This is a genomic window from Thioalkalivibrio sp. ALE21, assembly GCF_003208255.1.
In the GTDB taxonomy this organism is placed as follows: domain Bacteria; phylum Pseudomonadota; class Gammaproteobacteria; order Ectothiorhodospirales; family Ectothiorhodospiraceae; genus Thioalkalivibrio; species Thioalkalivibrio halophilus.
In genome coordinates, this window is the sequence record NZ_QKMA01000001.1 from 226,133 (window position 1) to 280,303 (window position 54,171).

A 54,171-nucleotide genomic window follows, 5' to 3' on the forward strand; every position below is an offset into this window, starting at 1 on the left:
CAGGCGGAATGCGACCGCATCGCCTGGCCGCTGGACGTGGTGGGTGCGGAGAGCCACGGGATGATCGGCTATATCCTCGCGCAGGAGCTGCACAACGCACTGGGACATGATCGCGTGGCAAGCCTGCTGACGCAGACCGAGGTCGACCCGCGGGACCCGGCCTTCGACGAGCCGAGCAAGTTCATCGGACCGACCTACGCCGAGGAGGCCGCGCGGCGTCTGGCGCAGGAGCGTGGCTGGCGCATCGCCCGCGACGGCAAGGCCTGGCGGCGGGTGGTGGGCTCGCCCGAGCCGCGCGCGTTGCTGGGGGTGCCCGCGATCCGGACCCTGGCGGCCAGCGGGACGCTGGTGGTGTGTGCCGGCGGCGGCGGGGTGCCGGTGGCGCGCGATGCCGAAGGCCGGCTCTCGGGCGTGGAGGCGGTGGTGGACAAGGATCTTGCTGCGGCCCTGCTGACCGCCGAGGTGGAGGCCGATGCCCTGCTGATGCTCACCGATGTCGATGCGGTCTATGCCGACTGGGGCACGGACCGGGCCCGGCGGCTGGACCGCCTGAAGGCCAGCGACATTGATCCGGCCGAATGGCCGCCGGGGTCCATGGGGCCCAAGCTGGATGCGGCGCGGCGGGTGGCCGCGGGCGGCCGCATCGCGGGTATCGGGGCGCTGGAGTCGGCCGCGGCCCTCCTCGCCGGGACCGCCGGGACCCGGGTGACCCCGTAACGGACGTGCCCCCGGTTGCGACCCGAGTTCTTGGCGCCGCGCCCTTGCGCCGGCACGCTGATGGCGAAGCCTTCGGAGGAGATTAGAAAGACATGAACATCCGGAAGATAAGTCCGGCCCTGCTGCTGGCCGCCGGCCTGTGGCTGGCCGGTTGCGACGGCGAACCGCAGGCGGAGGACGGTCCGCCTCAGGCCCTCGGCGAGCGCCAGATGGAGCCGCAGCCAACGGATAACGAGGGCGTGCGGCGCCCGCAGCAGCGGGGCATGCCGGCCGCCGACGTCAAGCGCACCGACGACGACTGACGCCGCCGGGCGTCACCACATCAGGTCGTCGGGCACCACGTAATCCGCATACGGGTCGTCGGCGGCCGGTTCGCTGTCCGCGGCCTCCTCGGCGGGGATGACCAGCGGCCACTGCGGGTCGCGCTCGCGGATGCGATCCGCGGTCTCGCGGGGCACCAGGCGAAAACCGGCCTCCGGTCGGTGGTCCAGGCCGGCGATCGCGGCGCGTCCGTCGGCCAGCTGGCGACGCAGGGCCGGCGTGACCGGCAGGCTGCGGATCCGCCCGCCCTGCTGGAAGTGATAATCCTCGGCGTCGTTGCCGCTGGGCACCGGGTACAGGTTGGAGTTGACCAGCTCGCGCAGTTGAGCCGTCAGGGCCTTGCGCGCGGCGCGCGCCTGGCGTTCCTCGTTCTTGCGTCGTGAACGCTCGGCCTGCTCCGCCTGACGCTGTTCGGCGGCCGTGGGCTCGGCCGCGGGTGGCGCCGCCTTCTTCGGCTTTTTGGCCTTTTTCTTGCCCTTGTGCTGTTCGCTGCGGGCCTTCTTGACCTGCTTTTCGTCGACCAGGCCGGTCTTGAGGAGCTGGTCGCGCATTGCGTCGGACATGTTCGGTTGCCGTCTGGCTGAGTGGAACCTGTCAGGATAGCCGGAACCGGGGGCTGCGTGCAGGGGCGGTCCGGGTGTGGTCGGTGTTTTGCCGGCGCGGCGGCTCAGGGGAGGCCCGGGACCGAGGCCGAGGCGAGTTCGGCGGCCCCTGCGGAGCGCTCGGCCGGCGGGAGCCCGGGCTCGAGGCGGGCGAGGCGCTCCTCGATGGTGGCCGCGCACGGGCGCAGGTACGGGTCCGCAGTGGCGGCCGGAGGCGGGCATTCCCGCAGCAGGTGCAGCGCCCCCAGGTGCTCCGCGCGCAATTCCAGCTCCAGCAGGGCGCGGTACAGGGCATGCCGTTCGGGGGTGTGCAGGCGTCGGCGCAGGGCCCGGATCCGGAGGGTGGTGCGGGTACTCCAGTCGCGTGCCCGGGCGTGCAGCCGATCGAGATCGTCGGCGGCCAGTGGACCGGGGTGCCAGGCGGCGAACAGCACCCGAATCACGTCAGCCCCATGGTGATCCTGCCAGGCCATCAGCCGCTCGCGCAGCGCCGGATCGTTCCAGGCGGTCTCGGCGAACGACCAGAAATCCCCGGTCGCCCGGGTGTCAGGCACTGCTGGCGGCGGATGTGCTGACGCCGGCCGTGGTCCGCAGGGCATCCAGGTCGGGGATGTGCAGGTCGCGGGTGTGCAGCTCGATCAGACCCTGGCGCCGCATCTGCGTGAACAGCCGGCTGATGGTTTCCTGGGTCAGGCCCAGGTGGTTGGCGATGTCCGCGCGCGACATCGGCAGGATGAAGCGGTCGGCCGCAAGCCCGCGTGCCTGGTGGCGCTGGGACAGCGAGAGCAGAAAGGTGGCCAGGCGCTGTTCCGCGCTGCGCTGGCCGAGCAGGGCGTGCAGGTTTTCCTCGCTGGCCAGGCCGCGGCTCATTACCCCCATCAGGTGCTGCCGGAACGTGGGCAGGCGGCCGGACAGCTCATCCACCAGCGACCACGGGACCGCACAGACACTGGTGGACTCCAGCGCGATGGCGGTGACCGGGTGGGACCCCTGGTGAATGGCGTCCAGCCCCAGGAGCTCGCCGGCCAGTGCAAAGCCGGTGATCTGTTCGGTCCCGTCGTCTCCCATCAGTACCGTCTTCATCGTGCCGGTGCGCACGGCGTACAGATATTCAAACGGCGACCCCATGGAGAACAGCGTGCTGCCTTTCTCGATCGGCCGGCGCTGCTGCACGATCTCGTCGAGCTGCCATAGCTCGGTGTCGGGCAACCCCATGGGCAGGCACAACTGGCGCAGGGTGCACTGATCGCAGGCTTGAGTCGGGCGCAAGGTCATGGCCGGAGGGTAGCCCGTTTGCCGCAATGTGGGAAGACGCTGCGGGTTTTTACGCCGGCGTTCGCGGTGGCGGTGTTCCCCGGATGCACTACGCTTGATGCGTTGGTACAACGGATGATGTGCGGACCGGCTCCACTGGACGGGCTCGGAGGTGAGAGTTAGACTCAGTATAAAAATAGCCGGACACGGAATCGTGCCGGATTTCAGGGAATCGAGGGCACTCAGTAATGATTGAACGGATGCTGGAACAGCATGTTCGCCACGGGACGCTGACCCTGCGTCGCCCGGATGGCACCGAGCAGCGTTTTGGCAGCGGCGAGCCGGAAGTGGTCATGCGGCTGCATGATGCCAGCGCCCTGAAGCGCATCGCGCGGGATCCCGGCTTCGAGCTGGGCGAGACCTACATGGACGGGCTGTGGTCGCCTGGGCCGGAGGGGCTGCGGGCCTTTCTTGATATGACCATGCGCAATTTTGCGCCGATGTTCCAGAAACGGGTCGGCTTTCTCACACGCACGCTGCGCGGGCTGATGGAGCAGGGCAATCGTGTGGCGCGCAGCTACAAGAATATCTCTCACCATTACGACGTGGACGAATGGTTGTTCCGGCGCTTCCTCGACGAGGGGATGTTCTACAGCTGCGCCTATTTCGCCGAGCCGGGGATGACCCTGGAGGAGGCGCAGCAGGCGAAGTGCGAGGTCCTGCGCCGGAAACTGTGCCTGGAGCCCGGCATGCGCGTGCTGGACATTGGCTGCGGCTGGGGCGGGCTGGCGATGTATCTGGCCGAGCACGCGGATGTTCGGGTCGACGGCATCACCCTGTCGCGCGAGCAGCTGCGGGTAGCGCAGGACGAGGCGAAGCGCCGGGGTCTGGAGCATAAAGTGCGGTTTCTCTATCAGGATTACCGCGAGCACGAGGATCAGTACGACCGGATCGTCAGTGTCGGCATGTTCGAACACGTGGGGCAGCCGAACTACGGCACCTTTTTCCACCGGGTCAACGAGCTGCTCAAGCCAGAGGGGATCGCGGTGCTCCACACCATCGGTCGCCAGGAGCCGCCGGCCACGGCCAACCCCTGGCTGAAGAAATACATCTTCCCCGGCGGTTACACCCCCGCCCTGTCCGAGGTGATGGAAGCGCTGGAGCCCACGCCGCTGTACACCACCGACATCGAATTCTGGCGGCTGCACTATGCCGAAACCCTGGCCGAATGGTACCGGCGCTTTCAGGCAGTCCGTGAAGACGCGGCGGCCAGTTTCGACGAGCGCTTCTGCCGCATGTGGGAGTTCTATCTGGCGAGCTGCGAGGGCACCTTCCGCTGGTGGAAGCAGGTGGTGTTCCATATCCAGATGGCGCGCCGGCAGGATGCCGTTCCGCTCACCCGCGACTATCTCTGCGGGCGGGAAGACCCCGGGATGCGTTCGGTGCCGCCGGCGGACGAGCTGATTTCTTCCGCGCGGTGAACCCCGGGCTCCGGCACGGGTCCAGTGTGGATTCCCGTCGTCGCTGACGGCGACGCGCAGGGCTTGCGCGCTTTACACTGACCGGGGTTTCCGGTGTTCGGGGAGTAGGGGTGTTCCGCCTTTTTCGTCAACGCAAATCCGAGGCCCCGGGCGCCCCGGAACCGCAGGAGTCGACTCAGGACCAGGTCCTGATCGAGGCTGCGGGACGCAGCCGCATCACCGAGGTGGCGACCAGTGCCCGCAAGGTCCCGTGGTCGCTGAACCTGCTGCAGCTTTTGTGGGCGGCCGGCCCCGTGACCTTCCTCGCGATGCAGGGCGGCTACTTCCTCGGGTTCGGCCATGCGGCTCCCACCCAGAATTTCGTCTTCTTCGCGGTCTATACCCTGCTGTTCGGGGTGATCGGCCTGATCGCCCGCTTCGTCGCCGATGCCACGCGGGGAAGGCGGCAGGAGCGCTCGCAGGTCCAGCTGCGCAACACGATCGATTTGCTGCCGGATCTGCTGTTCGCGACCCGCGACCTGGCCATGGGCGAGATGACGCCGGACATGCGGCGGCGGCAGTCGGCGGCGGTGCTGCTGCACGAGGTCGAGGTATCGCCGGAAGCGGTGGCGGTCGCGGTGCGCGAGATGACTGGCGACCCGACGCTGGCCTCCACCGCCGAGCAGATCGAGATCTACCGGCGCCTGGGGCTGCATGCGCGGGTAGCGGACCTGGTGGAGGCCACCGCCGATGCCCGCATGGCCGCGCTGGAGCGCCTGCATGCGGAGGATTCGGAGCTGGCGGAATTGCTGCGCGACCGGCTGCAGGGGGTTGCGCCCACCCGCGAGGAGGGAGTGCGTCGCATCGACCAGTTCCTCGAGCGCCTGTTCTCGGCGGCGGATGCCGACGATCTGTCCCGCTGCAGCCTGGACGACGTGCAGGCGATCTTTGTGCTGGCCTTCGAGTTGATGAACGGGCGTCAGATCAAGCGCCTGACCTTCGAATGGTCCGGGTCGTGGCAGTTGGGGCGGGCCCTGGATCGACTGGAATACCAGGGCAATCGCTTCCGCGTGGCTCAGGCCGGGGTCATCAGTCGTCTGCGTTCGCTGGCCATGTTGCTGGCACACAGCGAGACCAGCGGCATCACCCAGCAGCATCTGCGCGAACCGCTGCCGGTGCTGGGCCAGCAGGTGCTGGCAGGCCTGCATGCCATGCTGGCGGCCGAACCGGACGTCCGCACCGCGGACGGCCGTATCCTGGGGGTCGCGATGGCGCAGGTGGACGAGCTGCGCGAGGCGCGCAACCGGTTGATGCAGGCGCAGAGCCGCTATGGCGACGCGGCGGAGCGCTGGGGAGCCCTGCGCCGTCGCGAACGCGACCGCAAGGGGGGGCGGCGCTGGGAAATGCGTTCGGCGCGGCGCATCCGCGTGTCCGAGGAGCTGATCGAGCTGGATGACAACCAGAAGATCAAGCTGGCCGACGGGCTGTGCGAATACCTCGAGGAGCTGCAGATCCGGCGCGAGGGTGATTTCATCTATTTCGGCAAGAAACCGCTCGACAACGAGACCGCCAAGCGCATCGGGATCCAGCTGGCGCTGTTGCTGGACCCGCTGGTGGATCTGACCAACCCGAGTATCCAGCGTGCGATCTATTCCAGTCCGGCGGCCTATCTTGGCGGCCTGTATGTGGGCATGAGTGCCGACGCCAAGGCCGGGCTGGGATCGGCCATGGTGCGCATGGTGCGCCAGGACCTCGGCCGGACGGCCGAGTGGCTGGCCCTGCGCCTGACCCGGGTCTATCACCTCCCGCTGACCGAGGGCCTGCGCGAATTCCTCCAGCGTCAGTACGGGGCCAACCCGGAGCGACTGGCGATGCTGGCGCAGAACACCGGAGATGAATCCCACCATCCCGTGGCCCTGCGGGCCGAGCGCTCGCCCGAGTTCGACGCCATGCTCCAGGACAAGGAATGGGGCCGCCTTCTGCGTCGTGGCGCCCGCTATCGCCAGGCCGAGGAGGCGCGGCAGAACTGAACGCCGCGCGGTCGGCCGGAGAGCACGGGTGGAAAATCAGGGGGGGCTCATGTACCCTGCGCCCCGTTCCTCGGTGCCCTGGCGGTTTCGCCGCCGGGTTAAACGGGAAGTCCGGTGAGCGCTCACGCGCGAGTCCGGCGCTGCCCCCGCAACGGTGATCGAGCGCGGATCCATTCCGGAGTCCTTCGGCAGTGGATCCTCGAGGCGGCGGCCGAATGCCACTGTGTCATGGACACGGGAAGGCGCCGCCCGCCGGGAATGTCCCGCTCGTCAGCCCGGAGACCGGCCGGGGAATGGTCGTGCGGCACGCGGAGGGCGTGCGAGACGGATGACCGTTCCCGCCACGGGTCCCCGTACCCGTTTCCCGCCGGGAATGCGTTCCTCGTCTTCATCCCTCGCGCCGGCGCGATCCCCGTGAACCAGCGGCGTGCGGGCGGCTCGCCGGGAGATCCGAAGACATGAAACGCAGCATCCTTTCCGCAGCCATCGTTGCAGCCGTGTCCCCGGCCGTGGCCGACGAGGCGCCGGGCACCGACTCCGACTCCGCGACCCTGCAACCCGTTCAGGTCACTGCGACCCGTCTCAGCCAGACCGTGGACGAGGCCCTGGCCTCGGTGACGGTCATCGACCGCGAAGAGATCGAACGCCTGCAGCCGCGCCAGTTCACCGATCTGGTAGAGGGGCGCGCCGGGGTCTCCGTCTCCAGCGCCGGCCCGTTCGGCAAGCAGTCGAGCGTGCGCCTGCGCGGCACCGAATCCGATCATCACCTGATGCTGATCGACGGCGTGCGCATGGGCTCGGCCACCACCGGTGGTGCCAGCTGGCGGTTCCTGCCGCCCGAGGAGATCGATCGCGTGGAGATCGTGCGCGGGCCGCGCACCTCCATCTATGGCTCCGATGCCATCGGCGGGGTGACCCAGGTCTTCAGCCGTGCGGGCCGCGAAGGGCCGCCGCGGGTCAATGCCTTCCTCGGCGCCGGCAGCTTCAGTACCTGGGAGGCCGGGCTCGGCGTGGCCGGCGGCACCGGGCGCACCGATTACAGCCTGTCCGTCAGTATGTTCGATACCGAGGGCATCGACGTGCAGGACGACGTGGGTGACGACGATCCGGATGGCTATGACAACACTTCGCTGGCCGGCAAGGTTGCCCACCGCCTCGACAACGGGATCGAACTTTTCGGCAATGTCCTCTATTCCGAAGGCCGCTCGGAATACGATGCAGACGAGCCCGGCACGGGGGTTCCATACGATCAAGCTTATACGGACTTTGTGCACGCCGCTCTCCGGGCCGGCATTCGTGTTCCGCTAACCGACCGCTGGGATACAGAATTCACGCTTGCCCAGTCACGGGATGAAGGTGACCGGGTGACGGAAGGCGGCGTGTCCGGGGGAAGTGTCGATCAATTCGACACTCGGCGGGATCAGCTGACCTGGCGCAACGATGTCCGCCTGGGGGAGCGAACCGACCTGATCGCCGGGGTGGATGCCTACGAGGACCGTGTCGACAGTACCGCCGATTACGACGAAGACTCACGTTATAACGTGGGTGTCTATTCGGTCGTGCGCACCGAACTCGGCAACCACGATCTGGAAGGCTCGCTGCGCTACGACGACAACGAGCAGTTCGGTGACAAAACCACCGGGCAGGTCGCCTGGGGTATGCAGGCTACAGATGCGCTGCGTCTCCGTGCTTCCTACGGTACCGCCTTCAAGGCGCCCACATTCAACGATCTTTACTGGCCTTCGTCCGGCCCGATGAGTTTTCGCGGGAATCCCGACCTCGAGCCGGAGGAATCGGAAACGTTTGAACTCGGGGCGAGGTACTCGGCGAGTCTCGCGTATGTCGACGTCGCGGTGTTCGAGACGCGAGTGGATGACCTCATTACCGGGTTCCCGGTGCGCGAAAATGTCGACGAGGCGCGGATTCGCGGGTTGGAAGTCGAGGGTGGCCATGACCTCGGGCCGTGGAATTCGCGGGTGTCGTTGACCCTGCTGGACGCCGAGGACCGGGATTCCGGAGATGAACTCGCGCGTCGGGCCCCGGTTTCCGCCCGCTTCGATCTGGACCGCCAGATCGGCGATTTCTCCGTGGGTGGTACGGTCCTCGCCCGGAGCCGAAGCTATGAATACGATTTTACGGGTGAACCAAGCCGGCTCTCGGGCTACGGCACCATGAACCTGCGCGCGGCGTATGCCCTCGACCCCGAATGGACGGTCGAGGGCTCCCTCACCAACGTCTTCGATCGGGATTACGAGACCCAGGGTGGCTACAACAACCCCGGCATGGGTGCGTTCGTGAAACTGCGTTATCAGCAGCAGAGGTAAGGTCATGGGCAATCGACTGTCGAAGATCGCGACCCGCACGGGTGACGAGGGGCGTACCGGCCTGGGCGACGGCTCGCGCGTGGACAAGGACTCGCATCGCGTCGAGGCCTTTGGTGATGTGGACGAGCTGAACAGCGTGATCGGGCGGGTGCTGGTGCACGAGCTGCCCGAGGACGTACGGCGTTCGCTGTCGCTGATCCAGCATGAGCTGTTCGACCTGGGCGCGGAGCTGGCGGTGCCGGGGCATCAGGCGCTGCCGGAGGCGTCGGTGGAGCGCCTCGATGTCGAGCTCGAGGGCTTCAATGACGAGCTGCCGCCGCTGGAGGAGTTCATCCTCCCGGGGGGCGGCCCGGCCACCGCGGATTGCCATATTGCCCGCACCGTCTGCCGCCGCGCCGAGCGGCGGCTGGTCGCGGTCAATCACCACGAGGCCCTGCGGCCCAGCTCGCTGGCCTACCTCAACCGCCTGTCGGATCTGCTGTTCGTGCTGTGCCGGGTGCTGGCGCGCCACGAGAACGGTTCCGAGGTCCTGTGGCAGCCCGCCGCTCGGCGCGAGGCCTCCGGCGGCTGAATCTGCCCGCGGCGCCGTGACGGCGGATCCGCGAAGGCCCCGATCGACAACAGTGCCGCGACGCTGACGCGACCCGCGGCCGATCTCCTTTTCTTCACGCTCCGTCGGGACGCCTCGAGTGTCCCGGCGGCAGTGTGTGCACGTATCCGGGTGTTGAATGATGAGTACATGGAAAAAACGCTACCCCCTGTTGCTGGCGCTGCTGCTGCCGGGGGTTCCGGCGGCGGACACGGAACCGGCCCCGCATATCCTCGGTATCGTCTCGGATCGCTCCGCCGCCGAGGTCACGGCCGGGGCGCATCGTTTCCTCGAGGCCTTCCCCGAATCCGACGTGCGCCTGCGCACCCCGGAGCAGCTGGCCGACAAGGATGACTCCGAGGTCACCGCGTTGTGGGAGGACGCGGACGCCGTGCTGGTGGCGGCGGTGCTGGGCGACGAGGTCGGCCGCCTGACGCGGCTGCTGCGCGAGCGCGGCCCGAATGCCGAAATCCCGCTGCTGGCGATCAACAGCGACCGGCAGCTGACGGCTCTGTCGCGCCTGGACGGCGAGCAGCCGCTGGCCGGTCTGGAAGACGACGAACGGACCGAGCTGGCGGAGAACCCGGATGCCGACGAGGATCCGCGCGAACACCTGCGGGAACAGCGACAGGCGTTTCCCGAACAGGCCGGCTGGCTCACCGGCCGGGCGTATTACCAGGGGCGTACGCCGGAGAGCATGGAGGGCCTGATGCGCTGGCTGGCCGCCGAGGCCGGCCACGACATCGACGTGCCGCAGCCCGATCCGCGCGAGACCATCCGCTTCTACCACGATGGCCACGCGGTGGACGCCGCCGCAGCAATGGATCTGGATGAACGCCCGGCGGTGGCCCTGCTGGACCTGGACACCGGCGACCGGCCGGGGGACCGTGCGCTGCTGGACGCCGCCTGCGACGCGCTGGAATCGCGCGATCTGCAGTGCTTCGGCGTGCTGGCGCGCTGGGGCGGTGCCAGCCGGCAGGCGGTGGAGGACCTGGCGCAGTCGGCGGCACCCGCCGATCTCGCCGGCATCGTCTCCCTGCAGGACTTCGTGATCGGGGGCGGCGGTAACCGCGAGGCGGTTGCCGGGGCGCTGGGCGAACTGGACGTGCCGGTGGTCAAGGGGCTGCGCCTGGCCTCGCGGAGCGAGGACGAATGGCGGGTCGCGCATGACGGCATCCCCTGGGACAGCATCCACTACCAGGTGGCCATGCCCGAACTGCAGGGCGTGAGCCAGCCCACGGTGCTGGCCGCCGCCGGCGAGCCCGAGATCGACGACCGCACCGGCGTGCGCCTGATGCTCTCCGAGCCGATCCGGGAACGGGTCGACGCGGTGGCCGAACGCATGGCCCGCTGGCAGCGCCTGCGCGAGCGCTCCAACGCCGACAAGCGCGTGGCCATCGTCTACTACAACCATCCGCCGGGGCGCCACAACATCGGCGCCGACAAGCTGGATGTCCCCGAGTCGCTGCTGGAGACCCTGGATCTGCTGCGCGACGCGGGCTACGACACCGGGGATCACCCGGAAGATGCAGAAGCCCTGCTGGACGACATCCAGGACCGCGGCGTCAACCTGCCCGAGCATGCCGACGCGGCCGCCGACATCGCCGGCCGCGTGGCCAGCCTGGATGCGGAGACCTATCGGTCTTATTTCGAGACCCTGCCGGAGACCGTACAGGCCGAACTGGTGCACGGTCCGGTGGGCTATCTGCACGAGCGGCTGCTCAAGGCCCGCGAACTGGGCGCGACCGACGCCGCCGAGCGCGCGCTGGAGAACGGCATCGGCGACCTGCGCCACATGGTGCAGAACCACTCGCACGATGCACAGGAGCGTGCGCAGTCACTGATCGACCAGCTGGAGCGCGAGTGGGAGGCGCTGCTGGACGGCGGTGGCGATCTGGCCCGGGCGGAATCCCTGCGCGACGCCCTCACGCGCACCGGCATCCCGGGCCTGAGCGGCTGGGGCGAACCCCCGGGCGAGGCCATGACCCACGACGGGGCGATGCATTTCCCCGGGATCGAATACGGCAACGTATTCATCGGCCCGCAGCCGCCGCGGGGCTGGGAGGTCAGCGAGCGGCTGCTGCACGCCAACACCACGTTCCCGCCCACCCATCAGTACGTGGGCTTCTACCACTGGCTGCGCGACCATTTCGAGGCGGATGCGCTGGTCTACATGGGGCGCCACTCCACCCGCGAATTCCTGCCGCGGCGCCGCGCCGGGCTGGCCCCGGACGACTATCCGGAACTCCTCGGCGGCCCGTTGCCGGTGCTGTATCCCTACATCGTCGATGGCGTGGGCGAGGGCATCCAGGCCAAGCGTCGCGCCCAGGGCGTGATCATCAGCCATCTGACGCCGGCGCTGGCGACCACCGAGCTCTACGACGACCTGCTGGAACTGCGCCAGCTGGTCGAAAGCTATGAGGCCAGCACCGATCCGAATTCTCCGACTCAGGCCCGTGCCGCGGAGACGCTGCTGGCCCGTATCGAGGAGCTTGGTCTGAGCGAGACCATCGAGGAGGCGATGGACGCCCATGACCACGACCATGACGAGGAACATGCTCACGAGGGTGATGACCACCACAACCATGACCACTCCGGTGAAAGGGGCAAGGAACACGATCGGGAGCACGAGCACGAGCACGAGCACGAGCACGATCGGCACGAGGATCATGCCGAGGGATATGACGGGAAACACGCGCACGAGCATGAGCACGCGCACGAACACGGGGCCGGGAATGGTCATGAAGAGGACCACGAGGCCGGTCTGGCCGATCTCGACGAGGAGCTGATGGTCCACGACATCGGTCACTGGGTGACCGACATGCAGGAGGAGCACATGCCCCTCGGGCTGCATGTGCTGGCCCGCGACTGGGATGGCGAGGCCGTGGACACCATGCTCGACTCCATGGCCGGCGACGCGGAGCCGGACGCGGCGATGCGCGAGGCCCTGGAGGGTTCGCCCGCCAATGAGGGAGCGAACCTGCTGGCGGGGCTCGAGGGCCGTTTCGTGCCGCCGAGCCGCGGCAACGATCCGGTACGCACCCCGGATGTCCTGCCCACCGGGCGCAATTTCCACGCCCTGTCCTCCGATCTGGTGCCCACCCGCATCGCCTGGAGCCTGGGCCAGGACCTGGCCGCGGATGCCCGCGAGCAGGGCGACCCCGAGGCCGAAGGCAGCGAGGCCGTGGTGCTGTGGGCCTCCGACACCGTGCGCGACGAAGGCGTGATGGTGGCCTTCGGACTCGACATGCTGGGGGTCGAGCCCGAGTGGAACAGCCGCGGGATCGTCGAGGGCCTGAAGCTGATGGATCTCGACGAGGCCGATCGTGAGCGTCGGCGGGATGCCCTGTTCACCACCTCGGGCCTGTTCCGCGACCTCTACGAGGATCAGCTGGTCTGGCTGGACCAGGCCGCGCGCCTGGCCCTGGACGGCTCGTCGAAGACCATCCGCGCCGAATATCCCCACCTGGACGAAGCGCTGGACGTGGCCCTGAAACCCCTGGGCGAGGACCTGAGGGATCCGGGCCGGGAGCCGCTGGAGCGCAACGACGTGGCGAGCCAGTGGGTAGCCGATACCCGGGCGCTGAAATCCGATGGCGTGGAGGCGGTCGAGGCCGGCCGCCAGGCGGCGCTGCGGGTGTTCGGCACCGCGCCGGGGGCCTATGGCGCCGGGGTGAACCGTCTGGCCGACCGCTCCGGGGCCTGGGAGGATCGCGCGGAGCTGGCCGACGCCTATGCCCGGCGCATGGGGCATGCGTATGGCGCCGGGACCCGCGGCGAGCCCGCTCACGAGGCCTTCGATGCGCGTCTGGAAGGCGTGGGCCGCACCTATCTGGGACGCGCCAGCCATCTCTACGGCCTGCTGGACAACGACGACGGCTTCGACTTCCAGGGCGGTCTGTCGGCCGCGGTGGAACACGCCCGCGGAACCCCGCCGGACAATCGCATCCTGCAGCATGCCGACCCCGACAACCCGCGCGTGGAGAGCCTGCAGCGTGCGCTGATGACCGAGCTGCACGGGCAGAATCTGAACCCGCAGTGGATCGAGCCGCTGATGGATCACGGCTATGCCGGGGCGCGGACCTTCACCGCCGATTTCGTCAACAACCTGTGGGGCTGGCAGGTGACCAGTCCCCACGTGATCGGTTCCGAAGCCTGGGACCACGTGCACGACGTCTACCTGCAGGACCGGCACGACCTGGGGCTCGACGAGTTCCTGGAAGACGGCCACAAGGTGCACGTGAAGACGCACATGCAGGCCACGCTGCTGGTGGCCGCGAGCCGCGAGTTCTGGGATGCCGACCCCGAGGTCCTGCAGGCGCTGTCCGAGGACTTCGCCGAACTGGTGGTCGAGCACGGCCTGCCCGGCAGCGGTCATACGCGGCCGGATCATCCCGTGCTCGACGAAGTCGCCGAACGCCTGGACGACGCGGAACTGGCCGAGGCCTTCGAGGCCGTGCGCGAGGCCGCGCAGATCGAACGCGAGCCCGCCGAGACCGACCCGGCGCGCATGGCCGAGATCCAGCCGCTGGAACAGCCGGATGCCCGCGAGATGCAGGAGGCCCCGGAGCCGGCCGAGGCCGAGGCGGCGGAGGCCGAGGACGGCCGCGAATCGGGCGAGGCGCGCGCCATGCCGTGGATCCCCTGGCTGGTCTCCGGGGCCCTGTTCGTGCTGCTGCTCGGGGGCATCGTCGCCGGCCGGCGCCGTTAAGAAAGCGCTGAACAAAAATTGATGAGGTAACGCGAATGTCGTTCTCGATCACGATGGAACTGATGGACACGGTGGTGAGCTGGCTGCTGGAGCCGGTGATCATCGGCCTGCTGGTGCTGGTCGCGGTGGCCGTCTGGGAGCTGGGACAGGCCGTGGGCGAGCGCACCGGCGGGGTGCGGCGCCTGGAGGTCAGCGGCAATGCCGAGCGGCTGGCGTTCCTGGCGCGGCGGCGCATCGACCGTGCCGACCTGCTGGCACGCATCGGCCCGATGCTGGGGCTGATGGGGACGCTGATCCCGCTGGGACCGGGGCTGGCGGCCATGGGCCGGGGCGAACTCGACGTACTGGCGCAGGCGGTGACCGTGGCCTTCAACACCACGGTCCTGGGGCTGCTGATCGGTATCCTCGGCTTCCTGCTCGGCCGCCTGCGCCGGCGCTGGTATGACGGCGCGATGGAACGCATGGAGGCGGCATGAGGGTCCCGCACTACCGTGCCAGCCGGTTCGATGCCCCGGACGAGGAACCCATGGGGCCGCTGGCCAACCTTGCGGACATCATGCTGGTGTTCGCGGTCGGCCTGATCGTGGCCCTGGTGGCCGCCGACGACGGGCTGGAACAGCAGGAAGCCGGTGGCGTGGAGGTCGAGGCCGGCGAGGAGGTTCCCGAACTGCCCGACGGCGCCGGCGAGACCGGCTCCGGCTTCGAATCCATGGGCCAGGTCTACCGCGACCCGGAGACCGGCCGCATGCTGCTGATCGAGGGTGGCGACTGAGCACACCCGAGCCGGCCGCCCGATGGCCGCAAACCGAATCGAGGAACAGGACCATGAGTGAACAGGACGAACGCGCGCGCCGCCACGCCGAGCGCATGGCGCGCAAGAAGGAAGTGGTGGACCGCAAGATCGCCGAGGCGCAGGAGGAACGCGGTGTGTTCCTGGTGCTGACCGGCAACGGCAAGGGCAAGAGCTCCTCCGGCTTCGGCATGGCGGCGCGCGCGCTGGGCCACGACATGCAGGTGGGCATCGTGCAGTTCATCAAGGGCCGTTTTGCCACCGGCGAGGAGGCCTTCTTCAAGCGCCAGGACAACGTGCAGTATCACGTGATGGGCGAGGGCTACACCTGGGAGACCCAGGACCGCGACAAGGATGGCGAGGCCGCGCGCGAGGCCTGGGCCCACGCCCGCGACATGCTGACCGATCCGGGCATCGACCTGGTGCTGCTGGACGAGCTGCACATCGCGCTGAAGTACGGCTATCTGGATGTCGACGAGGTGGTGCGGGACCTTACCGCGCGCCCCGAGATGCAGCACGTGATCACCACCGGCCGCGCAGCCCCGCAGGGCCTGATCGACGCCGCCGACACGGTGACCGAACTGCAGGTCGTCAAGCACGCCTTCCAGGCCGGCATCAAGGCGCAGAAGGGGATCGAGCTGTGACACGGCGGACGCTGCGGGCAGCCATGGCGCTGCGCTACTATCAGGGGGATGACGGCCCGAACCGGAGACTCCAGCATGGGCAACCCGCAACCCGCACAGATGGATGCCGACGCCTTTCTGGCGTGGGAGGCCGAACAGCCGGAGAAGCACGAGTTCGTGGCCGGCGAGGTCTTTGCGATGGGCGGGGCCTCGGATCGGCACGTGACGATCTCGCTCAATGTGGCTTCAGCCCTGCGCGAACACCTGCGCGGCGGACCCTGCCGGACCTTCATCGCGGACATGAAGCTGCGGGTGGAAGCGGCCGATGCCTTCTTCTATCCGGACGTGATGGTGACCTGCGATCCGCAGGACCGGGGGCGCGAGCAGTACAAGCAGGCCCCGCTGCTGGTGGTGGAGGTCCTGTCGCCGTCGACCGAGGCCTTCGACCGCGGGGCGAAGTTCGCCGCCTACCGTTCCCTGGCCTCGCTGCAGGAATACCTGATGATCGACCCGGCCAGCGGCGCGGTGGAGCTCTACCGGCGGGACCCGGAGGATCACTGGGTGCTGTACACGCACGAAGCGTGCGATGCCACGGGGCGCGATGCCACGGGGGATGCCGTGGAGCTGCGCAGCGTCGGCCTGACACTGGAAGGCGGGCGCATCTTCGAGGATGCGCCGCCGGATACGGCGCCTCCCGCGAGCGAGGCCTGACCGCGCGCGGTCTTCGACCGGGCCGGCGTCGGATCCGGCAGGTGGCCGGCCTGCAGGTGGAGGTGTCGGCATGAATGCCCCGGTGAGCTGTCCGGCCGCGTTCGTGGCGGCGCCGGCCTCGGGGCAGGGCAAGACCACGGTCACCGCCGCGATCGCGCGTTACCACCGCAACCAGGGGCGCCGGGTGCGGGTGTTCAAGACCGGCCCGGATTTCCTCGACCCGATGATCCTGGAGCAGGCCTCCGGGTATCCGGTGGATCCGCTGCATCTGTGGATGGTGGGCGAGGCGGCCTGCCGGGCGAAGCTGCATGCCGCCGCACAGGATGCGGACCTGATCCTGGTCGAGGGCTCCATGGGCCTGTTCGACGGCGACCCTTCGGGTGCCGATCTGGCGGTGGCCTTCGGCCTGCCGGTGCTGGCGCTGGTGGATGCCGGCGGCATGGCCCAGACCTTCGGCGCCATCGTGCACGGGCTGGCGACCTGGCGCCCGGAGATGCCGCTGGCCGGGGTGATCGCCAACCGCACCGGCAGCCCGGGACACGGACGCATGCTGCGCGATGCCACCCCGGATGGCGTGCATTTCTTCGGCGCGATCCAGCGCAACGAGGCCCTGAGCGTGCCCGACCGCCACCTCGGGCTGGTGCAGGCCGGCGAGGTCGCGGACCTGGACGCCCGTCTGGAGGCCGCCGCGCAGGCGATCGCCGAGGCCGGGGTGACCGAGCTGCCGGCGCCGGTGGCGTTCGCCCCCGGTCCGGACGCGGGGGCGGAGCCCGACTCGCACTCCGGGACCGAACGGGCCACGCGGCTGGACGGGCTGCGCATCGGCATCGCCCGCGACGCGGCGTTCGCCTTCACCTATCCGGGCAACCTCGAGTTCCTGCGCGCACAGGGCGCGCGGCTGGAGTTCTTCTCCCCGGTGGCCGGCGATCGCCTGCCCGAGGTGGATGCGGTGTGGCTGCCCGGCGGCTATCCCGAGCTGCACCTGGAGGCACTGGCGGCCCACACCGGCCTGAAGGCGGACCTGGCCGCGCATCACGCGGCCGGCCGGCCGATCCTGGCCGAGTGCGGCGGCTTCCTCTATCTGCTGGAAGAGCTGGCGGACCGCGACGGCCATGCCGCGCCCATGGCCGGTCTGCTGCCGGGGCATGCGCGTCTGGAGGACAAGCTGCAGGGCCTCGGGCTGCAGGCCGCGCCGCTGCCGGAGGGCGAGCTGCGCGGCCACACCTTCCACCACACCCGGGCCGAGGTCGGGGTGGAACCCGTCGCGCACTGCACCCGTGCCCGCGGCGCCGGTTCCACCGGCGAGGCGGTCTACCGCGACGGCCGGCTGACCGCCACCTATCTGCACGCCTGGTTCCCCTCCAATCCGGAGGCGGCCGCGGCCCTGTTTGCGTCATGAGCCGGGCATTCGCGGACAGCACGCCGGCCGCCGGCCGCGTAGATCTGGTCGGCGCCGGGCCGGGTGATCCCGGGCTGCTGACGCTGGACGCGGCCGCGGCGCTGCGCGATGCCGAGGTGCTGCTGCACGACCGCCTGATCCCCGAGGCGATCCTCGCGATGGCCAACCCCGGCGCCGAACGCTGCTATGTGGGCAAGGCGCGCTCCAACCACAGCCTGCGCCAGGAGGAGCTGAACGCGCTGATGATCGAGCGCGCCCGCGAGGGGCGTTACGTGGTGCGACTGAAGGGCGGGGACCCGTATGTCTTCGGCCGTGGTGGCGAGGAGGCGGCGGCGCTGGCGGCGGCCGGCATCCCGGTGCGGGTCATCCCCGGCATCAGCGCGGCTGGTGGCTGCGCGGCGTTCGCCGGCATCCCGCTGACCCACCGCGATCATGCCCATCGCTGCCAGTTCGTGACCGCGCACCGGCGCAATGGCAGTACCGAGCTGGACTGGGAGGCGCTGGCCGCCCCGCGGCAGACGGTGGTGATCTACATGGGGCTGAACCCGCTGGCGGAGATCTGTGCCGGGCTGGTCGCCGCCGGCGCCCCGGCCACGCGGCCCGCCGCCATCGTCGAGCACGGGACCCGGCCGGGACAGCGCGTGGTCGCCGGCACCCTGGGGGACCTGCCCGGGCGCACCGCGGCGCTCGCGCTGGAGTCGCCCAGCCTGCTGATCGTGGGCGACGTGGTGGGCGAACGTGCCCGGCTGACCGGCGATGGTTCCGGGGCGCCCGCGATGGACCTCGGCGCGGTTGACGGGATCCATGGTTGAACCCGTACCCGAGCCGGGCGCGCAACCCGGAGCGATGCGCGCGGAGAGCCGTGACGGCACCGCACCGCTGCGCACCGGCCTGACCACCGGCACCAGCGCGACCGCGGCGGCCCTGGGGGCGGCGCGGCTGGCGCTGGGTGGCGGCGCGACCACGAGCGAGGAGGTGGTGCTGCCGCGTGGCCGGGTGGTCAGCCTGGCGCTGGCGGCGCTGGAGCGGGTTCCGGGCGGTGCCGAGGCGGCGGTCATCAAGGACGCCGGCGACGATCCCGATGCCACCCACGGCGCCCGGATCCGGGCGCGGGTGGAGCCGCGGCCGGACGCGGGGGTGACCTTCGTCGCCGGACCCGGGGTGGGCACGGTGACCCGCAGCGGTCTGGTGCTGGCGCCGGGGGAACCGGCGATCAACCCGGTGCCGCGGCGGATGATCACCGACCACCTCGAACGCCTGGCCCGCGAGCTGGGCCATGCGGGCGGGTTCCGGGTCACGCTCGGCGTGGATGGCGGCGAACGCATCGCCCGGCGCACCATGAATCCGCGCCTCGGCATCCTCGGCGGCATCTCCATCCTCGGCACAACCGGCATCGTGCGGCCCTTCTCCTGTTCCGCCTACATCGCCTCCATCCACCAGGCCATCGACGTGGCGCGGGCCAACGGCCTGCCGCAGGTCGCCTGCTGCACCGGCGGCACCAGCGAACGCGTCGCGCGCGAGCGCTACGGGCTGGACGAGATGGGGCTGGTGGAGATGGGCGATTTCTTCGGCGCGGCGCTCAAATACCTGCGGCGCCAGCCGCTGCCGCGCGTCGCGCTGGTGGCGGGCTTCGCCAAGCTGGGCAAGTTCGCCGCCGGACACCCGGATACCCACAGCCGCAGCAGCTCGATCGACCTGGATTTCATCGCCGCCACCGCCGCGGCCGCCGGGGCGGATGCCGCGCTGGCACGGCGGATCCGCGGGTGCAACACCAGCATCGAGGCCCTCGCCGCCTGTCAGGAGGCCGGCGTGGCACTGGGGGACCGCATCGCGGCGCTGGCCCTGGAGCAGGCGCGCAGTTATCAGCTGCCCGATACCACGCTGGAGGTGGTCGCGGTGGATCGCCAGGGCCGGGTGGTGGGGACGGCCGGTGACGGCGCAGATGCCCCGGAGGTGACGCCATGACCGCCCCGGCCATCGCCATCGACGACCTCGCCAAGCGCTATCGCGGTGGCCGGGTCGGCCTGGACGGGGTCAGCCTGCACGTCGAGCCGGGGGCGTTCTTCGGCCTGCTGGGGCCGAATGGCGCTGGCAAGACCACCCTGATCGGGCTGCTGACCTCGCTGCTGCGTCTGGAGGGTGGCACGGTGCGGATCTTCGGCCATGACGTCGCGCGCGAGCCGGTGGCGGCGCGGCGTCTGGTCGGTCTGGTGCCGCAGGAGGTCAATTTCAACAGCTTCGAGCCGGTGGGCGAGATCATCGAGACCCAGGGCGCCTACTACGGGCTGTCGCCGCGCCAGGCGCGCCGCCGCACCGACGAACTGTGCGAGCGCCTGGGGCTGGCCGACCGCCGCCGGCAGACCGCCTGGGGGCTGTCCGGGGGCTTCAAGCGGCGCCTGCTGCTGGCGCGCGCGCTGGTGCACCAGCCGCGCCTGCTGGTGCTGGACGAACCCACCGCCGGCGTCGACCTGGAGGCCCGCCACGACCTCTGGACCCTGCTGCAGGAACTGAACGCGGACGGCGTGACCATCCTGCTGACCACGCATTATCTGGAGGAGGCCGAGCGCCTGTGCCGCGAGCTGGCCATCATCGATGGCGGGCGCATCATTGCCCGCGGCGGCACCGGCGAGCTGCTGCGCGGGCTGCGCTTCCAGACCCTGGTGGTGGAACTGGCCGAGCCGCTGGCGCGGCCCGGGGAGCTCGCGCTGTCCGCCGGCACCCTGCGTCCGGTGGATGCGCACACCCTGGAGGTGGACGTGCCGCGCGGCACCGAGCTGAACCCGGTGTTCGCCGAACTGACCGCCGCCGGGGTGCGTATCGCCGGGCTGCGCGAGAAGGGCAACCGGCTGGAGACCCGCTTTCTCGAACTGCTGCGCGAGCGCGGCGGGGAGGGCGCGGCATGAGCCCGATGCACAACGCCGCCTTGTACTGGTACGCCTGGCGCGGGCTGGTGGTGAAGCAGGTGCGCCGCTTCCTGCGCGGCTGGGTGCAGAACCTGCTGCCGTCGCTGGTGACCGCGGTGCTGTTTCTCGCGGTGCTGGGGCATCTGGTGGGGCGCGAGATCGGCACCCTGGGCGGCGTGCCCTATGCCGACTTCATCCTGCCGGGCCTGGTGATGCTGGCGGTGGTCACCAACGCCTACGGCAACAGCAGCCTCGCGCTGTTCGGCGCGCGCCTGCAGCGCCACATCGAGGAGATCCTGGTGGCGCCGATGCCGGCGTGGCTGGTGGTGGCCGGGTTTGCCACCGCCGGGGTGCTGCGCGGGCTGCTGGCCGGGACGCTGGTGCTGGCGGTGGCACTGCCGTTCAGCGATCTGCAGCTGCACCACGCCGGGGCGGTGCTGGGGATCGCGCTGCTGACCGCGGTGCTGTTCTCGCTGGCGGGCCTGATCAACGGCCTGTACGCGCGCAGCTTCGACCACACCTCGGTGATCAGCACCTTCGTGCTGACCCCGCTGATCTATCTCGGCGGGCTGTTCTATCCGGTGGAGCGCCTGGCCGATCCCTGGCAGGGGATCGCGCAGCTGAACCCGCTCTACTACGTGATCGAGGGATTCCGCCACGGCCTGCTGGGGGTCAGCGCGGTCGCCTGGACCACGACCTTCGCGGTGCTGGCCGCCGCCTGTGTACTGGTCGCCGGCGGGGCCTGGTATCTGCTGGCCCACAGCCGGAGGCTGCGCTCATGAACCGTCCGGCGGCGCCGCAGCCGCCGCGGGTGCGCGGGGCCTGCCCCGGGGTGGCGGCGCCGATGGCCACCGGGGACGGCTATCTGCTGCGCCTGCGCCACCCGATCGGGGGGCTGGGGGCGGCCGCGGCGCGGGTGCTGGCGGACACCGCGCGGCGGCTGGGCAACGGCGAACTGGAACTGACCCTGCGCGGCAACCTGCAGCTGCGCGGCGTGGCGGCCGGCGACCTGGACGCGGCGCGCGCGGCCCTGGCCCCCACCGGACTGGTGGATGCCCAGGCGGAGCGCGAGGCCCGGCGCAACGTGCTGGCGGCGCCGGTGCCGGACCTCGATCCGGAGGCGGTGGACGTGCTGGCCCTGGCGCGCGCGGTGAGCGCCGCGATCGTCGACGCGCCCGCGCTGCGGGGTCTGCCGGCCAAGGTGGGCGTGGTGGTCGACGGAGGCGGGCGTGCCTCGCTGCGCGGGGTGCCGGCGGATCTGCGTCTGGATCCGCTCGCCGGCGCGGGGTCTCGTTTCCGCCTGGCGGCCGGAGGCACCGCGGCCACGGCGACCCCGCTCGGCGAGGTCTCGGCTCAGCATGCCCCGGCGGCGGTGGTGCGCACCCTGCGTGCGTTCCTCGCGCAGCGCGCCGCGCTGGATCCGCCGCCGGGGCGGCTGCGCGACGCGCTGGACATGCCCGGGAGCGAGGCGCTGCGCCTGCCGGGCGCGGAGGGGGAGACGCCGGGGGCGGTTGCCAACGCCGACACGCCGGTGCGCGCCGGGGACTGGCTCGGGGTGGCGGCCGGCGGGGCCTGGGTGGGGGCGGTCTTCCCGTTCGGCGTGATCGACGCCGACCGGCTGGAGAGTCTGGCCGCGTGGCTGGAGCCGCGCGGCGGCGGCCTGCGCCTGACGCCGTGGCGGGCGCTGCTGGTGACCGGCGTGGCCGCGGATGCCGCCCCGGAGCTGCAGCAACTGCTTTGGGAACTGGGTGCGGTGACCGAGCCGGCCGACCGGCGCCTGGCGGCGGATGCCTGTGTGGGGCAGCCGGGCTGCGCCTCGGCGCACATCGCCGCGCGCAGCGAGGCCGCCGCGCTGGTACAGCGCATGCCGACCCTGGCCGCGAGCGGGGTGCGGCTGCAGGTCTCCGCCTGCGACAAGCGCTGCGCGGCGCCGCCGCGGACGGATGGCGGGGTGCTGGAGTGGATCGCGCGGCCGGACGGACATGCCGTGGTGCTGCGCTCGCGGCCCGGTGCGGCCCTTGAATGGAGCGGGCTGGCCCCGGCCGAGGCGCGCGCCCGGATCGCGGCGCTGGAGCGGGCGTTCGCCCGTCAGCGCAATGCTGGAGAGGATTTGCAGACCATGCTGGAACGGATCGGGCCCGAGGCCTGGAATGCCGCGGTGGACGCGGCGCTGTGCGAGGAGGATGAACGTGACGGAGACTGAGGCCTGGCGCTACGAGCGCGACGGGAAGGCGATCTATGCGGAGTCGTTCGCGATCATCCGCGCCGAGGCGGACCTGGAGCGCTTCCCGGCGGATCTTGTGGCGGCGGTGGAACGCATGATCCACAGCTGCGGCATGCCCGACCTGGCGCAGGACATCCGCTTCTCGCCGGGTGCCGGCAGCGCGATCCGGCAGGCGCTGGAGGCCGGGGCCCCGGTGCTGTGCGACAGCGAGATGGTGGCCCACGGCATCACCCGCGCGCGCCTGCCGGCGGACAACCCGGTGCGCTGCACCCTGCGCGATGCGCGCGTGCCGGAGCTGGCGCGCGAACTGGACAACACCCGCAGCGCGGCGGCGATGGAGCTGTGGCGTCCCGAACTGGCCGGCGCCGTGGTGGCCATCGGCAATGCGCCCACCGCGCTGTTCCGCCTGCTGGAGATGCTGCGCGACGGCGCGCCGCGCCCGGCGGCGGTGATCGGCATCCCGGTGGGCTTCGTCGGCGCGGTGGAGAGCAAACAGGCGCTGGCGGACAACCCGTTCGGGCTGCAATACCTGACCGTGGCCGGGCGCCGCGGCGGCAGCGCGATCACTGCCGGGGCGGTCAACGGTCTGGGGAGGGAGCCGGCATGAGTGCGGCGGACACGAGCGGGCCCGGAACGGTCGAACCCGGAACGATCGAACCCGGGGTGCTCTGCGGGGTCGGCACCGGCCCCGGGGACCCCGAACTGATGACCTTCCGCGCCGCGCGGCGCATCGCCGAGGCGCCGGTGGTGGCGTATTTCTGCAAGCGCGGGACCACCGGGCAGGCGCGGCGCATCGCGGATGCGCACATCGGTCCCGGGCAGATCGAGGAGGCGCTGGAGTATCCGGTGACCAACGAGATCGCCCACCAGGAGGAGAGCTACCGCAGCCGCATCGAGGCGTTCTTCGACCAGTGCGCCGAACGCCTGGCGGCCCATCTGGAGGCCGGCCGTTCGGTCTGCGTGCTCAACGAGGGCGATCCGTATTTCTACGGTTCGTTCATGCACGTGCACCTGCGCCTGCGCGAGCGCTTTCGCAGCGAGGTGGTGCCCGGGGTGATCTCGCCGATCGCCGCGGCGGCGCAACTGCCGGCGCCGCTGGTGATGCGCGACGACACCCTGAGCGTCGTGCCGGGGACGCTGCCGGAGGCGGAACTGGAGGCGGCGCTCGCGCCCGCGCAGGCCGCGGTGATCATGAAGCTCGGCAAGCAGCTGCCGAAGATCCGCCGCGTGCTGGAGCGCCTGGGGCTGACCGCGCGCGCCTGGTACATCGAACGCGCGAGCTTCGACGAGGAACGCGTGCGGCCGCTGGCCGAGGCGCTCGAGGAGACGCCCGGGGAGGCGCCGTATTTCTCCCTGATCGTGATCCACGGCGAGGGGGTGCGGCGATGAGCGGGCGTCTGAGCGTGGTCGGGGTCGGCCCGGCCGGCCCCGAATGGATCACGCCGGAGGTGACCGCGCTGCTCGCGGATGCCACCGATCTGGTCGGCTACGGGCCGTACCTGGAGCGCGTGGCCGGGGCCCATCACCGCGTGCATGCCTCCGACAACCGCGAGGAACTGGCGCGCGCGGCGCATGCGCTGGACATGGCCGCCGAGGGGCGCGACGTGGCGGTGGTCTCCGGGGGGGATCCCGGGGTGTTCGCGATGGCCGCGGCGGTGTTCGAGGCCCTGGAGGGCGCGGAGCCGGGCCGCTGGGATGCGGTGGCGGTGGAGGTGCTGCCCGGGGTGTCGGCGATGCAGGCGGCCGCGGCGCGGCTGGGGGCGCCGCTGGGCAACGACTTCTGCGCGATCTCGCTGTCGGACAATCTCAAGCCGTGGTCGCTGATCCGGCGCCGGGTGCGGCTGGCGGCCGAGGCCGACTTCGCCATGGCCTTCTACAACCCGATCTCGCGCGCGCGACCGTGGCAGCTGGGCGCGGCACTGGACATCGTGCGCGAGGTCCAGGGCCCGGACACCCTGGTGGTGCTGGCCACCGCGGTGGGCCGCGGCGAGCGGGAGGAGCTGCGGGTTTCCACCCTCGGCGAGGTGGATCCGGCGGCGGCCAACATGAGCACGCTGGTGATCGTCGGCGCCGCCTCCACCCGGGTGCTGGAGCGCCGCTCCGGCCGGCGCCATGTGTACACCCCGCGCTATGTCGAGTCGGCGGAGTCGCGGTGAACGCGCGGGAGGCCTTCCAGCCACTCCAGGGCCGCCTGCGGGGCGTGGAAGCGGGGCACCCCGGGGGCGTCCGGCGGCCGGTCCACCATCACCACCGGGATGCCGCGTTCGCGCGCGGCCTGCAGCTTGGGGGCGGTGGCCGCGCCGCCGCTGTCCTTGGTGACCAGCACGTCGATGGCGTGGGTCTCCAGCAGCCGGTGCTCGTCGGCCAGGCTGAACGGGCCGCGGGCCCGCAGCCAGGTGACCCGGGGCAGCGCCGGCGGCGGTTCCGGCGGGTCGATGGTGCGGATCACGTAGTCCAGCTCGGGCGCGGCCGCGAAGGCCTCGAGGTGCTGGCGCCCGGTGGTGATGAGCACGCGCCGGCCGAGGCCGGGGAGCGCGCGGGCGGCGGCCTCCAGGTCGGACACGCGCAGCCAGTGATCCCCGGGGCCGGCCTGCCACGGCGGCCGGGTCAGCCGGGCCAGGGGTACGCCGGCGTGGCGCGTGGCGGCGACGGCATTGGCCGACATCTGCCGCGCGAACGGGTGGGTGGCGTCGACCACGGCGTCGATGGCGTGGTCGCGCAGCCAGGCGGCGAGGCCCTCGGCGCCGCCGAACCCGCCCGTGCGCCGCGGCAGTCGCGAGGGCGCCGGTTTGCGCGTGCGTCCGGCCAGCGACACGGTGGCGTGCAGCCGCGGGTGGCCGTCCAGCAGCGGTTCCAGCGCCGCGGCCTCGGTGGTGCCGCCCAGCAGCAGGATCTGCCGCGGGCGCGCTGCCCGGGGGGCGGTATCGGTGGATGAACGGGAGCTCATGAGGATGACCAGTCTAGCCACGAACGAGGAGCGAGCGCCATGGCTGAACATCGTCGGTGTGGGCGCGGAAGGGCTCGCCGGGCTGGCCCCGGATGCCCGCATGGCGCTGGACACGGCGGCGACGGTGATCGGCGGCGCCAGGCATCTGGAGATGCTGCCGGAGCGGCCGGGGCAGGAGCGCCTGGTGTGGCCGTCGCCGCTGGAGACCGCACTGGACTGGATCGAGGCGCGCGCCGGGCAGCCGCTGTGCGTGCTCGCCAGTGGCGACCCCTTCTGGTTCGGGGTGGGCGCGACCCTGTTGCGGCGTTTTCCGGTCGTGCAGACCTGCGTCTGGCCGGCGCCCTCGGCGTTCAGCCTGGCCGCCGCGCGCATGGGCTGGCCGCTGCAGCAGACCCGCTGCCTGTCGGTGCACGGCCGGCCGATGGAGGCGCTGCGGCCCTGGCTGCATGACGGCGCGCGACTGCTGGTCCTGAGCCGCGACGGGGATACCCCGGCGGAACTGGCGCACTGGCTGACCGGGCTCGGCTTCGGCGATTCCACCCTGACCGTATTGCAGTCGCTGGGCGCGGACCGCGAGGCGGTCGTCCGCGCGCGCGCCGGGGCCTGGCCGGAGGTCGCGATCGAGGCGCTGAACACGGTGGCGCTGGAATGCCGGGCCGGGCCGGCGGCGCAGGTGCTGGCCGCCAGCGCCGGCCGGCCGGAGGCGCAGTTCGAGCAGGACGGTCAGATCACCAAGCGCGAGGTGCGGGCGGTGGCGCTGGCCCTGCTGGCGCCCGGGCGCGGCGAGCAGCTGTGGGACGTGGGCGCGGGCTCCGGTGCCATCGGTATCGAGTGGATGCTGGCGGATCCGGCCAACACCGCCGTGGCCATCGAGCCGCGCGCGGAGCGTCTGGAACGCATCGCGCGCAACGCCAGCACGCTGGGGGTGCCGGCGCTGCGGCGCATCCACGGGCGGGCGCCGGAGGTGCTGGAAGACCTGCCGCCACCCGACGCGATCTTCATCGGCGGCGGGCTGACCACGCCGGGGCTGGTGGAGCACTGCATCGGCCAGCTGCGCCCGGGCGGGCGGCTGGTCGCCAGCAGCGTGACCGTGGAAGGGGACGCGGTGCTGGCGGCGGCGCACGAGCGCCACGGCGGCGAGCTCACGCGGATCAACGTCAGCCGCGCGGAGCCGCTGGGCGGCATGGCCGGCTGGCAGCCGCTGCGGCCGGTGACCCTGTGGTCACTGCGCCGGGGCTGAGGGAAACGCCGAGCGGGGCGCGTGTCCGGGTGACCCCCGGCGTCGGCTTCGCCTCGGCCTGCACGGCCGGCGAGCTGGAGGCACTGGTTCGCGAGGTGCTGGCCGAGGCGCACGCCGTGTTGCGGGCGGGGGGCGGCGAGGCGATCGCGATCCGGCAGCTGGCGGCCCCGGCGCACAAGGGCGACAGCCCGGTGCTGTGGACGGCCGCGCGCGACCTGGAGCTGGAACCGGTGTTTGCGTCGGCGGCCGCGCTGGCCGCGCGCGACGCTGCCCTGTCCACGGACTCGGCGCGCTCGCGTGCCGCCGCCGGGGTCGGTTCGGTGGCGGAGGCGGCGGCGCTGGCGGTGGCCGGCGACGGGGCGCGCCTGCTGCTGCGGCGGCGGCTCTCCGCGCGGGCGAGCTGCGCGGTCGCGGTGCGCACGGTGAACGAGACGGACGGGAATTTCGAGGAGGGGTGATGACGGTTCATTTTGTCGGAGCGGGGCCCGGTGCGGCCGATCTGCTGACCTTGCGCGGGAGGGATCGCATCGCGGCCTGCCCGGTGTGCCTGTATGCCGGTTCGCTGGTGCCGGAGGCGGTGCTGGAGCATGCCCCGGAGGGGGCGCGCGTGGTCAACACCGCGCCACTGACGCTGGACGCGATCATGGAGGAGATCGAACGCGCCCACGCGGCGGGCCACGACGTGGCGCGCCTGCACTCCGGCGACCTGTCGGTCTACAGCGCGCTGGGCGAGCAGATCCGCCGGCTGGAGGCGGCCGGGATCGAGTACAGCATCACGCCCGGCGTGCCGGCATTCTCCGCCGCCGCGGCGACCCTGGGGCGGGAACTGACGGTGCCGGAGGTGGCGCAGTCGGTGGTGCTGACGCGCACGCCGGGACGGGCGTCCTCCATGCCGGAGCGCGAACGGCTGGCAAGTTTTGCCGCCACCGGGGCGACCCTCGCGATCCACCTGTCGCTGCACAATATCGAGAGCGTGGTCGAGGACCTGCGGCCGCACTATGGCTGCGACTGCCCGGTGGCAATCGTGTTTCGCGCCAGCTGGCCGGACGAGACCGTGGTGCGCGGTTCGCTGGGGAATATCGCGGAACGGGCGCAGGCCCTGACCACACGGCGCTCGGCGCTGATCCTGGTGGGCCCGGCGCTGGACCCGGGCGATTTCCGCGACAGTGCGCTGTACGACCCGGCGCATGTGCGCCGTTACCGCGGCATGGACGGGGACTGAGCGGCTCGTCCCCGGTCTTCCGCAGGCAGGAATGACTCCGGTGGGTGTTGTGGGGCACGGGGCTTTTCGCCTGCAAGCAGGTCCTACAAGTTCGCGACGATGTAGGAGCCTGCTTGCAGGCGAAGGTGGGGCTCCTGGTCAGGATAACGGAAAGGGGACCGCCGGGCGGCGGCCCCGGTTTCGGCGTTTTCCGCGTGGTTCAGCGGCGGCGGTAGTGGTCGTGGCAGGCGAGGCACTGGTGGCGTACGCCGTTCAGCGCCTCGGTGGCGCGTAGCTGAAAGGCCTTGTCCTCCAGGTCGTCGGCCGCCTCCACCTTGCTCTGCAGCCGCTCGGCGGCCTCGCGGTAGGACGCCTTGTAGTCCGCGAACTCCGGGTCCTCCCAGGCCGCGGGCAGGGCGCCGGGTTCGCCGGCCTGCGCCGGGGTCTCGCGCGCGAACCAGGTGTCGACGTCCGCGGCCCGCTGCGCCATCTCTTCGGCCAGCTCGGGCAGGCGCTCGGCGAACGGCGCGTCGTAGCGCAGGATCTGCTCGATGCTGCGGTAGGTGGCCGAGGTCCCCTGCATGCTCTGCTGACGGAAGCGCTGGAAGGCCTCGGTGGCGTCCACACCGGCCGGGTCGTCCAGGGTCTCCGCGTAGTCTTCGCCCCAGGGGCCCGGCATCGGCACGCTGATCTCGTCTTCCGCGCCGGCGGTACCGGTCGCTGCGAGCAGCAGGACCAGCGACAGGCCGGCCGTCAGCGGCCGGCGCGTGGATGGCATCCGTTTCATGGCGATTTTCCCTGTTTGTTCAGAAGCGGAACTGGTGCTGCAGGTGCAGCTGCCAGTTCGAGGTGTCGGTGTCGCGGTCCAGCCACATGAGCTGGGTCTTCTGCCGCTGCCCCCGGTGGTACCAGTTGAGGCCGGCGCCCCATTCGCACTGCCAGCGCTCGTCCCCGTCCAGATCGTCGCCGGCGTCGTGGCGCAGTACCGCGTGGCGGGCGGCGAGCTCGAGGCCCTCCAGCGGCAGCGACTGCGCCAGTTCCAGCTCGGCTCCCAGGTCGTGGTAGCTCGCGGTGCGGTCGGGGGAAACATCGCGGCGGTAGGCCGCCAGCGACAGCGAGGTATGGCCGAACTTGACCACCGCGTCGGCGGTGGCGGTGACCCAGTCGGCGCGCTGACGGTCGACCGTGTCTTCCTGCCCGCGGCTCCAGTCGCGCAGGTGGTTGCGGCTGGCGGCCTGCAGGCCGGCGCCCAGGGCCACGGTGCGCTCCACGGCCCGGCCCACCGTGGTGTTGTCGCGCGGGACCGACCCCACCGGGGCCCAGGCGCCGCGGGCGCTGAACAGGTGTCCGGAGGTGGAGGGCCGGTCGTCGCGCTGATCGAGACGGCCGCGGCCATCGAATATCCCGACCGCCCAGGCGCGGTCGTCGCCCGCGCCGCCCAGCAGGGCGAGGCCGGTGTCGCGTCCGGCCGGAATCTCGAACTGGTTGCCGGCGATGCTCAGTTCGGTAAACAGGCGGTTGGGACCGCCGATGTCCCGCGCCAGACCGAAGGGCACGGTGAACTGGCCCGCCCGCAGGCCCAGGTGTTCGCCCGGGCTGTATTCCAGCCAGATGTCACGCATGGACACCTCGCCGTTGCTGAAATCCGGCTGCAGGCGAAAGCTCAGTTCGGGGTGAAACAGGGTGCCCGAGGTGTCCAGCCAGGCGCGCCGGAAATCGAATTCGCTGCTGGAGTTGTCCGGATCATGTTCGTAGCTGTAGCGGCCCAGGATCAGCGGGTCCAGGGTGACCTGCAGGTCGTCCTCCGCGTCGCCGAATTCGAAACCGGCCTGCGCCGGCGCGATGCCCGTGGCCGTCACCAGGCACAGGGTAGCCAGGGCCGGCACGGCAGGCCGCCCCGGTCGGAGATGGATAGCTTTCATTGTTGTGATGCTCCCTTGGGGAGACACTGATTGCATCGCACGCCCGCGTTGGTACCTCCTGTTTTCCGAGACAAGGCGCGTCGTGCAGCGGGTAGTGGTTCTACCCGCAAGCGGCGCAACGCAGGACCGGGGAACATGAGGCACCAACCCCGAAGGGGCTCGGCCGCTTTTGCGCGCGCACGGCGTTGCGGCTCCCTTGTGCAGAATGACTGCACGGCGGTCACCGCGCCTTGTTCGCACGCAAAAGCGACTCGAGCGCGGGCGTGCGATGCAATCAGTGTCTCCCCGGGCGCGCGACCCCGCACGCCGTGGATGAAACGACGCCGGCAGTCGGGCAAGGGAGCAGGGGGAAGGGGGCGGACACGCCGGCCCCGTCCCGCTCGGCCGCCCGCCGCGGCGTCGGGTTTCCTCCAGGCCGGTCTCCGGACTCGCGAAGGGGGTGCAGGGCATCCCGGGCGGATCGCCTTCCCGCGGGCATCCCGTGGATGCGCCGCAGTGGCACTGGATCCGCCTGTCTCCGCCTACCGTTGCGGGGGCAGTGCCGGCATTGCGAACGTTCATTCACGCACCGGCTTCCCGATTATCCCCGGCGTTACAACGCCGGGGCACCTGAAGGCGAGCGGACTCTAACCGGGGGGAGGCGTCGCTGCAAATCGCCGACAGGTTGATCCGTGTCAACTTTAAGCGGGATTACGCTGCCAGGGGCCCTTCTACAGCAAACACTTCTTTTAGACTGAGTCCACGCATTCTCTTCCGCGCCCCGGCAGGGGATGTGTCCGCCAAAATAAAAAGGAGTGCACCATGCAGAACAACCGCATCTTCCGTGGCCTGCTGCTGTCGGCCTGTACTGCGGTGGCCCTGGGGCTGTCCGCCCCCGCGTTCGCCGGTGACTACGACGAATACCGTGACATGTTCGAGCCGCTGCCGGCCCTGCCGCCGATCCCGGCCGACAATTCCCTGACCGACGAGAAAGTGGAGCTGGGCAAGTTCCTGTTCTTCGAGCCGCGGATCTCCAGCTCGGGCGTGATCTCCTGCGCCACCTGCCACAACCCGGCGCTGGGCTGGGGCGACCGCATCCCGCGCGCGGTCGGCCACGACGGCCAGGTCGGCGAGCGCAACAGTCCGACGGTGCTGAACTCCGGCTTCTTCGAGGCCCAGTTCTGGGACGGCCGCGAAGATGACCTGGAAGGCCAGGCCCTGGGTCCGATCCAGGACGCCGTGGAAATGGCGATGCCGCTGGAAGAGGCGATCGCGCGCCTGGAGGAGTTCCCCGAGTACATCGAGATGTTCGACGCGGCGTACCCGGACTATGACGGCGACAACGTCGTGAACACCGATCACGTGGCCAAGGCCCTGGCTTCGTTCCAGCGCACCCTGAATACGCCGAACTCCGATCTGGACCGCTGGCTGGTGGGTGACGAGGATGCGATGACCGAGCAGCAGAAGCGCGGCATGGCCCTGTTCGCGGACAACGGCTGCGTGGCCTGTCATCGCGGCCCGGCGCTGACCGACTCGAATTTCCACCGGATCCAGGTGCCCGGCTCCGAGGACAAGGGGCGCTATCTGGTGACCGGGGAGGAACGCGACAAGTACGCCTTCAAGACCCCGACGTTGCGCAACGTGGCCCTGACCTACCCCTACATGAACAATGGCGAGACGGAAACGCTCAAGGAAGCCATTGAGATCATGGGTCAGGAGATGCTGGACACCGACTTCACGGAAGACGAGCTGGAAGACATCGAGGCGTTCATGCATGCCCTGACCGGCGAGATGCCTGATATCACCATCCCGGCCCTGCCGTGATGCACGGGGGGGTCGCGCAGCGCCTGAGCGTTGATGCGAATCCCTGCATCGAAGCCCCCTCCATGCGTGGAGGGGGCTTTTTTGTGCGTTATGGAGCCCGTGTGGCCGTAACGGTTATTCGACGGTGATGGTGATCTCTTCGGAGACCAGTGGGGGATCGAAGCTGATATGGCGGTAGTCCATGAACAGGAGCTGCAGGGTGTGAGTCCCGGGCTCCAGTTCGATTTCCCCTTCGGTCTGGCCACCTCCGAAGTGGTGCTTGTGATCGGTGAATGGCAGGGAGGCGTCGAGATCAACCTCGTCCAGTGGTTTGTTCACGAGCAGGTGATGATGACCGGTGTCGTCGGCCTCCACACCAGCCGGAGCGATGCCCATGCCACGCAGGCCCATCTGGACGTGTACCGGGCCTTCCACGGTGTCACCGTCCTGCGGGCTGATGAAATAGACCTCGGCATCCTCCGGGGCGGCGATACGTTCGAGGTCGGCAAGGGCCCCGGAGGCCAGGGCCAGTCCGCCGGCCAGGAGGGCCAGGCTGGATACTCGGGGAAACGGGAAGCTTCTCATGGCAGTTCCTTGGATCCGCATTCGGGTCTGCTGGGGGTTCCATTCGAGTGTAGTCCATGAAAGGCGTATGGGGTCGGGTCGTTCTGCTACCCTAGGCGGCCCTTTTGACTACCGGAAGCGAGTGTTCGCGCATGGCCTTTCGTACCCGTTTTGCCCCCAGCCCGACCGGTTATCTGCACATCGGCGGTGCCCGCACCGCGCTGTTCTCCTGGCTGTACGCCCGTCACCACGGTGGCGAATTCGTGCTGCGCATCGAGGACACCGATCTCGAACGCAGCAGCGCGGAATCGGTGAATGCGATCCTCGAGGGCATGAACTGGCTGGGGCTGACCTATGACCACGGCCCGTTCTACCAGACCGAGCATTTCGACCGGTACCGCGAGGTGATCGACCAGCTGCTGGCCTCCGGCCACGCCTATCGCTGCTATTGCACGAAGGAAGAGCTGGACGTGATGCGCGAGGAGCAGAAGGCGCGCAAGGAAAAGCCTCGCTACGATGGCCGCTGCCGTGCGCGTACCGAACCGCGCGAGGGCGTGGATCCGGTGATCCGTTTCCGCACCCCGGACGAGGGCGCGACCGTCGTTGATGACATGGTGCGCGGCAAGGTGGCGTTCCAGAACAGCGAACTGGATGACCTGATCATTGCCCGCTCCGATGGTTCGCCGACTTACAACCTCACGGTGCTGGTGGACGACATGGACATGGGCATCAGCCATGTGGTGCGTGGCGACGACCATCTCAACAACACCCCGCGCCAGATCAATATCCTCAAGGCCCTGGGTGTGGAGCCGCCGCGCTACGGCCACCTGCCGATGATCATGGGCCCGGACGGCGCCAAGCTGTCCAAGCGCCACGGGGCGGTGTCGGTGATGCAGTTCCGCGAGGAGGGCTACCTGCCCGAGGCGCTGCTGAACTATCTGGTGCGTCTGGGCTGGGCCCACGGGGACCAGGAGATCTTTTCGCTGGACGAGCTGGTGCGGCTGTTCGATATCGAGGACGTCAATCAGTCGGCCTCGGCCATCAACCCCGACAAGCTGCTGTGGCTGAATCAGCACTACATCAAGAGCCTTGACCCCGACCATGTGGCGCTGGAGCTGGGCTGGCACCTGGGCCAGCTGGGCGTGGACCCCGCCGAGGGGCCGGAACTGCGGCAGGTGGTGCTGGCGCAGCGGGAGCGGGCGCGTACGCTGCGCGAGATGGCCGAGAACAGCGTGTATTTCTATCGCGACTTTGAGGAATACGATCCGAAGGCCGAACGCAAGCAGTTGACGCCGGAGGCCCGCGAGGTACTGCAAACCCTGCACGACGGCTTCAGTGCCCTGGGTGCCTGGGAGAAAGAAACGCTGCACGAAGTGGTGCAGCATACGGCCGAACGCCTCGACCTCAAGCTCGGGAAGGTTGCTCAGCCATTGCGTGTGGCGCTGACGGGCGGTACTGTATCGCCACCGATCGACGACACGCTGGTGCTGATCGGGCGCGAGCGCTCGCTGGAACGGATCGAGCGGGCCATCGCGAAGATTTCCGCGCAAGCGGGTTGACAGAAAAAAGGGGTGTGGCTACATTACGCACCTCGCCGGTTACGGGGCCATAGCTCAGCTGGGAGAGCGCCTGCATGGCATGCAGGAGGTCGGCGGTTCGATCCCGCCTGGCTCCACCATTACGGCGAATGGCAGGATCAGCGATGCATCGTTTTGGAATGATCTCCATCTACGTTGGGCTGGTTTTGTCGATTGTGGGATTGTTCGGCGGTTTCGGGTTGATGTTTGCCGGTGAGCAGACATGGTCCAAGCCACTGGTCGCAATGGTCCCGCTGGGGTTCCTGCTGGTTTTCAACGGTGTGGTGACAACCATCCTGCATCGTCCGAAAGGCAGCCGCGGAAGTGAAAGGCCGCAAGGACCTCCTGACTAGTTTGCAACATGACGTTGCCTCTGCGTCCCCATCGTCTAGAGGCCTAGGACACTGCCCTTTCACGGCAGCGACCGGGGTTCGAATCCCCGTGGGGACGCCATATTCCGGAGGCCCGGATCCAGTACCGCTGGATCCGGGCCTTTTTCGTTCTGGTCCGGAATCGGAATCAGCCGCCGAAGATCTTTTTCTTCCAGCGCGACAGCCAGCTCCCTTCCAGGATCGGTCGGACATAGGGGACATAGTCGAGGTCATCGCGCTTGATGTGGTTCATCAGCCACAGGCCCAGATCCGAGCGGATCTTGCGTGCCACGCCGAACGTGTCGTGCCCCTGCTCCAGTTCCCCGCGCAGCTTCTCGATGCGTGCGGCAAAGGCCTCGTGCACCTTGCGGTGGGCATCCAGGGCCGGGTAACCGGCCTTCTCCATCAGGCCCTCTTCGAACACCAGGTGGGACGAGGTGTAGTCGAGCAGTCCGTCCACCACCTCGCGCACTTCCTGTTCGTTCTCGGTGGCGATCGCATGTTCGGTCTGCTGCAGGTATTCGAAGATCCGCTTGTGCTGTTCGTCGATCACATCCAGGCCGAGTTCCAGATTGGAGCTCCAGTTGAGGCTGGTCATGGGGAACACCCTTTCCGATAGTGGAGATATAACCCTCTACCATGTAACAGAATGAGCCGGGTTGCGCATCGCAGAGGGGATCCAGACCGCTTCTTTGTTGATCCGTGTCAATTGAAGGGGCGGCGGATGGGAAGGGCGAAAAAAAGAAGCCCGGCCGGAAGCCGGGCTCAAAGTACTGAAACAACCGTGTGACGGAGGGAGTCGGTTGTCTCGGTGTACCGGTCGGGGACCGGGTCAACACCATGCAGTGGCCACATCGTGACCGGGGTTACGGAAACACCCGTGGAGGGTTTTTCGTCACCACTCGTTAGCTGTGACGGGATAACCGGAGAGAGGTTCCGGTTGCGGGTGCGACATGCGATACAGTTCACGGTTTCTCTGGCGGTGAATCAATACGGAACGACGGACATGCGCGGACTGGAACAGATCCCCTGGCTTTACGATGGCTTCATGGTGCTGGCCGATGCGCTGGGCCTGCGTCGCTGGCGGATGCGCCTGGTATCCGGGGCCCGGGGACGGATCCTGGAGGTCGGTTGCGGAACCGGGCGCAATCTGCCGCTGTATCCGCAGGGGGCGGAAGTCATCGGCGTGGAGCCGGACTTCCTCGCGTTGCGGAGTGCGCGACGCCGCGCCCCCGGGGTGCCGCTGGTGGTGGCCCGCGCCGAGGCCCTGCCGTTCGTCGAGGGGCAGTTCGATGCGGTGGTATCCGGGCTGGTGTTCTGTTCGGTGCAGGATCCGCCGGCTGCTCTGGGCGAGGTGCGCCGGGTCCTGCGGGCAGACGGGGAACTGCGGATGCTGGAGCACGTGCGGCATACACGGCCGATGCTCGCCCGCATGCAGGACCGGGTGCAGCCGGCCTGGACCTGCGTGGCGGGGGGCTGTCATCCCAACCGGGATACCGAGGCGAGCGTGGAGGCGGCAGGGTTTGCCATCGATCCGCAGGATCGGGTCGCGCGGGGCGTGATGCGGCGGTTCACGGCGCGCCCGGTGGCAGAGGCAAAGATGGCCGGAGACGAGGCTCAAGGATGACCGGGACCTGCCGTTAGCGCCGGTGCGGGCGGTTTGTGTATTCGGAAGTGCCCGCCAATGCGAAGGAGGTGCCCATGGATGTCAATGCAGCGGTTTCTCAATCCGTGCAGCTGCAGCAGGCAAACCTGATGCAGCAGAAGGATATCGCGGTGATGAATCGTGCCATGGAGGCCGAAGAGGCTGCGGTGACGCAGTTGATCGAAGGCATGCCCGAAACTTTGGGGAATGCCGGTGTGCAGGCGACGGCCGGCGCGGCAGAGGCGTTGCCCGACAACGTCGGTACGCTGGTCAACACCACGGCCTGAAGGCAGTCTCGGAGACTCGGCTCGGGTCTCCGAATTTTCCCGGGCGGTTGCTGCGGGCAGCTACTGCCGCTGCGCTTCGAATTCGATGATCAGTTCCACCGTGTCCCCCACGATGTCCCGGATCAGACCGTAGTCCATGCCGAAGTCGCTGCGCTGGAATTCGCCCCGCATCGAGGCGCCCAGCACGTAGGGGCGGGAGAAGATGCCGCCCAGCGGAAACGGGTAGCGTCCGACCTTGTTGATGGTTACGTCCAGGGTGATCGGCCGGGTTTCGCCCAGCAGTTCCAGATCACCGGTCAGCTGCCCGCTGTCCTCCCCGGTGGGTTCGTAGTCCGTGGCGATGAAGCGCATCTCCGGATGGTTTTCCACGTCGAGGAAGTCATCGCTGCGCAGATGATCGTCGCGTTCCTCGTGGTTGGAGAACACGCTGTCGGTCTGTACCACGAAGTACCCTTCTCCCAGCTCGCCCGTGTCCGGATCGAACATGAAGGCCCCCTCGGCCTCGAGGAACATGCCGAGCACCCGGGCGTATCCGGCATGATCCACCAGAAACCCGACCGCGAAGTGCTCGGTGTCGATCTCCCATTCGTCCATCGCCAGGCTGGCGCCGGGCAACATCCACGCCAGGGTCAACAGGGCCGTGGCGGCCAGGGTGGGGAATCGATGGCTCATGGTGTCTCCTCCGGGGCCTGTGGGCGTGAACCGGACTTCTTCCGATACAGATAGACGATATCCACGGCAAATGAAACCGTCAGCGCGGCGAGGGCGAAGCCCGCGGCGGCGATGGCAACTGACGTCGAAACCGCCGGGGCGAGGGCGACCAGCAGGGCCGGGGTTTGCAGCACGCATACCGCCTGGCGCCGCCGGCTGGGCGGCAGCTCCGCGCGCAGCCAGGGCAGTGCGCGCCCGGCCAGCACGAACAGATAGCGCATGGCCCCGATCGCCAGCACCCAGGGGCCAGCGGGTCCGGGCTGCCACGCAAGCACGGACAGCGCGAGGATGAGTGCTGCGTCCAGTTCCATGTCGAAGCGCGCACCGAATGCCGACGCGGTGCCGCTGCGCCGAGCCACGGCCCCGTCGAGCCCATCCAGTAACAGCACCAGCAGGGCGAGGACGACGACCCAGGCCAGTCCGGCATCGGGCAGGGGGAGCGCGGGCATCGGTGCGAGGAGCGCCAGGCCCCCGACCGGGGCCGCGAGGGCCGCGCGCATCAGGGTTACGCGGTTGCCGGGGCCGGGGACCGCGGGCAGACCGCCGGCGTGCCTGGCACCGGTCACCAGCAGCCCCCACAGCAGCGCCCAGAGCAGGGCGGTTGCGGGCAGCAGAGCGGGGGCGACCGGGGTCAGGGCCGTAATGAGCGTCGCAACGCCCAGCGCCAGCAGTCCGCCGAGAACCAGATCGGTGGCGCGGAGCGGCCTGTGCAGGGCGGTGGGGGCGGGCATGGACGGGCTTTCCTCGGCTACACTGCAGGCTTCATTCACCGGGAGGATGGCGCAGTGTCCCTCTGGTCGCGAAAGCCCGCATGAACCGCGCACGAGCCTTCTGGATCACCGCGCCCGGCGAGGGCGAGATCCGCGATGCGCAATTGCCGCCGCCGGCCTCCGGGGAGTGCCGGGTGCGGGCCCGCTATGGCGCGATCTCGCGCGGCACCGAGTCGCTGGTGTTCCGCGGGCGGGTACCGCCGGATCAGTACACCGCGATGCGGGCACCGCTGCAGGAAGGGGACTTCCCGGCGCCGGTGAAATACGGCTACATCAGCGCGGGCGTGGTCGAGTCCGGCGAGCGTGCCGGCGAACGGGTGTTCTGTCTGCATCCGCACCAGGACCGTTACAACGCACCGGATTCCATGCTGGTGCCGATCCCGGACGCCGTCCCGGACGCGCGCGCGGTACTGGCGGCGAACATGGAAACGGCCGTGAACATCGTGTGGGACGCCGGGGTGGGTCCCGGCGACCGGGTGGCGGTGATCGGTGCGGGCGTGGTCGGGTTCCTGTGCGCCTGGCTGATCCGTGCGATCCCGGGCGCCCGGGTGGATCTGATTGACCCCGAGCCCGCGCGGGCGGAACCGGCGCGGGCGCTGGGGCTGACCCTGCACACACCGGCGGCGGCCCGCGAGACCCTGCCGGCCGCGTCGCGCGATGCGGTGATCCATTGCAGCGGTCAGGGCGACGGGCTGGTGCAGGCGCTGGAGCTGGCGGGCACCGAGGCCCGGGTGGTGGAGGCCAGCTGGTATGGCGATGCGCCGGTCAGCCTGCCGCTGGGCGCCGGGTTCCATTCGCGGCGTCTGGAGCTGCGCAGCAGCCAGGTGGGCCGTATCCCGCCGGCACGCGCCGCGCGCTGGGATTACCACCGGCGTCTGGCGCTGGCGCTGGAGCTGCTCGCCGATCCGGCGCTGGAGGTCCTGATCAGCGGCGAGGATCGTTTCGAGGATCTGCCGCGGGTGATGCCGCGGGTAGCCGGGCCCGAGGCCGCCACGACACTGTGCCATCGCATCCGTTATCCCGATCCCGACCCCGTGTGGGTCTAAGGAGCGACTTCTGTATGTACAGCCTGAACGTCCGCGACCACTTCATGATTGCCCACAGCTTCGCCGGCGAGGTGTTCGGTCCCGCGCAGAACCTGCACGGCGCCACCTACGTGGTGGACGTGACCTTCCGCCGGGCCGAGCTGGATGACGATGGTCTGGTGGTCGACATCGGCCGGGCCGGCGAGGTGCTGCGCAGCATCCTGGCCGAACTGAACTACCAGAACCTGGACGACCGACCCGAGTTCGAGGGGCAGAACACCACGACCGAATTTCTCGCCCGGGCGATTCACGGACGCATCGCCACCGCCATCCACGACGAGCGTCTCGGCGCTTCCGCACGGGGCCTGGACGCGGTCTGCGTGACCCTGCACGAATCCCACGTGGCCTGGGCCGCCTACGAGGCGGCTCCTTGAGCGAGGCCGCCGATCTGCGCCTGGTGGTTCCCGGGGCGCTGGATCAGCCCACCGGTGGCTACCGGTTCGATGCGCGCATGCTGGCGGGCCTGCGCGAGCGCGGCTGGAAGACGGCAGTCGACGAGCTTCAGGGCGACTTCCCCGGACCTTCCGCGGACGCTGCGGCGGCGCTGGATGCGGCCCTGGCGGCGGCCCCCGACGGCCAGCGGGTGCTGGTCGACGGCCTCGCGGGCGGCGCCTTCCCCGAGGTGCTCGAGCGCCATGCCCAGCGGCTGCGTCTGCTCGCGCTGGTGCATCACCCGCTCGGGCTGGAGACCGGCCTGGAACCCGCGCGCAGCCGCGAGCTCCTCGCGCTGGAGCGGGCCGGGTTGCGAAGCAGCCGCGGGATCGTCACCACCAGCGCGTATACCGCCGACGTGCTGGCTGACTGGGGTATCGAGCGTCCGCTTCTACGGGTGGTCCCGCCCGGTGTGGAACGTCAGGCGGCGGCATCGGGGCCCGGTCCCGGCGAGCCGCCCCGCCTGCTGGCGGTGGGGGCCCTGATCCCGCGCAAGGGGCAGCACCACCTGATCGCCGCGCTGGCCGGACTGACGGATCGCGCCTGGCATCTGGTACTGGCCGGGCCGGCGGATCGCGACCCGGGATTCGTGCGTCGCCTGCGCCAGCAGATCGAGGATCACGGTCTGCGGGACCGGGTCACCGTCACCGGAACCTGCGACGAGGCCGGCCTGGACGCCTGGTTCGACGGCGCGTCGCTGTTCGTCCTGCCCAGCGCATACGAGGGTTTCGGCATGGTGTACACCGAGGCCATGGCACGTGGCCTGCCGGTGATCGCCACCACCGGCGGTGCGATCCCGTACACCGTGCCCGCGGCCGCCGGCGCGCGCCTGCCGCCGGGCGACGTCCCGGCGTTGCGCGCCACGCTGGCGGATTATCTCGATCGCCCGGAAGCCTGGCGCGCCACCGGGGCCGCCGGCCGGCGGGCCGCGCGGCAGATGCCCGACTGGCCACAGGCGGTCATCGCGATGGATCGGGCGTTGCGCGAGTTGACGCCATGAGCGAGCACTTCGATCGCGAGTGGCTGGGCCTGCGCGAGCCCGTGGATCATGCGGCGCGCCCGGCGTCCCTGGCCGACGCGCTCGCGGAGTGGGTGGTGCGAGTTCGGGGAGCGCACGAGGCACCGTTGCGGGTGCTGGATCCGGGTGCCGGCACCGGTTCGAATCTGCGCTGGCTGGCTCCCCGGCTTCCGGACCCGCAGCTCTGGACCCTGGTGGATCATGATGCCTCCCTGCTGGACACGGCGCGCCGCGACGCCGGCGGTGAACGCGTGGAACACCTGCGGGTGGAGGACTTCGCTGCCGCGCCTCCGGCCTTGCCGGGCGCGGCGCCCGACCCGTTGCTGGTGACCGGCGCGGCGCTGCTGGATCTGGTCTCGGCCCGGTGGCTGGATGCACTGGTCGCTGCCTGTGCTGCGCGCGGGGCCGCGGTACTGTTCGCGCTGAGCTACGACGGCCGGATCGAATGGTCGCAGCCGGACCCGGAGGATGCGGCCCTGCTGGCGGCGGTCAATCGCCACCAGGGCACCGACAAGGGTTTCGGGCCGGCGCTGGGGCCGGGGGCGGCCATGCACCTGGAGCGAGCGCTGGAGCGTCATGGTTATCGCGTGGAGGCGGCCGCCTCACCGTGGGAGCTGGATGCGGCCAGGCCGGCGCTGGTGCGGGCCCTGATCGACGGCTGGGCCGAAGCGGCGGCTGCCATGGAGCCCGCGCGGGGCGGGGACTTTCGGGCCTGGGCCGGGCGGCGCCGGGATGCAGTGATCGGCGATGGCTGCCGCCTGCGCGTCGGGCATCGGGACGTTCTGGGGCTGCCCCCGGCCCCGGGACGGGGCTCGGGCGCGGCTGCCGGGTGACGCCGCTCAGAAATTCTCGGTGGAGGTGAACAGGCCGACGCGCAGGTCACTGGCCTCGTAGATCGTGCGGCCGTCCACCTGCACCGTGCCGTCGCCGATTCCCAGCACCAGCTTGCGCGAGATCACCCGCTTCATTTCCACATGGTAGGTGACCCGCTCCGCGGTGGGGAGCACCTGGCCGGTGAACTTCACCTCGCCCACGCCCAGCGCGCGTCCGCGCCCCGGATTGCCCAGCCATGCCAGATAGAAGCCCACCAGCTGCCACATCGCGTCCAGCCCGAGGCAGCCGGGCATCACCGGATCGCCCGGGAAGTGGCAGGCGAAGAACCACTGATCGGGGTGGATATCCAGCTCGGCCACCATCTCGCCCTTGCCGAACTGCCCGCCGTCGCTGTTGATCTCCGTGACCCGGTCCATCATCAGCATGTTGGGCACCGGCAGCTGAGCATTGCCCGGGCCGAACATGTTGCCGTAGCCGCAGGCCAGGAGTTCGTCGCGATCGTACTGATTCTTCTGCATTGAAAGATGCTCGGGGGAAAAGCCCGGTATTGGACCGAAACCGGCGGGCAAAAGCAATTCCCGCCGCGTTGCACGGCGGCGGGAAAAGGCCGGTTCAGGCGTCGGCCGGGTAGCGCAGCAACTCCGCAAGGGTAAAGAAACGGTCCCCGCGCAGATAGCCGGCCTGGACTTCCGGGACCAGGGCGCCGGGGCGCCCCCGGGCGTCGCGTTCGGCCACCCACTCGGCGGGCAGGGTGTCCAGGATGTGGGCGCTGGCCAGGCGCCCGTCCTCCAGATGGCTGGCATGGACCTGGCCGTTGCCCCGGTGACGAAAGGCCGGAATCCAGCCCGCGGTGAAGCCGGTGTCCAGCCATTCCGGTTCCTCGCGGGTGGTCACCGACGGGCCGGACAGGAGATCGAGATCAAGCATCGCGGATCCTCCGAAGATTTAATCGGGGTATCGGCGCGGCCCCGCGGAACTTGAGGCCGGGACGATCGCCCTGCGTCGGTGGTGCGGGCGGCGAGCCGGGTACGGGTCGTGCATAATCGTGATCATCATACAGACCGCGAAACCGTTCCCGGGGACGCCGGCCTTCCGGTCGCTTCGGGTGCGGACCGAAAGGGGGAAGAGTGGCGGTTACCGTCCTGCTGTGGATCCTGGCGATCGTGATCGCCATCGGCGTGCTGGATCTTGCGCGCCAACCGCTACGGCGTTTTCTCGTGGCGCTGGCGGGTGCGGTCGCACGGGGTGTGTGCGCCCTGCGACGCCAGGTCCTGCATCTGCGGGATGCGGTGCGCGACTGGCATGGGGGGCATCTGGAGCGCCTGGAGGCCGAACGCATCCATTCCGCGGTAGAGGCGCTGGAGCGTCGTTATGCCGAGATGGTCGGGCATGACCTCGCCCAGTTGCCGGCATTGCGGCAGCAGGCGCGCGACACGCTGCGCGTGCTGGACGAGGCCTATCAGCGCGACGAGCAGCGGCTGATCCAGGAGCCCGAATGGGTCGAACGGCTGGAGGCCCTGGCGCGCGGTCCTGCCAGTGATACGCCGGAAAGCCGGCGCCTGGTGCAGGACATGGAGGACACCATACTGCGTATCGCCCGCTCCGGGCTGGAGGAGCAGCGGCGTTCGGCCAGCGCGCTGCTGGCGGCCCGGCGGCGCGCGGACAGTCCTTTGCGCGAGATGGTCGGCAGTCTGGAGCGGGTGCAGGAACGCCTGGCCCGGCTGGAGCGCCAGGGCGAACGCCTGGACCGGGCGCTGGGCCGTTGTGAAGAGGTCGACCGTCCGGTCCGGCGCGCCCTCCCGGCCCATGCCCAGGCGGCGACCCAGTGGTTGATGGGGGCGGCCGGGCTGGCCCTGGCCGCGCTGGCTGTGGTGATCCACCAGCATGTGTTCGGCCCGGCGCTGGCCGGCATGTTCCCCGAGCCTTCGGATACCGGGATGCTCCTGGCACCGGGATCCGAATGGATGCTGTATTTGCTGCTGGGCATCGCGGTGCTGGCGGGGTGGATCCTGGCCGAGACCCGGGGCGTGACTCGCGTCCTGCCGCAGGCCCTGATGGAGGGCGGAGGATGGGCGCCCCGGGCGTTGGCTGCGCTGTCCATCGCGGTACTGATCCTGGTGGCCGGCGTGTCAGCACTCACCGGTTTTCATCTCGACTGGCTGGTGTACCAGCACGAACTGGTGTCCCTGCTGCTGGAAGGCGAGGAGCGCGGCCTCCCGCCCGGCATCCGTCATGCCGAACAGCTGGTGGGGGCGGCGCTGGGGCTGCTGATTCCGCTGCTGCTGGCGCTGGTGCCGGTGTGGGTGGTGGGCTTTCTGCAGGCGACCCGCATCCTCGCCGGGGGTGTGCTGAGTGCCGGGCTCGGCGTGCTCGCGGGCATCCTGTACCTGGCGGCGGTAGGGGCCTGTCAACTGCGGCGTCTGCTGCCGGCGACCTTCGAGCTGATCATCTTCGTGCCGGCCGCCATCCGGCGCTGGCTGGCCGCGCGCCGCAACGGGGCGTGAACCGTGTCACCGGAAGCCGGAGGGATGCGTGCACATTCGCCAACGCCTGCCTAGAATGATCCCTCTTCCGAAACATCGCCGCGCCCCGCTCGGGCGCGGCCAATGACGAGGCAAGGCATGGTGCGCAGGTTGCAGATCCGAAACGGGCTGGTGGTGCTGTCGCTGGCGGGGGCCCTGATGGTCGCAGGCACTGCGCCGGCTGCGGCGCAGACGCGATACGTCTCGGACAGTCTGGAGACGGCCGTTTACAGCAGTCCGCAGGGCGGGCGGATCGTCAGTTCGGTGGATGCCGGTGACCAGGTGCAGGTGCTGGAGGACGACGGCGGCTACAGCCGTATCCGTCTGCCCAGTGGCAACGAGGCATGGATCCTGACCCGCTACCTGCAGGACGAGCCGCATGCGCGCGAACGCCTCGCGGAGGTGGAAGAGGAACTGGCCGAGATCCGTTCCGGCGCCGACGACCAGGAAGGCCGCATCGCCGAACTGCTGGACGAGCGCAATGCACTGCAGCGCGAAGTCGAAGAGCAGTCCGAACGCATGGCCGGCATGCAGGAAGAGCTCGAGGAGCTGCGCGACATTGCCGAACGGCCGCAGGAAATCCAGCGGCGCAACGAGCGCCTGGAAGAGGAGCTCCTGGAGACCCGCGAAGCCGCCGAGGACTACCGGCGTCAGGTCGAAGTGATGCGCGCCGACAGCGACCGGCGCTGGTTCATGACCGGGGCTGCAGTCGCCGTGGGCAGCGCGATCCTGGGGATCATCCTCACACGCCTGCCGACCCGCCGTCGGCGCAGTGACTGGCTGAACTGACCCTCCGGCCGGGGGTGGGGTCTGTTGCGCTGTCGGGGCTGACCCGGTAGCCTTCCCGCTTCCGTGACGGGCGCCCGGCGGGCGCTCCCCGATCCCCTTTCAGGACCCCCGTCTGGATGCTGTTCGCGATTCTTTCAATCTTCGTGGTGGCGGCGCTGGCGCCCGTGGTGCATCGGGCGACCGGGCGCCACAGCGGCTGGGTTCTGGCCCTGCTGCCGGCGGCCCTGTTCGTTTATTTCGCGAGTTTCGTCCCGACTGTGGCGGCCGGCGAAACCGTGCGTCTGGCCTGGCAGTGGATGCCCGGGCTGGACGTCCAGTTCTCCTTCCTGATCGATGGCCTGTCGCTGATGTTCGCCCTGCTGATCGCGGGCATTGGCGTTTTCGTGGTCAGTTATGCCGGACGCTATCTGGAAGGCCACCGGGATCTCGGACGTTTCTATGTCCTGATCCTGTCGTTCATGGGCTCCATGCTGGGGCTGGTCCTGGCGGACAACATCATCCTGATGTTCATCTTCTGGGAGCTGACCAGCATCACCTCCTACCTGCTGATCGGCTTCAATCACGAGCAGCTGAAGGCGCGCAAGGCCGCCCTGCAGGGCCTGATCGTGACCGTCGGCGGTGGCCTGGCCCTGCTGGCCGGATTGGTGCTGCTGGGCATGGCGGCGGGCTCCTGGGAGCTTTCGGAGATCCTCGCCGGCGAAGATTCGCTGCACGAGCATGCGCTGTATCTGCCGCTGGTGATCCTGATCCTGCTGGGTACCTTCACCAAGTCGGCGCAGTTCCCGTTCCATTTCTGGCTGCCGAATGCGATGGCCGCGCCCACGCCGGTGTCGGCCTACCTGCATTCCGCCACCATGGTGAAGGCGGGCGTGTACCTGATGGCCCGCCTGAATCCGGAGCTGGGCGGCACCGAACTGTGGACCTGGACACTCGGCCTGTTTGGCGCGGTGACCATGTTCACCGGCGCCTGGATGGCCATCCAGAGCACCGAGATCAAGAAGCTGCTGGCCTACTCCACGGTGATGGCGCTGGGCACGCTGACGATGCTGATCGGCATCGATTCGCCCTACGCCGCAATGGCCGGCGCGACTTTCCTTCTGGCGCACTCGCTGTACAAGGGCGCGCTGTTCATGCTCGCCGGTTCCATCGACCACGGCACCGGCGAGAAGGAAGTCCCGAACATGGGCGGGCTGCGCCGCGCGATGCCACTGACCGCCGCCTTCTCGGTGATTGCCGCGCTGTCGCTGGCCGGGCTGCCGCCGCTGTTCGGTTTCGTCGGCAAGGAGCTGATGCTCGAGGCGGCGCTGGGTGCGCCGGACGCGCTGGGCGTGGTCCTGCCGCTGCTGGCGGTGGCTTCGGCGATCCTGGTGGTGGCCGTGGCCGCCATCGTCGGCCTGCGGCCGTTCTTCGGCGCACGCCCGGAGTACGCGCGCACGCCGCATGAATCGCCCGGTGCGATGCTCGCCGGTCCGGCGGTGCTGGCCACCCTGGGCCTGATCTTCGGCATCTTCCCGGCCCTGGCGCAGCCGCTGGTGGTGGCCACGGCCACCTCCATCCACGGCGCCGATCCGGAGATGCAGCTCAAGCTGTGGCACGGCATCAACCTGCCGCTGGGCCTGTCCCTGCTGAGTCTCGCCGCGGGTCTGGTCATCTATCGCTTCTGGGATTCGGTGCGCGCCGGGATCGGCCGGGTCATGGCGCCGGCGTTCCGGGTTGCGCCGGAGCGCGGCTACGATCGTTTCATGGACGGGCTGGTGTGGTTCTCGGCGTTCCAGACCCGCGTTCTGCAGAACGGCTACCTGCGCACCTACGTGATGGTGACCATGCTGACCACCGTGGCCCTGGTGCTGGCGACCTTCGCCACCCTGGGCGGGCTTGAGATCACGGTCAGTTTCGCCGACATCCTGGTCCACGAGTGGGTGATCGCCGCGCTGGTGGCGCTGGCGGCGCTGTTCGTGGCGACCACCAACTCGCGTCTGGCGGCGGTGGCCTCGCTGGGCATCATCGGTTTCGGTGTGTCGCTGATCTACGTGTTCTTCAGCGCGCCGGACCTGGGCATCACCCAGGTCCTGGTGGAGACCCTGACCGTGATCCTGCTGGTGCTCGTGCTGTTCCGCCTGCCCGGGTTCCTGAAGTTCTCCAATCCGCTGACGCGGGTGCGTGACGTGATCGCCTCGCTGGTGGTGGGCGTGACCATGACCGCGGTCCTGATGGCCACCCTGGGCGTGCAGTACTTCCCGGCGATCTCCGAATACCACATCGCCGAGTCCGAGCCGTCGGCCTACGGGCGCAACATCGTCAACGTGATCCTGGTCGACTTCCGCGCCCTGGATACCCTGGGCGAGCTGTTCGTGCTCGCGCTGGCGGCGGTGGGCGTGTACGCGATGATCAAGTTCCGCGCGGAGGACCGCAAGTCATGATGGCCGGCTCGCTCATCCTGCAGACGGGGACGCGGCTGCTGCTGCCACTGCTGCTGCTGTTCTCGGTGTTCCTGCTGCTGCGTGGCCATGACGAGCCGGGCGGCGGGTTCATCGCCGGTCTGGTGGCGGCGATGGCGTTCGCGCTGTACATGTTCGCCTTCGATGTCTACAAGGCGCGCGCCATCCTGCGCATCGACCCGCGCAACATGCTGGGCATCGGTCTGCTGCTGGCGACCGTGTCGGGAGTGCCCGCGCTGTTGCAGGGGCGTGCCTATCTGACCTCGCTGTGGTGGGACGTGGAGGTCCCGCTGTTCGGCGAGCTCAAGCTCTCCACCCCGCTGGTGTTCGACATCGGCGTGTACCTCGTGGTGATCGGCACCGTGCTGACCATCGTCCTGGCCCTGGCGGAGGCGGAAGAATGACTGCGGAACCCCTGCTCGCGATCCTGGTGGGCGTGCTGTTTGCCACGGCCACCTACCTGATGTTGCGGCGCAGCCTGGTCAAGCTGGTGATCGGCCTGATCCTGCTGTCCAACGCCGCCAACCTGCTGATCTTTGCCACCTCGGGGCTGACCCGGGGTGCGCCGCCGCTGATCCCCGAAGGCATGCTCACGCCCGAAGGGCCGGTGGCCGACCCGTTGCCGCAGGCCCTGATCCTCACCGCGATCGTCATCAGCTTCGGTGTGCTCGCCTTTGCGGTGGTGCTGATCCATCGCGCCTATGAGGTCGTGGGTGCAGATGACCTGGACGAAATGAAGGATACGGACACGTGAGGATCGAGGTCGCCCTTCCGGTCATCATCCCCCTGTTTTTCGGGGCCCTCGCGCTTGCCGTCTGGCAATGGCGCGGGGTCCAGCGCGCGGTGGGCGTGCTGGGCAGCGCGGCGCTGACCGCGTCCGGTATCTGGCTGCTGGTCGCGGTGTGGAATGATGGCGTCCTGGCCATGCACATGGGGAGCTGGCAGGCGCCGTTCGGCATCGTGCTGGCGGCCGATCTGCTGAGCGCGACCATGGTCCTGCTCACCGGGGTGATGGGGCTGATCGTGGCCCTGTACTCGCTGGTGTCGATGACGCCGGATCACGAGCGCTTCGGCTACCACCCGCTGCTGCAGCTGCTGCTGGCCGGGGTGGCAGGGGCCTTCCTGACCGGGGACATCTTCAACCTGTATGTGTGGATCGAGGTCCTGCTGGTCGCGTCCTTCGCCCTGCTGATCCTGGGCGGGGAACGCGCACAGATGGAGGGGGCGATCAAGTACGTCACCCTCAATCTCATCTCCTCGCTGATTCTGCTGGCGGCGGTAGGCCTGACCTACGGCATGTTCGGTACCCTGAACATGGCGGATCTTGCCGCGAAGATGGGCGAGGCCGAGAATACCGGGCTGGTAACCGTGGTCGGCGTACTGTTCATGGTCGCCTTCGCCATCAAGGCCGCAGCCTTCCCGCTGTTCTTCTGGCTGCCGGCCTCCTACCACACCCCGCCGGTGGCGATCTCCGCGATCTTCGCCGCACTGCTGACCAAGGTCGGGGTGTATGCGCTGATCCGCTTCTTCACCCTGATGTTCACCGAGGCCCCGGAGGTCACCCAGACCATCCTGCTCTGGGGTTCCGGCTTCACCATGCTGGTAGGCGTGCTGGGCGCGGCGGCGCAGTTCGAGTTCCGCCGCATCCTGGCCTTCCACAGTGTCAGCCAGATCGGCTACATCATCATGGGGCTGGCGCTGCATACGCCGCTGGCGCTCGCCGGATCGCTGTTGTTCATCATCCATCACAGCGTGGTCAAGACCAACCTGTTCCTGATCAGCGGGATCTCCTATTTCGCCCGCGGGACGCACGAGCTGAAGGACCTGGGTGGCCTGTACCGTACCCACCCCGGGCTGTCGGTGCTGTTCCTGATTTCGGCCCTGTCGCTGGCCGGCCTGCCGCCACTGTCCGGCTTCCTGGTCAAGCTGATGCTGGTGCGCGCCGGTCTGGAGATCGAAGCCTACTGGATCGTGGGCATCGCCCTGCTGACCGGCCTGCTGACGTTCTACTCGATGGTGAAGATCTGGGCCGAGGCGTTCTGGAAGGCCGATCCACGTGGCGAGGAGGCCCCCGCCAACGGGGCCGCCTGGCCCGGCCGCGGCGGCCTGTGGCTGCTGTACGGTCCGGTGGCGGCGCTGGCGGCGCTGGCGGTGCTGATGGGCGTGGCGGCCGAGCCGTTCCTGCAGCTGTCGATCGCAGCGGGTGAGCAGATGCTGGATGTGGATGCCTATGTCGAGGCGATTCTGGGGGCCGACGCGCGATGAACCTGCTCGCACTCAACCTGCTGCTGGCGGTGGCCTGGATGATGCTGACCGGCAGCTTCACGGCCAACAGCCTGCTTGCCGGGCTGGTTTTCAGCTATCTGGCGCTGTGGGTCGCGTTCAACCGCAAGGCGGATCACAGCAGCTTCTTCTGGAAGGTGCCGAAAGTGATCTCGTTTATCGGCTTCTTCATCTATGATCTGGTCAAGGCCAACCTGGTAGTGGCCTGGGACGTGCTCACGCCCACCCATTTGATGAAGCCCGGCGTGATCGCATTCCCGCTGCGCGCCCATACCGATGCCCAGATCACCGTGCTGGCCAACCTGATCTCGGTGACACCGGGCACCCTCAGCCTGGATGTCTCCACCGATCGCAAGGTGCTGTACATTCATGCGATGTATCTGCAGGACGAGGACAAGCTGAGGCGCGAACTGCAGGACCTGGAAAGCCGCGTGATGGAGCTGATCGACTGATGCCGATTCTCGACTGGGCCGTGACCGCGACCTTCGTGATCCTCAGCCTGGCGCTGGTGATCATCTTCATCCGTCTGATCAAGGGACCGAGCCTGCCCGACCGGGTGGTGGCGCTGGAGCTGATCGCATCGTTGACGGTCGGGTTCATCGCGACCCATGCGGTGGCCACGCGCATGGCCAACTTCCTCGACGTGGCCGTGGTCCTGGCACTCACCGCGTTCCTCGCCGCGGTGGGCTTCGCGCGTTATCTGGAAAAGGGAGGGGAGCGTAGTGATGATTGAACTGCTCACCGCGTTCCTGTTGCTGCTGGGTTCGTTGCTGATGCTGCTGGCTGCCCTGGGCGCCCTGCGCATGCCGGACCTGCTGACGCGCATGCACGCGACGACCAAGGCGGGTGCTCTGGGGGGCGGGACCATGGTGGTAGCCGTCGCCGTGTTTTTCGATGATGGTGCGGTAACCGCGCGGGCGCTGGCGATCGTGGTGTTCATCATCCTCACCGCGCCGGTGGCCGCGCACCTGATCGGTCGCGCCGGGTATTTCGTCGGCATCCCGCTGTGGGAAGGCACCCTCAAGGACGAACTGAAGAATCGCTACGATCCCGAGACCCATACCCTTGCCTCGGAGGATTCCGAGGCCTCGTCCGGCTCCACCGAAAAACGCGACCACGACTGACTTCCCGCTCCCCGCAGGACGCCCGTCGGACTCGGTGATCCCCGCCGGAGCCGCTCGCGCAGAACCGCTCGCGCACAAAAAAGCCGGGGCCCGAAGGCCCCGGCAAGTTCACGCTTCTCGTACGAAGGGGTGTCCGGAGAGATGCCCGAATCAGGCTGCGTGGGTCTCCTTGGCCTCGCGCGCGGCCTTCGCCTCTTCGGGATCGTAGGCCGCGCCGGACCACAACATCTCGTAGGCGATCTCCTCGTTGCCGTTCTCGCACAGGTCCAGGACCTCCTGGAACAGCGGCTGGAAGGTCTCGCTGCGGTGCGACTCCTCGTGCTCCTCGAAGCTGCGCCAGAAGGTGATGATCAGCGCTTCCTTGTCCTTCATCGGGCTCTCCACGGCCTGGCCGATGGTGGAACCCTCGTTGGACACCGAGCCCGAGTTCAGGGCCACGAAGCCGCCGACAAAGCCGCTGTCCGAGTGGTAGGTCTTCACGTTCTCGCACAGTACGGCCACGCGTTCCTGCAGGTCGTCGATGCTGTATTCCGGCTTGAGGATGACCCGGTTGATGGTCACCACGCCGTCCGGCGGAAAGTTCTGGATCAGGTTGCTCATAACGTCCTCCTTGGTTTGAGGAAGATGCCCGGGGGCATTGTGGCTTCATTCAGCGAATCAGAATGTGCTGAATGAATTGTTGACCAATTTACTCAGAAATAGGTGGCACGCAACAAAGGCACAAGGGCCGAAGGGCCTGTGGAAACCGGGGTTGTGTCGCCGGGCCGGTCTCGGTATCGTTCATTCCAAAGAATATTGGAATGATAGTTACACCGGGATGGACGAGCGCGAACTGAAGGATGTGCTGTACGAGCAGGTGGCGCGGATTACGCGCGCCGCGGCCAGCCCCAGGCGCCTGGAGCTGATCGAGGTGCTGGTGCAGGGCGAGAAGACCGTCGAGCAGTTGGCGGCGGACACCGACATCAGCGTCAAACTGGCCAGTGCCCACCTCAAGGCCCTGCGCGAGGCCCGTCTGGTGGAGGCTCGTCGCGCCGGGCGTCATGTCCACTATCGTCTCGCTGGCCGCCACGTCGCGGACTTCTGGGTGGTGCTGCGTTCGCTGGCCGAGGAGCGCCTTCTGGAGCTGCAGGCGGCCACCCGCGAGCTGACCGAGTGCGCCGACGAGCTGGCCCCGGTCGCCGGTCCGGAACTGCTGGAACAGGCCCGGCGCGGCGACGTGGTGGTGCTGGACGTGCGCCCCGGGGTCGAGTACGCCGCCGGGCATCTCCCCTGCGCGCGCTCCATCCCGCTGCAAGAGCTGAATCAGCGCCTGCAGGAACTGCCGGCCGACCGCCCGGTGGTCGCTTACTGCCGCGGCCCCTACTGCCTGATGGCGAAAGAGGCCGTCGCCCTGCTGCGCGAGCACGGGATCGCTGCGCAACGCGTGGAGGAGGGCGTGGCCGAATGGCGCCACGCGGGCCTGCCGCTGACCGACGAGCGGGACTGACGCGGCCGGGCCCCGGCCGCGAGACAACGCATTTCCAGAGGAAACCGGAACATGGACAAGCACAAGGCCGCCGAGGCCTACGATCACATCACGCATGGCATCCGCGAAAACCTCGGGCAGTTCAGCCAGCAGCTGATCCAGGTTTTCTTCGTCGGTCTGACCATCGGGATGATGCGCACGGTGATCCCGGCGCTGGCCGAGGAGGAGTTCGGCGTCGCCGAGGGCTCGTTCATGCTGCTGACGGCCTTCGTGGTGGCCTTCGGTATCGTGAAGGGGGCGCTCAATTTCGTCGCCGGCCGGCTGTCCGAGCGCATGGGCCGCAAGAATGTCCTGCTGCTGGGCTGGCTGTCGGCCATCCCGATCCCGTTCATGATCCTGTACGCCCCGACCTGGGGCTGGATCGTGGCGGCGACCGTGTTGCTGGGCGTGAACCAGGGTCTGGCCTGGTCGATGACCCAGACCGCCAAGATGGACATCACCCGGGCCGACGAGCGCGGCTTCACCATGGGGATGAACGAGTTCTCCGGCTATGTCGGGGTGGCGGTCGCCGGGATTGTTACCGGCTACATGGCGGCGGCGTTCGGTCCGCGTGTCGGTCTGCTGATCTTCGGTCTGGTGGTGATCGCGCTGGCGATCCTCATGACCGTGCTGCTGGTGCGCGAGACCCTGGATTGGGCGAAGGCCGAAGGGGCTCGCCACGCGGCCGGCCGCAACGACGGGCCGGTGGCGCGCTATCCGCAGAACATCGCGGATTCACCCACGACCTGGCAGGTGTTCACCCTGATGTCCTGGCGCGATCGCCGCATGGCCGCGTTTTCCCAGGCCGGCCTGGTGGAGAAGTTCGTGGATGCCCTGGTGTGGGTGTTCTACCCGGTGTTCCTCTATCAGCAGGGGCTCAGCCTTGCGGCCATTGGCTGGGTGGTCGGGATCTACGGTTTCGTCTGGGGTGGTTCCCAGTTCGCCACCGGACGGCTGTCTGACCACATTGGCCGCATGAAGCCGATCGTCTGGGGCATGTGGATCTGCGGTGCCGGGGTGGCCCTGACCCTGCTCGGCCAGGGCGTGTTTTGGTGGTCGTTCGCTGCGGCCGTGACCGGCTTCGGCATGGCGTTGCTGTATCCCAACCTGAGTGCCGCGGTGGCCGACATCGCGCATCCGAACTGGCGCGGTTCGGCGATCGGCACCTACCGTTTCTGGCGTGACCTGGGTTACGGGATCGGTGCGCTGGGGCTGGGTATCGTGGCCCATGTGGGCGGTACGGTGGACTGGGGTTTCTGGTTCGTGGCCATCGCCATGTTCTTGTCCGGTGCAGCCGTCTGGTGGTGGGGCGAGGAGACCCATCCGCGCCTGAACCCGGCCGACCCGCAGTAGGCCACCGCCGGGGTCGCAGCGGGCCGCACCGACCCCCGGCCGGAGCCCGGTCGGAGCCCGGCGCGTGCAGGCACGCCGGGCCGGCTTTTCCGTCACGGGATCGGGGCGTTGGCGCGGGCCGACCGCGGTCCGTACACTGCCCGCACATGACGGAATCCAACCCCCTGACCCGGCTGCGCGAGATCATGGCGCGACTGCGCGACCCCGAGCACGGCTGTGCCTGGGACCGTGCGCAGACTGCCGCGAGTATCGTCCCGCATACCCTCGAAGAGGCCTATGAGCTGGCCGACGCCGTCGCGCGTGACGCCTGTGACGCGGCCTCCACCGCCGAGCTGCGGGAAGAACTCGGGGACCTGCTGTTTCAGGTGGTCTTCCAGGCGCGCATCGCCGAGGAAGCCGGGCGCTTCGATCTGGATGACGTCGCGCGCGGGATCGCCGACAAGCTGGTGCGGCGCCATCCGCACGTGTTTGCCGGCCACGCCTTCGGTGACGATGCCGAACGCGAGGCAGCCTGGGAGGCCGACAAGGCCGCCTCCCGCGAGCAGCGGGGCCATGCCAGCGCGATGGACGACATCCCGCTGGCGCTGCCGGCGCTGGCCCGCGCGGTCAAGACCCAGCGGCGGGCCGCGCGTGACGGCTTCGACTGGGACGACGCCGGGCCTGTGGTCGACAAGATCCATGAGGAAATGGCCGAGGTGAACGAGGCCGTGGCCGTCGGCGCCGATCCGGACGCGGTGGCCGAAGAGGTCGGCGACGTGCTGTTCGCCGTGTCCAACTGGGCGCGCCACCTGGGCGTGGATCCGGAGGGCGCCCTGCGCGGGAGTACCCGCAAGTTCGAGGCGCGCTATCGGCGCATGGAGGCCCTGGCCGAAGGCCGGGGCCAGTCGTTGTCCGCGCTCGATTTCGCCGAGCAGGAGGCGCTGTACCAGCAGGCCCGTCGCCAGCTGCGTGGCGACCCCGAATCAACCCCCGAATAACTCCGAACAACCCTGAACGGCCGGGCACCCGTCCCGTCCCGAGAAAAGGAACCCGTATGGAACACGGCCTGGATTCGCTGCCCGACCACTTCATGCCCGCGCGCATCGAGCGCATCGAGCAGGTGACCCCGCTGATC

The 54,171-nt window shown here is 69.3% G+C and carries 58 protein-coding genes, 2 tRNA genes and 2 riboswitches (2 of these 62 only partly in view); of the genes, 47 read left to right on the top strand and 13 right to left on the bottom strand.

Features of this window, described 5'->3' with window-relative positions; translation table 11 throughout:
- A protein-coding gene (locus D893_RS01055) for a carbamate kinase (RefSeq protein WP_110618951.1) crosses the window boundary here: on the top strand, positions 1 to 717 show its 3' portion. Its footprint begins 177 nt before the window's first position; the window shows 717 of its 894 coding nt (coding positions 178-894); its start codon lies off the left edge, out of view; its stop codon occupies positions 715 to 717.
- Between the two features lie 92 nt (positions 718 to 809).
- Positions 810 to 1,019, top strand: a complete 210-nt coding sequence (locus D893_RS01060) for a hypothetical protein (protein WP_077244343.1) — start codon at positions 810 to 812, stop codon at positions 1,017 to 1,019.
- A gap of 12 nt (positions 1,020 to 1,031) precedes the next feature.
- Here D893_RS01060 and D893_RS01065 read toward each other — a convergent pair whose 3' ends face one another.
- The 3 genes from D893_RS01065 to fnr all read right to left on the bottom strand — a co-directional run bounded on the left by D893_RS01065 (position 1,032) and on the right by fnr (position 2,915).
- Positions 1,032 to 1,601 (bottom strand): DUF2058 domain-containing protein, encoded by a 570-nt coding sequence (locus D893_RS01065; protein WP_168409920.1) that lies wholly within the window; start codon positions 1,599 to 1,601, stop codon positions 1,032 to 1,034.
- A 104-nt stretch (positions 1,602 to 1,705) separates the two neighbouring features.
- Positions 1,706 to 2,194, bottom strand: coding sequence for a DUF2390 domain-containing protein (locus D893_RS01070; protein WP_110618953.1), 489 nt, complete (start codon positions 2,192 to 2,194; stop codon positions 1,706 to 1,708).
- Positions 2,187 to 2,915 (bottom strand): fumarate/nitrate reduction transcriptional regulator Fnr, encoded by a 729-nt coding sequence (gene fnr / locus D893_RS01075; protein ID WP_026288973.1) that lies wholly within the window; start codon positions 2,913 to 2,915, stop codon positions 2,187 to 2,189. The genes D893_RS01070 and fnr overlap by 8 nt, the downstream gene beginning before the upstream one ends.
- 227 nt (positions 2,916 to 3,142) lie before the next feature.
- Here fnr and D893_RS01080 point away from each other — a divergent pair, with 227 nt between their 5' ends.
- The 18 genes from D893_RS01080 to cobJ all read left to right on the top strand — a co-directional run bounded on the left by D893_RS01080 (position 3,143) and on the right by cobJ (position 24,814).
- Positions 3,143 to 4,375 carry a cyclopropane-fatty-acyl-phospholipid synthase family protein gene (locus tag D893_RS01080; RefSeq protein WP_018946956.1) on the top strand — a complete coding sequence of 411 codons (1,233 nt, stop codon included), beginning with the start codon at positions 3,143 to 3,145 and terminating at the stop codon, positions 4,373 to 4,375.
- Between the two features lie 110 nt (positions 4,376 to 4,485).
- Positions 4,486 to 6,384 carry a hypothetical protein gene (locus tag D893_RS01085; RefSeq protein ID WP_110618954.1) on the top strand — a complete coding sequence of 633 codons (1,899 nt, stop codon included), beginning with the start codon at positions 4,486 to 4,488 and terminating at the stop codon, positions 6,382 to 6,384.
- 54 nt (positions 6,385 to 6,438) lie between these two features.
- Positions 6,439 to 6,690, top strand: a riboswitch (cobalamin riboswitch).
- A 152-nt stretch (positions 6,691 to 6,842) separates the two neighbouring features.
- Positions 6,843 to 8,708: a TonB-dependent receptor gene (locus tag D893_RS01090; protein WP_110618955.1), complete on the top strand. Its 1,866-nt coding sequence runs from the start codon at positions 6,843 to 6,845 to the stop codon at positions 8,706 to 8,708.
- A gap of 4 nt (positions 8,709 to 8,712) precedes the next feature.
- A complete protein-coding gene (locus D893_RS01095) occupies positions 8,713 to 9,279 on the top strand; it encodes a cob(I)yrinic acid a,c-diamide adenosyltransferase (protein ID WP_018870226.1) in 567 nt (188 codons plus the stop codon).
- 190 nt (positions 9,280 to 9,469) lie between these two features.
- Positions 9,470 to 14,008, top strand: coding sequence for a cobaltochelatase subunit CobN (locus D893_RS01100; RefSeq protein ID WP_110618956.1), 4,539 nt, complete (start codon positions 9,470 to 9,472; stop codon positions 14,006 to 14,008).
- Between the two features lie 35 nt (positions 14,009 to 14,043).
- Positions 14,044 to 14,484, top strand: coding sequence for a MotA/TolQ/ExbB proton channel family protein (locus D893_RS01105; RefSeq protein ID WP_024329023.1), 441 nt, complete (start codon positions 14,044 to 14,046; stop codon positions 14,482 to 14,484).
- A complete protein-coding gene (locus tag D893_RS01110; protein ID WP_110618957.1) occupies positions 14,481 to 14,780 on the top strand; it encodes a DUF2149 domain-containing protein in 300 nt (99 codons plus the stop codon). The genes D893_RS01105 and D893_RS01110 overlap by 4 nt, the downstream gene beginning before the upstream one ends.
- A 53-nt stretch (positions 14,781 to 14,833) precedes the next feature.
- Positions 14,834 to 15,442, top strand: coding sequence for a cob(I)yrinic acid a,c-diamide adenosyltransferase (gene cobO, locus D893_RS01115; RefSeq protein ID WP_018946962.1), 609 nt, complete (start codon positions 14,834 to 14,836; stop codon positions 15,440 to 15,442).
- Between the two features lie 75 nt (positions 15,443 to 15,517).
- On the top strand, positions 15,518 to 16,132 hold the full coding sequence (locus D893_RS01120) for a Uma2 family endonuclease (RefSeq protein ID WP_110618958.1): 615 nt from the start codon (positions 15,518 to 15,520) through the stop codon (positions 16,130 to 16,132).
- Positions 16,133 to 16,202: 70 nt separating this feature from the next.
- A complete protein-coding gene (locus D893_RS01125) occupies positions 16,203 to 17,531 on the top strand; it encodes a cobyrinate a,c-diamide synthase (protein ID WP_110618959.1) in 1,329 nt (442 codons plus the stop codon).
- Positions 17,528 to 18,343: a uroporphyrinogen-III C-methyltransferase gene (cobA, locus tag D893_RS01130; protein ID WP_018946965.1), complete on the top strand. Its 816-nt coding sequence runs from the start codon at positions 17,528 to 17,530 to the stop codon at positions 18,341 to 18,343. The genes D893_RS01125 and cobA overlap by 4 nt, the downstream gene beginning before the upstream one ends.
- A gap of 34 nt (positions 18,344 to 18,377) precedes the next feature.
- Complete coding sequence (locus D893_RS01135) at positions 18,378 to 19,496, top strand: cobalt-precorrin-5B (C(1))-methyltransferase (protein WP_110618960.1); 1,119 nt, start codon at positions 18,378 to 18,380, stop codon at positions 19,494 to 19,496.
- On the top strand, positions 19,493 to 20,434 hold the full coding sequence (locus D893_RS01140; RefSeq protein WP_110618961.1) for an ABC transporter ATP-binding protein: 942 nt from the start codon (positions 19,493 to 19,495) through the stop codon (positions 20,432 to 20,434). Before D893_RS01135 ends, D893_RS01140 begins: the two co-directional genes overlap by 4 nt.
- Positions 20,431 to 21,216, top strand: coding sequence for an ABC transporter permease (locus D893_RS01145; protein ID WP_077244977.1), 786 nt, complete (start codon positions 20,431 to 20,433; stop codon positions 21,214 to 21,216). Before D893_RS01140 ends, D893_RS01145 begins: the two co-directional genes overlap by 4 nt.
- Positions 21,213 to 22,637 carry a precorrin-3B synthase gene (cobG, locus tag D893_RS01150; protein ID WP_110618962.1) on the top strand — a complete coding sequence of 475 codons (1,425 nt, stop codon included), beginning with the start codon at positions 21,213 to 21,215 and terminating at the stop codon, positions 22,635 to 22,637. Before D893_RS01145 ends, cobG begins: the two co-directional genes overlap by 4 nt.
- Entirely contained in the window at positions 22,618 to 23,265 is a 648-nt protein-coding gene (locus tag D893_RS01155) for a precorrin-8X methylmutase (protein WP_168409921.1), read from the top strand. Before cobG ends, D893_RS01155 begins: the two co-directional genes overlap by 20 nt.
- The gene (locus D893_RS01160; protein ID WP_110618963.1) at positions 23,262 to 24,047 is read left to right on the top strand and encodes a precorrin-2 C(20)-methyltransferase; all 786 of its coding nucleotides are present in this window, start codon (positions 23,262 to 23,264) and stop codon (positions 24,045 to 24,047) included. Before D893_RS01155 ends, D893_RS01160 begins: the two co-directional genes overlap by 4 nt.
- Positions 24,044 to 24,814, top strand: a complete 771-nt coding sequence (gene cobJ / locus D893_RS01165) for a precorrin-3B C(17)-methyltransferase (protein WP_110618964.1) — start codon at positions 24,044 to 24,046, stop codon at positions 24,812 to 24,814. Before D893_RS01160 ends, cobJ begins: the two co-directional genes overlap by 4 nt.
- Here cobJ and D893_RS01170 read toward each other — a convergent pair.
- Positions 24,787 to 25,605 (bottom strand): cobalt-precorrin-6A reductase, encoded by an 819-nt coding sequence (locus tag D893_RS01170; protein ID WP_110618965.1) that lies wholly within the window; start codon positions 25,603 to 25,605, stop codon positions 24,787 to 24,789. The genes cobJ and D893_RS01170 overlap by 28 nt on opposite strands.
- Before the next feature lie 4 nt (positions 25,606 to 25,609).
- Here D893_RS01170 and cbiE point away from each other — a divergent pair, with 4 nt between their 5' ends.
- The 3 genes from cbiE to cobM are packed head-to-tail and all read left to right on the top strand — an operon-like array spanning position 25,610 to position 28,067.
- A complete protein-coding gene (cbiE, locus tag D893_RS01175; protein WP_110618966.1) occupies positions 25,610 to 26,845 on the top strand; it encodes a precorrin-6y C5,15-methyltransferase (decarboxylating) subunit CbiE in 1,236 nt (411 codons plus the stop codon).
- A gap of 29 nt (positions 26,846 to 26,874) precedes the next feature.
- Positions 26,875 to 27,303, top strand: coding sequence for a cobalamin biosynthesis protein (locus D893_RS01180; RefSeq protein WP_110618967.1), 429 nt, complete (start codon positions 26,875 to 26,877; stop codon positions 27,301 to 27,303).
- Positions 27,303 to 28,067, top strand: coding sequence for a precorrin-4 C(11)-methyltransferase (gene cobM / locus D893_RS01185; protein ID WP_110618968.1), 765 nt, complete (start codon positions 27,303 to 27,305; stop codon positions 28,065 to 28,067). Before D893_RS01180 ends, cobM begins: the two co-directional genes overlap by 1 nt.
- A 199-nt stretch (positions 28,068 to 28,266) precedes the next feature.
- Here the strand turns inward: cobM and D893_RS01190 are convergent, their stop codons facing one another.
- Positions 28,267 to 28,833, bottom strand: a complete 567-nt coding sequence (locus tag D893_RS01190; RefSeq protein ID WP_024329035.1) for a cytochrome c — start codon at positions 28,831 to 28,833, stop codon at positions 28,267 to 28,269.
- A gap of 19 nt (positions 28,834 to 28,852) precedes the next feature.
- The gene (locus D893_RS01195; RefSeq protein WP_110618969.1) at positions 28,853 to 29,968 is read right to left on the bottom strand and encodes a porin; all 1,116 of its coding nucleotides are present in this window, start codon (positions 29,966 to 29,968) and stop codon (positions 28,853 to 28,855) included.
- Positions 29,969 to 30,363: 395 nt separating this feature from the next.
- Positions 30,364 to 30,596, bottom strand: a riboswitch (cobalamin riboswitch).
- Between the two features lie 173 nt (positions 30,597 to 30,769).
- Here D893_RS01195 and D893_RS01205 point away from each other — a divergent pair.
- A complete protein-coding gene (locus tag D893_RS01205; RefSeq protein WP_018946979.1) occupies positions 30,770 to 31,771 on the top strand; it encodes a cytochrome-c peroxidase in 1,002 nt (333 codons plus the stop codon).
- Between the two features lie 114 nt (positions 31,772 to 31,885).
- Here the strand turns inward: D893_RS01205 and D893_RS01210 are convergent, their stop codons facing one another.
- Positions 31,886 to 32,335, bottom strand: a complete 450-nt coding sequence (locus tag D893_RS01210; protein ID WP_018946980.1) for a DUF4399 domain-containing protein — start codon at positions 32,333 to 32,335, stop codon at positions 31,886 to 31,888.
- 131 nt (positions 32,336 to 32,466) lie between these two features.
- On the opposite strand from D893_RS01210, the gene gltX reads away from it, so the two are divergent.
- From gltX to D893_RS01230, 4 genes are all read left to right on the top strand, one after another.
- Complete coding sequence (gene gltX / locus D893_RS01215) at positions 32,467 to 33,873, top strand: glutamate--tRNA ligase (RefSeq protein ID WP_110618970.1); 1,407 nt, start codon at positions 32,467 to 32,469, stop codon at positions 33,871 to 33,873.
- Between the two features lie 43 nt (positions 33,874 to 33,916).
- Positions 33,917 to 33,992, top strand: a tRNA-Ala gene (locus D893_RS01220).
- Positions 33,993 to 34,016: 24 nt separating this feature from the next.
- Entirely contained in the window at positions 34,017 to 34,244 is a 228-nt protein-coding gene (locus D893_RS01225; protein WP_024329038.1) for a hypothetical protein, read from the top strand.
- A gap of 24 nt (positions 34,245 to 34,268) precedes the next feature.
- A tRNA-Glu gene (locus tag D893_RS01230) sits at positions 34,269 to 34,344 on the top strand.
- 66 nt (positions 34,345 to 34,410) lie between these two features.
- Here the strand turns inward: D893_RS01230 and D893_RS01235 are convergent.
- Positions 34,411 to 34,860 (bottom strand): bacteriohemerythrin, encoded by a 450-nt coding sequence (locus tag D893_RS01235; RefSeq protein WP_018946982.1) that lies wholly within the window; start codon positions 34,858 to 34,860, stop codon positions 34,411 to 34,413.
- Between the two features lie 408 nt (positions 34,861 to 35,268).
- Between D893_RS01235 and D893_RS01240 the strand changes: the two genes are divergently transcribed.
- Positions 35,269 to 35,889, top strand: a complete 621-nt coding sequence (locus D893_RS01240) for a class I SAM-dependent methyltransferase (protein WP_077243835.1) — start codon at positions 35,269 to 35,271, stop codon at positions 35,887 to 35,889.
- Between the two features lie 74 nt (positions 35,890 to 35,963).
- On the top strand, positions 35,964 to 36,194 hold the full coding sequence (locus D893_RS01245) for a putative motility protein (RefSeq protein WP_077243836.1): 231 nt from the start codon (positions 35,964 to 35,966) through the stop codon (positions 36,192 to 36,194).
- 60 nt (positions 36,195 to 36,254) lie between these two features.
- On the opposite strand, the gene D893_RS01250 is transcribed toward D893_RS01245, so the two are convergent.
- Positions 36,255 to 36,866: a YceI family protein gene (locus D893_RS01250; RefSeq protein ID WP_077243837.1), complete on the bottom strand. Its 612-nt coding sequence runs from the start codon at positions 36,864 to 36,866 to the stop codon at positions 36,255 to 36,257.
- A complete protein-coding gene (locus D893_RS01255) occupies positions 36,863 to 37,636 on the bottom strand; it encodes a CDP-alcohol phosphatidyltransferase family protein (protein WP_110618971.1) in 774 nt (257 codons plus the stop codon). The genes D893_RS01250 and D893_RS01255 overlap by 4 nt, the downstream gene beginning before the upstream one ends.
- A gap of 80 nt (positions 37,637 to 37,716) precedes the next feature.
- On the opposite strand from D893_RS01255, the gene D893_RS01260 reads away from it, so the two are divergent.
- Genes D893_RS01260 through D893_RS01275 form a run of 4 tightly spaced genes read left to right on the top strand, consistent with a single transcriptional unit; the run spans position 37,717 to position 41,043 of the window.
- A complete protein-coding gene (locus tag D893_RS01260; RefSeq protein ID WP_018946987.1) occupies positions 37,717 to 38,721 on the top strand; it encodes a zinc-binding alcohol dehydrogenase in 1,005 nt (334 codons plus the stop codon).
- A gap of 14 nt (positions 38,722 to 38,735) precedes the next feature.
- Complete coding sequence (locus D893_RS01265; RefSeq protein WP_110618972.1) at positions 38,736 to 39,134, top strand: 6-carboxytetrahydropterin synthase; 399 nt, start codon at positions 38,736 to 38,738, stop codon at positions 39,132 to 39,134.
- Positions 39,131 to 40,192 (top strand): glycosyltransferase family 4 protein, encoded by a 1,062-nt coding sequence (locus tag D893_RS01270; RefSeq protein WP_110618973.1) that lies wholly within the window; start codon positions 39,131 to 39,133, stop codon positions 40,190 to 40,192. Before D893_RS01265 ends, D893_RS01270 begins: the two co-directional genes overlap by 4 nt.
- Positions 40,189 to 41,043, top strand: a complete 855-nt coding sequence (locus tag D893_RS01275; RefSeq protein WP_018946989.1) for a class I SAM-dependent methyltransferase — start codon at positions 40,189 to 40,191, stop codon at positions 41,041 to 41,043. The genes D893_RS01270 and D893_RS01275 overlap by 4 nt, the downstream gene beginning before the upstream one ends.
- 6 nt (positions 41,044 to 41,049) lie before the next feature.
- Here D893_RS01275 and fabA read toward each other — a convergent pair whose 3' ends face one another.
- Together fabA and D893_RS01285 are read right to left on the bottom strand one after the other, a co-directional pair.
- Positions 41,050 to 41,562, bottom strand: coding sequence for a 3-hydroxyacyl-[acyl-carrier-protein] dehydratase FabA (gene fabA, locus D893_RS01280; RefSeq protein WP_018870193.1), 513 nt, complete (start codon positions 41,560 to 41,562; stop codon positions 41,050 to 41,052).
- A 94-nt stretch (positions 41,563 to 41,656) separates the two neighbouring features.
- Positions 41,657 to 41,971 (bottom strand): hypothetical protein, encoded by a 315-nt coding sequence (locus D893_RS01285; protein ID WP_018946990.1) that lies wholly within the window; start codon positions 41,969 to 41,971, stop codon positions 41,657 to 41,659.
- A 200-nt stretch (positions 41,972 to 42,171) separates the two neighbouring features.
- On the opposite strand from D893_RS01285, the gene D893_RS01290 reads away from it, so the two are divergent.
- From D893_RS01290 to mnhG, 9 genes are all read left to right on the top strand, one after another.
- On the top strand, positions 42,172 to 43,548 hold the full coding sequence (locus D893_RS01290) for a hypothetical protein (RefSeq protein WP_110618974.1): 1,377 nt from the start codon (positions 42,172 to 42,174) through the stop codon (positions 43,546 to 43,548).
- Between the two features lie 117 nt (positions 43,549 to 43,665).
- Positions 43,666 to 44,355, top strand: a complete 690-nt coding sequence (locus tag D893_RS01295; RefSeq protein WP_018946992.1) for a TIGR04211 family SH3 domain-containing protein — start codon at positions 43,666 to 43,668, stop codon at positions 44,353 to 44,355.
- A gap of 116 nt (positions 44,356 to 44,471) precedes the next feature.
- Complete coding sequence (locus tag D893_RS01300; protein WP_018946993.1) at positions 44,472 to 46,775, top strand: putative monovalent cation/H+ antiporter subunit A; 2,304 nt, start codon at positions 44,472 to 44,474, stop codon at positions 46,773 to 46,775.
- Positions 46,772 to 47,197: a Na+/H+ antiporter subunit B gene (locus tag D893_RS01305; protein WP_018946994.1), complete on the top strand. Its 426-nt coding sequence runs from the start codon at positions 46,772 to 46,774 to the stop codon at positions 47,195 to 47,197. The genes D893_RS01300 and D893_RS01305 overlap by 4 nt, the downstream gene beginning before the upstream one ends.
- Positions 47,194 to 47,547 carry a Na+/H+ antiporter subunit C gene (locus D893_RS01310; RefSeq protein ID WP_018946995.1) on the top strand — a complete coding sequence of 118 codons (354 nt, stop codon included), beginning with the start codon at positions 47,194 to 47,196 and terminating at the stop codon, positions 47,545 to 47,547. The genes D893_RS01305 and D893_RS01310 overlap by 4 nt, the downstream gene beginning before the upstream one ends.
- Positions 47,544 to 49,058, top strand: a complete 1,515-nt coding sequence (locus D893_RS01315) for a Na+/H+ antiporter subunit D (RefSeq protein WP_018946996.1) — start codon at positions 47,544 to 47,546, stop codon at positions 49,056 to 49,058. Before D893_RS01310 ends, D893_RS01315 begins: the two co-directional genes overlap by 4 nt.
- Positions 49,055 to 49,528: a Na+/H+ antiporter subunit E gene (locus D893_RS01320; RefSeq protein ID WP_018946997.1), complete on the top strand. Its 474-nt coding sequence runs from the start codon at positions 49,055 to 49,057 to the stop codon at positions 49,526 to 49,528. The genes D893_RS01315 and D893_RS01320 overlap by 4 nt, the downstream gene beginning before the upstream one ends.
- Complete coding sequence (locus tag D893_RS01325) at positions 49,528 to 49,809, top strand: cation:proton antiporter (protein ID WP_018946998.1); 282 nt, start codon at positions 49,528 to 49,530, stop codon at positions 49,807 to 49,809. Before D893_RS01320 ends, D893_RS01325 begins: the two co-directional genes overlap by 1 nt.
- Positions 49,802 to 50,200, top strand: coding sequence for a monovalent cation/H(+) antiporter subunit G (mnhG, locus tag D893_RS01330; RefSeq protein WP_018946999.1), 399 nt, complete (start codon positions 49,802 to 49,804; stop codon positions 50,198 to 50,200). Before D893_RS01325 ends, mnhG begins: the two co-directional genes overlap by 8 nt.
- Before the next feature lie 150 nt (positions 50,201 to 50,350).
- On the opposite strand, the gene D893_RS01335 is transcribed toward mnhG, so the two are convergent.
- Entirely contained in the window at positions 50,351 to 50,800 is a 450-nt protein-coding gene (locus tag D893_RS01335) for a hypothetical protein (protein ID WP_018947000.1), read from the bottom strand.
- 217 nt (positions 50,801 to 51,017) lie between these two features.
- On the opposite strand from D893_RS01335, the gene D893_RS01340 reads away from it, so the two are divergent.
- The 4 genes from D893_RS01340 to D893_RS01355 all read left to right on the top strand — a co-directional run.
- Complete coding sequence (locus tag D893_RS01340) at positions 51,018 to 51,686, top strand: metalloregulator ArsR/SmtB family transcription factor (RefSeq protein WP_077243843.1); 669 nt, start codon at positions 51,018 to 51,020, stop codon at positions 51,684 to 51,686.
- Positions 51,687 to 51,737: 51 nt separating this feature from the next.
- Positions 51,738 to 53,057: an MFS transporter gene (locus D893_RS01345; RefSeq protein WP_018947002.1), complete on the top strand. Its 1,320-nt coding sequence runs from the start codon at positions 51,738 to 51,740 to the stop codon at positions 53,055 to 53,057.
- Between the two features lie 146 nt (positions 53,058 to 53,203).
- Positions 53,204 to 54,034, top strand: coding sequence for a nucleoside triphosphate pyrophosphohydrolase (mazG, locus tag D893_RS01350; RefSeq protein ID WP_110618975.1), 831 nt, complete (start codon positions 53,204 to 53,206; stop codon positions 54,032 to 54,034).
- Positions 54,035 to 54,090: 56 nt separating this feature from the next.
- On the top strand, positions 54,091 to 54,171 hold the beginning of the coding sequence (locus D893_RS01355; protein ID WP_110618976.1) for an FAD-binding oxidoreductase. It continues 651 nt past the right edge of the window; only the first 81 of its 732 coding nucleotides appear in the window; its start codon is at positions 54,091 to 54,093; its stop codon lies off the right edge, out of view.

Excerpts from the sequence above, each read along its gene's own strand:
- D893_RS01060 (WP_077244343.1), top strand. The coding sequence starts at position 810 with ATGAACATCCGGAAGATAAGTCCGGCCCTGCTGCTGGCCGCCGGCCTG.
- D893_RS01065 (WP_168409920.1), bottom strand. The coding sequence starts at position 1,601 with ATGTCCGACGCAATGCGCGACCAGCTCCTCAAGACCGGCCTGGTCGAC.
- fnr (WP_026288973.1), bottom strand. The coding sequence starts at position 2,915 with ATGACCTTGCGCCCGACTCAAGCCTGCGATCAGTGCACCCTGCGCCAG.
- D893_RS01080 (WP_018946956.1), top strand. The coding sequence starts at position 3,143 with ATGATTGAACGGATGCTGGAACAGCATGTTCGCCACGGGACGCTGACC.
- D893_RS01090 (WP_110618955.1), top strand. The coding sequence starts at position 6,843 with ATGAAACGCAGCATCCTTTCCGCAGCCATCGTTGCAGCCGTGTCCCCG.
- D893_RS01095 (WP_018870226.1), top strand. The coding sequence starts at position 8,713 with ATGGGCAATCGACTGTCGAAGATCGCGACCCGCACGGGTGACGAGGGG.
- D893_RS01105 (WP_024329023.1), top strand. The coding sequence starts at position 14,044 with ATGTCGTTCTCGATCACGATGGAACTGATGGACACGGTGGTGAGCTGG.
- D893_RS01110 (WP_110618957.1), top strand. The coding sequence starts at position 14,481 with ATGAGGGTCCCGCACTACCGTGCCAGCCGGTTCGATGCCCCGGACGAG.
- cobO (WP_018946962.1), top strand. The coding sequence starts at position 14,834 with ATGAGTGAACAGGACGAACGCGCGCGCCGCCACGCCGAGCGCATGGCG.
- D893_RS01120 (WP_110618958.1), top strand. The coding sequence starts at position 15,518 with ATGGGCAACCCGCAACCCGCACAGATGGATGCCGACGCCTTTCTGGCG.
- D893_RS01125 (WP_110618959.1), top strand. The coding sequence starts at position 16,203 with ATGAATGCCCCGGTGAGCTGTCCGGCCGCGTTCGTGGCGGCGCCGGCC.
- cobA (WP_018946965.1), top strand. The coding sequence starts at position 17,528 with ATGAGCCGGGCATTCGCGGACAGCACGCCGGCCGCCGGCCGCGTAGAT.
- D893_RS01135 (WP_110618960.1), top strand. The coding sequence starts at position 18,378 with ATGCGCGCGGAGAGCCGTGACGGCACCGCACCGCTGCGCACCGGCCTG.
- D893_RS01140 (WP_110618961.1), top strand. The coding sequence starts at position 19,493 with ATGACCGCCCCGGCCATCGCCATCGACGACCTCGCCAAGCGCTATCGC.
- D893_RS01145 (WP_077244977.1), top strand. The coding sequence starts at position 20,431 with ATGAGCCCGATGCACAACGCCGCCTTGTACTGGTACGCCTGGCGCGGG.
- cobG (WP_110618962.1), top strand. The coding sequence starts at position 21,213 with ATGAACCGTCCGGCGGCGCCGCAGCCGCCGCGGGTGCGCGGGGCCTGC.
- D893_RS01155 (WP_168409921.1), top strand. The coding sequence starts at position 22,618 with ATGAACGTGACGGAGACTGAGGCCTGGCGCTACGAGCGCGACGGGAAG.
- D893_RS01160 (WP_110618963.1), top strand. The coding sequence starts at position 23,262 with ATGAGTGCGGCGGACACGAGCGGGCCCGGAACGGTCGAACCCGGAACG.
- cobJ (WP_110618964.1), top strand. The coding sequence starts at position 24,044 with ATGAGCGGGCGTCTGAGCGTGGTCGGGGTCGGCCCGGCCGGCCCCGAA.
- D893_RS01170 (WP_110618965.1), bottom strand. The coding sequence starts at position 25,605 with ATGAGCTCCCGTTCATCCACCGATACCGCCCCCCGGGCAGCGCGCCCG.
- cbiE (WP_110618966.1), top strand. The coding sequence starts at position 25,610 with ATGACCAGTCTAGCCACGAACGAGGAGCGAGCGCCATGGCTGAACATC.
- cobM (WP_110618968.1), top strand. The coding sequence starts at position 27,303 with ATGACGGTTCATTTTGTCGGAGCGGGGCCCGGTGCGGCCGATCTGCTG.
- D893_RS01190 (WP_024329035.1), bottom strand. The coding sequence starts at position 28,833 with ATGAAACGGATGCCATCCACGCGCCGGCCGCTGACGGCCGGCCTGTCG.
- D893_RS01195 (WP_110618969.1), bottom strand. The coding sequence starts at position 29,968 with ATGAAAGCTATCCATCTCCGACCGGGGCGGCCTGCCGTGCCGGCCCTG.
- D893_RS01205 (WP_018946979.1), top strand. The coding sequence starts at position 30,770 with ATGCAGAACAACCGCATCTTCCGTGGCCTGCTGCTGTCGGCCTGTACT.
- D893_RS01210 (WP_018946980.1), bottom strand. The coding sequence starts at position 32,335 with ATGAGAAGCTTCCCGTTTCCCCGAGTATCCAGCCTGGCCCTCCTGGCC.
- gltX (WP_110618970.1), top strand. The coding sequence starts at position 32,467 with ATGGCCTTTCGTACCCGTTTTGCCCCCAGCCCGACCGGTTATCTGCAC.
- D893_RS01225 (WP_024329038.1), top strand. The coding sequence starts at position 34,017 with ATGCATCGTTTTGGAATGATCTCCATCTACGTTGGGCTGGTTTTGTCG.
- D893_RS01235 (WP_018946982.1), bottom strand. The coding sequence starts at position 34,860 with ATGACCAGCCTCAACTGGAGCTCCAATCTGGAACTCGGCCTGGATGTG.
- D893_RS01240 (WP_077243835.1), top strand. The coding sequence starts at position 35,269 with ATGCGCGGACTGGAACAGATCCCCTGGCTTTACGATGGCTTCATGGTG.
- D893_RS01245 (WP_077243836.1), top strand. The coding sequence starts at position 35,964 with ATGGATGTCAATGCAGCGGTTTCTCAATCCGTGCAGCTGCAGCAGGCA.
- D893_RS01250 (WP_077243837.1), bottom strand. The coding sequence starts at position 36,866 with ATGAGCCATCGATTCCCCACCCTGGCCGCCACGGCCCTGTTGACCCTG.
- D893_RS01255 (WP_110618971.1), bottom strand. The coding sequence starts at position 37,636 with ATGCCCGCCCCCACCGCCCTGCACAGGCCGCTCCGCGCCACCGATCTG.
- D893_RS01260 (WP_018946987.1), top strand. The coding sequence starts at position 37,717 with ATGAACCGCGCACGAGCCTTCTGGATCACCGCGCCCGGCGAGGGCGAG.
- D893_RS01265 (WP_110618972.1), top strand. The coding sequence starts at position 38,736 with ATGTACAGCCTGAACGTCCGCGACCACTTCATGATTGCCCACAGCTTC.
- D893_RS01275 (WP_018946989.1), top strand. The coding sequence starts at position 40,189 with ATGAGCGAGCACTTCGATCGCGAGTGGCTGGGCCTGCGCGAGCCCGTG.
- fabA (WP_018870193.1), bottom strand. The coding sequence starts at position 41,562 with ATGCAGAAGAATCAGTACGATCGCGACGAACTCCTGGCCTGCGGCTAC.
- D893_RS01285 (WP_018946990.1), bottom strand. The coding sequence starts at position 41,971 with ATGCTTGATCTCGATCTCCTGTCCGGCCCGTCGGTGACCACCCGCGAG.
- D893_RS01295 (WP_018946992.1), top strand. The coding sequence starts at position 43,666 with ATGGTGCGCAGGTTGCAGATCCGAAACGGGCTGGTGGTGCTGTCGCTG.
- D893_RS01300 (WP_018946993.1), top strand. The coding sequence starts at position 44,472 with ATGCTGTTCGCGATTCTTTCAATCTTCGTGGTGGCGGCGCTGGCGCCC.
- D893_RS01305 (WP_018946994.1), top strand. The coding sequence starts at position 46,772 with ATGATGGCCGGCTCGCTCATCCTGCAGACGGGGACGCGGCTGCTGCTG.
- D893_RS01310 (WP_018946995.1), top strand. The coding sequence starts at position 47,194 with ATGACTGCGGAACCCCTGCTCGCGATCCTGGTGGGCGTGCTGTTTGCC.
- D893_RS01320 (WP_018946997.1), top strand. The coding sequence starts at position 49,055 with ATGAACCTGCTCGCACTCAACCTGCTGCTGGCGGTGGCCTGGATGATG.
- D893_RS01325 (WP_018946998.1), top strand. The coding sequence starts at position 49,528 with ATGCCGATTCTCGACTGGGCCGTGACCGCGACCTTCGTGATCCTCAGC.
- mnhG (WP_018946999.1), top strand. The coding sequence starts at position 49,802 with ATGATTGAACTGCTCACCGCGTTCCTGTTGCTGCTGGGTTCGTTGCTG.
- D893_RS01335 (WP_018947000.1), bottom strand. The coding sequence starts at position 50,800 with ATGAGCAACCTGATCCAGAACTTTCCGCCGGACGGCGTGGTGACCATC.
- D893_RS01340 (WP_077243843.1), top strand. The coding sequence starts at position 51,018 with ATGGACGAGCGCGAACTGAAGGATGTGCTGTACGAGCAGGTGGCGCGG.
- D893_RS01345 (WP_018947002.1), top strand. The coding sequence starts at position 51,738 with ATGGACAAGCACAAGGCCGCCGAGGCCTACGATCACATCACGCATGGC.
- mazG (WP_110618975.1), top strand. The coding sequence starts at position 53,204 with ATGACGGAATCCAACCCCCTGACCCGGCTGCGCGAGATCATGGCGCGA.